We start from the raw sequence: 42,230 nt of genomic DNA, 5'->3' as shown, positions 1-42,230 counted from the left end.
CCAAACAAGACGAGTCAACTAAACCGTCAGCAGTCCCAGTCGCGTTTCGCTTTAACCTTTAGCGTAAGCGCCGGATCCCACTGCGGGGTCCGGCGCTTACACGTTTCTTGGGTGGAGTGGCCCTGCGACCGGTCGAGCTGCAGTGATAGGTTCAACGGGTGAATTTCAGTGCATTTGACGCGTATGCTGCTACCGTCGGGATCACCGCATCGGTAACGCCCGAAGCGCAGAACAGTGATTACGAGTCCGGGCTTACGAGAATCGGCGAGGATTATTGGCATATCAGGACCGCGCGCACCACGCCGACCAAACCGGGTGCGTTTCTTGCGTTCTGGTCGCGCGATGAAAACGGCGTGACCGAACCTTTCTCGACTGATGGCGTTAACGCGGGTCTGCTGGTGTTCGTGGAGCAGCTTGGTCATCGCGGAGTATTTCGCTTCACCGCGTCGCACCTTACCCAACTTGGAATCACATCCGGCCCTGGGCCTGGAAAACGCGGCTTTCGTGTGTATCCCGACTGGTGTATTGATTTGAATGCTACCGCGGCAGTGACCCAACGCGCACAATCTGCAGCGTTTCAAGAGTTCTAAGTAATTTGGGTTTGGAGGTACGGCTGAGGGGAGCTAGCCTCGCCTCAACTAACGCGCGTCGTTCACCATTAGACCGACTCCGGGGTGCGACCGCTCTCTGTGCTCCAATAAAATGGAGTGGTCATTGTCTTCGCTTCAGCGGATAACTTCGCTCGAGCATTCTCAGACCCTGGAGAAAAATGCGTGCACGCCCTGTTCTTCCAACTCTCTGCGCAATGATCGCATTGACGCTCGTGGGGTGCACGAGCGCAGCCGAGCCGCCGCGTGAGACGGAAGCTCCGATCGCCTCGAATACGCCGACCGAGGAGCCCTCGACACCGGCCCCCGTAGCTCCGGACGAGGACATAATTGTTACCCCCGTCGAGAGCTACCTAGCCTGGCTTGCCGCGTCGCGGGAGCCGGACGCGGTTCTAGCGTGCTCGCTTATGACCGATGAGCTACAGAAACGCATGATTTCTGAGTTCGCGGGAACCCTCGGAACACAGTTCCCCGACTGCAAGACGATGATCACGGCAACCGCGGCCATGTACTCCGCGACAGGGGCAAGTGCCGACGTGAATGTGGAGGTCGTCTCGGAGACTGCATCGGAGGCGACGCTGTTCTCCACATACGTCGGAAGCGGCAAGTGTGGGACTATCCACCTCAAGTCAACTAACGACGGCTGGATGCTCACGGAACAAAGCGAGGGATGCGTTCGCTAGTCACTCCCGGTGGTATCTCGTGGGAACATGTGCGGAAGACAGGCTCTCATTCCGGGATGGTCACCTCGGTAAGGATGGCACGACGACGCCAGGTCGCTGCGAGAGTCGGATCCTTGTGCTCGATGATGGCCGAGTCCGATTCGAAGAGTCGTGGGCTTCGGAATCCCCTTCCTGAGAGCGGGACGAGCATTGTTGAGGAGCTGCGGCCCGAAGAAATCTCGGCCCAGCCGTGACGTTGGCGAGGTTTGCTATCTGTGGGCACTCTTGCGAGTGGCGGCACAGTACAACCTCAGCAGGCAAGAAGTGAGGGTTGTCATGTCAAAGGTTTGCTATCTGTGGCGACGTGGTTGAATTCCGATTTAACGTCTAGCGTTATTGACGGCCTCCGTTATACACTGGTCTCGTGATCAGATCGTTCGGTAGCAAGGACACCGAGCGCATCTGGCATGAGCAGTACGTCAAGCATGTTGACCGGACGGTGCAGCGGGCGACCTTGCGGAAGCTCGAGTTGATCCATGCGGCGAAGGATGTCGAGGATCTGAGGATCCCGCCCGGCAACCGCCTGGAGCAGCTCTCGGGTGACCGTCGTGGTCAGCACAGCATCCGGGTCAACGCGCAGTGGCGCATCTGCTTCGTCTGGAGAGAGGGAGGTGCGGACGATGTCGAACTCGTCGACTACCACTGAGGCTGATCTGATCGAGCCGATCCATCCGGGGGAGATCCTGATGGAGGACTTCATCGAGGGTTTCGGGATCACACAGAACAAGCTGGCTGTGTCCATCGGCGTGCCGCCGCGCCGGATCAACGAGATCGTGCACGGCAAGCGGGGTATCACGGCAGACACGGCTATCCGCCTGGCGCGGTACTTCGGGACATCTGAGGAGCTCTGGATGAACCTGCAGTCGAACTACGAACTGAGGCTCGAGCGTCGGGTGCTGCGTGACAAGGTCGCAGCGATCACACCGCTGAAGGTCGCATGATCTCGGGCGTGAACCTCGTGCGGCGAGGCAGCGGCGTCCCGCTCATTGCGGTGCACGGCAACGGAGTTGATCATCGGTTGCTGCTCGCGCTCGACGAGTGCTTCGTGGAGAGCGGGGACTGGGAGAGGATCTATCTCGATCTTCCCGGCTTCGGCGAAACGCCCCCGATCGATGGTGCTGGCGGACTTCCAGAGCTTGCGCGATGGCTCGTCGACGTGATCGGCGATCTTGTCGGAGAGCGCCCGTTCGCGCTCCTGGCGAATTCGATGGGCGGCCTTCTGGCGAGGCACGTGGTCTCGGTGCTCCCGCGGCAGGTCATCGGCCTCGCTCTGATCGCGCCCGCGGTGGAGCCTGATGCGTCGCTGCGCCGGCTGCCGACGTTCGAAGTGCTCGAGACCGATGCCGAGGTGATGGATTCGCTGACACCCTCCGATCGTGAAGAGTTCGCGGGCATGGCAGTACGTCAGGACGCTGAGTCCTGGAGGGCATTTCGCGATCATGCGCTCCCAGGTATTCGGGCCGCCGACGAGGCGGCGATGGTTCGCCTCTCGCAGCGCTACTTCCTCGAGGAGCGGCCTGAGGATGTGTTCGATCGGTTCGATGGGCCGACGGTGATCATCACCGGACGTCAGGATCACGTCGTGGGCTTCGAGGATCAGTTCGCCCTGCTCGCGCACTACCCGCGAGCGAGCTACGTCGTGATCGACGGGGCTGGGCACAATGTCCATCTCGAGCAGCCTGCGGTCTCCGAGGCCGCATTGCGGGACTGGGCGCGGGACGTGGTGCGGCGGCACTCAGGCTCCTTGACGCACGGTCATTGAGCGGCACGCATTGCCACAGCCGCAGACGTGTCGGTGAGAGGTTGGGATCTGCAGCGACGTGGTGGAGTTCCCCTTCGACGTCTGATGCTCAGGACTTCATGAAAGGCCCCGTCTGCTTCGGCAGGCGGGGTCGCATGACCACCGCTCGAAGCTCGGCCATCCAGGTGGCATCGGCGACTATGTCGCGGTGCGATCTGACGATGACGGGGTGTGGATCGAGCATTTCTACCTCGACCCCGCACAGCAGGGGCAGGGCACCGGCAGCTGGGCCCTCGCTCGGATTCTGAGCGCCGACACTGCGGGACAGCCGTTCAGGCTCAATGTGCTTCAGGGGAGTCCTGCCCGTCGTCTGTATGAACGTCACGGGTTCACCCTCGTGAGTCAGGACCCGATCGACGTCTACCTCATGAAGCCAGCACCTGGATCCAAGTGCTGAGACTCTTCTGGAGTCATTCCGACGAGCTCCATGCAGCCCGCGACAGACGTCGAGCGCGGCTCATGTCATCCTGCTTTCGGACGGCACGGTCGAGGTTTCTCGGTACCGGAACTCGGTGGAGTTCCGCTTCAACAACTAGCGCACGCGTTGAGCGGTAGGGCAGTCGGTATGTCGGACGCTCCGGCTACGGTCGGCGTATGGTGATTCATCTCGAAGGTATTACCGTTCTCGCCGATGATGTAGCGACTCTCGCCGATTTCTATGAGATCGCACTCGGCTGGGAAGTGGAGGTTCGCGAAGAAGCGTACGTCGCGTTCGGGGGACAGGGGGTCCGCGTCGCGATCTTCTCTCGTCCATTGATGAGCGGGAACACCGACGGGCATCCGGCATATGCCATGCGGTTCACCGGCCAGGCATTCGAACTGAACCTTCAGTGTGATAGCGCGGACGAGGTGGAGCGGCGCTACGATCAGCTGGTCGCTGCGGGGGCGACGCCAACGGGGCGACCGGCGTTGCGGGAGTGGGACCAGTTCACCGGCTTCTTCGCGGATCCGGAGGGAAACATTCACTCTCTGTTTGCGAATGTGTAGCGAGTGTCTACATTCCCGCGCAGGCTCAGTCGTCCGTCACACCGAACTCGTCGACCACACCGCTAACGCTGACGTAATCCGGTCGAGTTCCGCTTTTCGATCTAGAGCCCGGACTTGAGGAGAGCCCCGAAGCGCGCTTCCGGACCTGTCGAGTTCGTGCGCCCTTCAAGCATCAGCCTTCGCGCGGTTGAGGCCCATCGAGACATACGCGGAGAACCCAGCTCGCTTCGCGAACTTGATGCGTCGTCGCTGCGTCTCGGTGAATCCGAGCTTGGCGTACAGTCCGAGGGCGGGGGTGTTGGTGTCCTTGATATCACGTAGCACGAACTCGTCGGAGGGCAGCTCCAGGAGCCGACGCATCAGCGCAGTGGCTACGCCTTTGCCCTGATGCTGCGGCGCTGTCGTGACGAATGCAATCTCCGTCAGACCGTCGCGGGCACCGTCGTAAGCCCCCATGAATTGGCTTCGGATGATCCGATAGCTGATCATCCCGTGTATTGGACCGAGCACGCGCTGGAGCTCGTGCCGATCCGGCTTGAAGCACTCCTGCTCGCCTTCGGTGACGACCGCGACCGCGGCGGGCTCGCCGTCGACGAGCGCGATGTGGAAGCGCTCCAGGATGAGCATCGCGGCGAATGCGTCGGCGAGTACATCCGCGTTCTTGGAGAAGAAGGCGAAATCCTCGGCGAATCCTTGCGTGAGAACTTCCGCGATCTGGTGTCGGTACTCCTCCCCGAGTTCGTCTGCACGTGTGACTTCGATCTTCATCGGGGCCCTCCTGTGAATACTCGTAGGATCAGGTCGACATCGGGCTTCGCGGATTCCTCCCCCAGAGCAACGTGCAACGTTGTGATGCCGGTTAGCATGGCGAAGTAGTGAGTGGTTAGTCGGGCGGAGTCTCCCTCGGCGATCTGACCCTTAGCTTGGCCTCGCGCGATCAGCGAGGCGAAGGCCCGCCAGATCGTTCTCTGTGATGCGGCCAGCCGAGATGAGGTTCCCTCCGGGGTGTCCGTCGTGACGCCCTGATTTATCATCATGTAGAACTCGGCCGCGCCGTCGTTCGCTACGAGGTCCGCCACGTATACCTCGGTGAAGGATCGGATCATGGAGATCGGATCCCCTTCCGTCGAGAGCTGCGCGGCGACAGCCCCGAGCCCGCGCGAGGCCTGATCGATCAGTTCATCGAACAGCTCTTGCTTGCTCGCGTAGTGCCGGTAGATCGACCCGGTGCTGATCCCCGCCTCGATGGCGATCTGACGCATGTTCGTGGCCGCGAAACCACGGTGCGCGAACACCCGGACGGCAGCCGTCTCCACAGCGGAGCGCGTGGCTGAGCGCAACGCTTCGTTCTGCTCTGTCGTCCGCGGCACGATGACCCTTTCAATGAACTCGTGTTCATTTTATGCTTCGATCGCATGCGGCGCCACCCGGTGCTCGACTTGGGCTGGTACCCGAGGTGCCTGGTGGGCAGTGGATGGTAGCTCACAAGGATTCGCGATCCGCTTCGCTCGAGATCGCTTCGGTTGATGTCGACACATCCGCCATCGTCGATCTGCGGGAACCTGCGGTTCTCGACGAACTGGGCATCGAGATGGCTGATGCGATCGCACCGTGGCAAGGTTTCCGCGTCGGGCGGTGAGCCCACGTCCTGGGGTGCGAGGGAGAGGTCGGTCGCGGCTGGTGCACCGATAGCTTGTCTCGTAGGTGAGCATGACACTGTCAACGAAGATGTCTCGTCAGTTGACGGCTTGCATGACCTGCATCAGATGTCCGGCGAGCTCCTCAACCCACGCAATGAGCAGGCGACCGAGCCATGTCGCTGGCGTCTTGATTGGCTTCGCTCCGAGCTCGATGAGCCGCGCATAGCCAGCACGAACATCGTCAGTCCAGAGGATCAACGCGGCGCGTTGGCCGTGTCGTCGCTGTCGTCGCGGAGCAGCTGGGGGCCCGCCCTGGAGAAGTGGCCTGCCGTTGCCCATCCAGGATGCCACGGTGAAAAGCTATCCTCGGCATATGAGGCGATTTCGGCAGGTCGACGTGTTCGGCGAGGAATCCTGCACGGGAAACCCCGTCGCTGTCGTGCTCGATGCCGAGGGACTCGACGACGATGCCCTCAAGCGGTTCTCGGTCTGGTCGAACCTATCGGAGTGCACCTTCGTGCTGCCCCCGACAGAGCGAGGCGCGGACTACCGGGTGCGCATCTTCAGCCTGAACACAGAGCTTCCCTTCGCGGGGCACCCGACCCTGGGAACCGCTCGGGCATGGCTGGATGCGGGAGGCGTCCCTGCGACGCCAGGCGTCGTGATGCAGGAATGCGGTGCTGGGCTGGTCCCCGTGCGCGTCGAGGCGGACCGCCTCGCCTTCACAGCGCCCCCACGACTGCGCTCGGGTCCCGTCGACCCCGACCTGCTCGCCGTAGTGATCGAGATCCTCGGGGTCGAGCCCGAACGGGTGCTGGCCGCGGAATGGCTCGACAACGGCCCGGGCTGGGTGGGGCTTCTGCTCGATCACGCGAACACTGTCCTGAAGCTGCGTCCGGACGCGACAGCGCATCCGGGCCGATGGGACATCGGCGTCATCGGCGCTCAGGACCCGGGCTCGGAGACGGCGTTCGAACTGCGAGCATTCTTCACCGAGGGTGACAAGCCGCTGCTCGAGGATCCAGTGACAGGGAGTCTGAACGCCGCGGCCGCGGAATGGCTGATCGCGATACAACGCGCCAACGCGCCCTATATCGCCGCGCAGGGAACCGCGATGGGCCGAAGAGGTCGCATCCATGTCAGTGTCGAAGACCACACATTGTGGGTCGGCGGGCGAGCCGAGGTGGTCCTCTCAGGAACCGCCGTTCTGTGACGGTTCAGGAGTCAGAGGTTGGTCTGTACCGGAACGTGGTTGAGTTCTGCTTCAACGTCAGCGGTCGAGGCGCGGGCACTGGGTGCCGGTGGATGCGCTCTTCGTGGTAGTTATCGCTGATGGAGGTCCTTGCGCACTGCGTTGCGGCTTGCGAAGTACTTCGGAACTTCGGCGGAGTTCTGGATCAACCTGCAGAGCCACTACGAGCTCGACCGCGCTGAGGGCATCGCAGGGGAGCAGATCGCGTCGATCACACCGCGGAAAGTCGCGTGAGCGTGCCGAGCGTTGATGAGATCGCTGCGACCGACGATGAAGCTGCTGCGGGCTTTCACATCGTGCGAAACTGATCGCATGATTCTGCCGACCCCGACGTTGGAGACAGAACGACTGCGATTGCGTCCGTTCACGGATGCAGACGCGGACGACCTTTTTGCGTTGCAGAGCAATGCCGAGGTGTTGCGCTATTGGGACTCTGCGCCGTGGGTGGAGAGGGCATCTGTCACGCGCTTCATGGTCGGCTGTCACAAGATGGCTGAGGAAGGCAGTGGTGCGCGGATCGTCATTGAGCGCCTGTCTGACCACGTGTTCCTCGGCTGGTGCACCTTCAACAGTTGGAACTCTGACTTTCGAAGTGCGTCCCTGGGGTACTGCCTCACCGAAGCTGCCTGGGGCCACGGCTATGCGACAGAGGCAGCACACGCCCTGCTCGAGTGGGCCTTCGAAACGCTCGACCTCAACCGCGTGCAGTCCGAGACCGATACGCGCAACTCGGCATCAGCTCGTGTTCTCGAGAAGTTGGGCTTCATACGTGAGGGGACATTGCGCGAGGATTGCATCGTCAACGGTGACGTGTCCGATTCCTGGGTGTACGGCTTGTTACGGAACGACTGGGGCAATCTATCCGGGCTTCGTTGAGGTCTCTCGCGCACGCCGGCTTTCGCGAATCCGTTCGGGCTCACGCTCTTCCCCGCTGGTCTATCGGGTGCTCCCTGTACCTCTGCCAGGCGTGGAGAAGATCCTCGCGGGCACCCGTGGGGTTGGCCTCGTGCCAGGCACGGGTGAATCTGTTGTACTCGAACTGGGCGTCGATCGTCTTTGCGCCCTGCTCGCGCGTTGCCCAATAGTGGTCGAGCGCATCTTGCATGGTCTGCGTGCCGTCGGCACCAGCAAAGAAGGAGCGCATCTCGGCATCGAACCCGAAGGCCCCTCCCACATGCTCGACAAACCAGGCGCGTACGATCTGACTGCACCGTTGACCCTCAGGGATCACCGTTTCTGGTGTCAGCGGGCTGGTCAGTTGCGCACGGACAGCGCGGCTGGCCCGTTGCGACTCCGCGAAAGGAACGTCGTCTAGCTTCGCTGCGATCCGTTGGGTCAGAATCTCCTTGCCGCCGGTCGCCCGGATGCCGAGCCGTCTGGCGAAGTCGGCCAGCTCTTCCTTGAGCCAATACCAACGGAGTAGTTCACCGCCGGTCAGATTCGCTGTCAGTCCTGGGCGTTTCTCGTCGATCATGGCAATTCAGGTTACCTGGCACGTTTCGACAGTGTGGTGCATGGCCGCGCAGCCGCCGACGCTAGCGGAATGTTCGGCTGATCGCGCTCCCCGTCTGGAACAGGGCGATCCACACGAAGAGCTTCTGGATGGGACGCAGCAGCAATGCGATGAGTCCTCGCCAGCCGTGGCGTCGCGACCATGACTTGCGGATCTGGAGTTGGGTGCCACCTGTCGTGGTCACTAAGGCGAATTCAGTCAGAATCGGATTGCTCCGCGCGGCGTCGGGATATCCAAAGCTCCACGCGATGCTTCCCGGTTGATGTGCTGCGATGAGTTCAATGCTCCGGCGATGAAATTTGGGTCTTACCTTCACCGGCTTCCCGTCTGGGTAACTGGTGGGCGCGAAACCCTGCCAGACCGTACCTGGCGTCGCATCCCGGCTGGCGTGATCGATGACGCCGATGCCGGGTTCCCACTCGGGAATGCGTGCGGGGTCTGCGAGGAGCTCCCATACCGCCTCCATCGGCGCGCAGGCGAACGTCTCTATCGACACTGAGGTCCGACCCTTCACCTTTGCTGCAGCAGGCATAGCCGCCCCACCGGGGGAGGCGAACTGTTCGAGATGCTCGAGCAGAGCGTCGGGCGTGGTGCCCAGGTGGTCGAGGATGTCTGCGATCAAACCGCTGGGCTCCGCGACGAGTTCTCGGAGCACTGCGGCGGCGTCGCCGGCCTTGCCCTTGCCGCCAGATTTGGCGATGAGGTCAGAAGCACGCTTACTCCACTCGTACCCGTCCGTCTCGTGGAACACGATCCTTCCAGCCTCGGGAAACGAGGCGTCGATGCCGAGAGAAGCGAGCTGCATCTCGTGCTGCTTCTCGACAGCACGACGGGCGCTGTCAAGGTCGATACCTAAGCTGCGCAGTGCGCGGCCGGCAGATTGGTCATTGATGACCATGGCGAGGAACATATGCTCGATGTCCGCTTCGCGAAGCCCGAGCCTGGATGCTTCCTCCATGGCGGCAAGGGAGAGCGATTGACTCGTTTGAGCGGCGCGAACGAACTTGCTCATGCATTCCTCCTGAGGGTCGGGATCGTGGGGTCGATTCGTTTGGAGTGCTTCTTATGGGCGGCCTGTCGTGTCACCCCGAGCGCGTCGGCGATGTCCTGCCAATTCATGCCTGAACGCAAGGCGGCCTCGACTTGCCGAAGCTCCAAGGTGTCCGCGAGTATGCGCAACGATGCCACCGCCCGCAATCCCGCTCTCGGGTTGCTGGTATCTGTTGCCAATGCCGCGATCTGCGAAGACTCCATACCGTCAACCTATGTTGCTAAATGCAATCCTGTCAACCTGGGTTGCATACCGACCGGGGGTCAGCGGAATGTTCGGCTGGTCGCTCTATAAGGTGGGATCACGATGTTTTCTCTTGCGCAGGAGCGTGCCGGAGCTCCGCTTACGCTTGTCGATCTCCCTGTCCCTCAGGCGGGTCCCGGTCAAGTGCGGATCAAGGTTGAGGCGATCGGCCTGAATCCGGTAGATGCGGAACTTGCAGCGTCGGGAAACGCACAGTGGGTCTGGCCGCACGTGCCGATCTTGGATGCCGCAGGCGTCGTCGACGCGATCGGTGATGGTGTCACAGAGTGGCGCGTAGGTGATCGAGTTGCGGGTCACGGCGACCTTCGTGCTGACGGTGCGGCGGCACAGTTCGTCATATTCGGTGCGGAAGTTCTGGCACGGATCCCGGACGGTGTCACTTGTGTTCAGGCAGCAGCCGTCCCTTGCGCCGGCATGACTGCATATCAGGCCGTACACCGACGGCTCGATGTCCGTTCGGGGCAGAGCATCCTCATTACTGGAGCCACCGGTGGAGTCGGTGGATTCGCCGTGCAGCTTGCCGCCCGGGCCGGTGCGCACGTCATCGCACTTGCCTCGCACGGACATGAGGATGTCATGCGCCTCGGCGCCACCGTGGTCATCGACTACCGCGCCGCCGATGCAGCAGAACAGATCCTTGCCGCCAACGATGGCCGCGGTCTCGACGCTGTCGTGGACGCCGTCAACTCAGCAAGCGCCACGCGCCACCTCGCCATGCTGGGGTACACGGGTGGCATCGCCTGCATCGCAGGTGTGCCGGAGTTGCACGCGATTGCGTCCTTTGGCATCTCGCCATCGGTTCACGAAATCTCCCTCGGCGCCGCGTACAGCCACGGCGAGGATCGCCATCGCCGCGACCTCAGCATCATGCTGACCGACCTCCTTGACCGAGTGGCCGACGGTCGGCTTGTGGTGCCGATAGCAGAAGTCATCGGGCTCGATGAAATTGATGCAGCGCTGGTCGGAATGCGCGAGCGCCATACACGCGGCAAGATCGTGTCTGTCGTCTAGTGCGATTCAATATGCAGTCGTATTCCGTCAGTCGGTGAGTGTCCGGCGGCACGCCGTCTATCGATTCATGCGTGTCGTGGAGAAATCGGCAGCAGCGTACGGCCCCGCCTGCGGCCGAGCCGGTGGGTAAGGCTCTACAGCGAAGCTCGCCCGGTCCTGCGCGTCGTCCTCGGGGCGATAGCCAAGCTGCTTTCCCGCGTTCAATGACCACCAACGCTCGGTGTTCGCCGAGACGGCGTAGAACCCTGCTCCAGGCTGATCCGCAACCATGGCGGCGTCGAACGCGCGGAGTGCGTCGCCTGGGCTGAGCCACGTCCGCAGGTCACGTTGGGTATGGGGCAGCTCCTCATACGATCCGATTCGCACCGTCACAGTGAGGAGTTGGAACTTGTCTGCGTAGAGTCGGCAGAGAGCTTCTCCAGCGACCTTGGAGACGCCGTAGAACCCATCGGGTCTGACTGGCATGGAAGGGTCGACCATTGTGTCTGCGGGGTACATGCCGGTGACGCGGTTGCTGCTTGCAAAGACCACACGCCGGATTCCTGCTCGGCGTGCGGCTTCGAGTACGTGGTAGGTTCCGACAATATTGACCTCTGCGAGATCGTGAAAGTCCGCCTCATCGGAGATGCCTCCGAGGCGGACGATGCCGTCGCAGCCCTCGGCGCTGCGCGTCATGGCGTCGAGATCGCGGAGGTCGGCGGCCATGACCTCGTCGTCCTCCGCCACTGCGTGTGGCCTCGCCAGATCGACTGAGCGCAACGCAATGCCGTGGTCAGCAAGGTGACGACGAAGCGCGACACCGATGCGCCCCGCGGCACCCGTGATCAGCCATCTGCTTTGACGCATGGCGCGATCCTATCCACCACGTCTGAGGAACGTCCTCTGGATCGATATCGCGGCCTAGAAGCGCACCCAGACAACTGAGTCCGGCAGCGGTCTCAGCTGCTGATGCCGACGGCAGCGCCGATCAGGGCGTCATCACCGAGCGCTTGCAGCATGTAGGCAGCGAGATCATCGCGGGGGATCGATCCTCCGAGGTGCCCCTTCTCGCCGACCTGGAGCGCGCGCCAGCTGCCGGTCGCTGGCCGATTGGTGAGGCCGGTGGGCCGCACGATGGTCCACTTCGTCGAAGAACGCATCACCGCATCCTCCTGCTCGTTGTGATCTGCCAGGGGAACGGCGAGCACTCCTTTCATCAGCAGGCGCAGCGGTGCGGGCATGAGCGCGCCGGAATCACCAGCACCGAGGGAGGACTGCACGGCAAGGCGGGAGGCACCCGCCTGCTCCATGCCGCTGATGACGGCGCGGGTGACCGAGGTCCTGTGGCGGGAGTTTCCCTTCGCCCCGCCGACGGTGACGACGACAGCATCCGAACCGGAAACGGCATCCCGCACCACGGCGGGGTCGGTCGCGTCACCAGCGATCGCATGAACGCCTTCGGGGGCGGTTCCGCTGCGCGAAAGGGCAGTCACCTCATGACCTGCGCTGGCCGCGAGTGCGGCAAGCCGCGCTCCGGTGCCCTTCGATCCTCCGATGATCGTGATCTTCACGTCGTGCCTCTCTCGTGCATGCCTCTCGTGGGCACGCATCGCTCCAGCGTAGACGAGCTGACACACCCTCTTGGATCTGCGCTCTGCAATTAGACTGACGGACGAAGACCCGTCGCACAGGAGGATCCCACACGTGTCCCAGCTGAACATCTCGGAGCCCGAAGGCCGCGCCGTCCCGTACGTCGTCGAAGGTGAGGGCCCAGTTGCTCTTGTGCTGATCACTGAACGCGCACTGGACTCCGACGGGCTCGGTGTGATCTCGCACTATCTCGCCGAAGAAGCAGGCTTCCGCATCATCCGCATCGGAACGGGTGCGGGCGCGGCCGATGAATCAGCGGACGACCGGGTTGCCGATGTTCTGGCAGTGCTCGACCACCTTGGCCTCGAGGACAGCTGGGTGGGCGGGTACGGGATCGGAGGCACGGCCGCTCGCTCCTTCGCCGCCGCGCACGTCGATCGCGTCAATGGGCTTCTGCTGTTGGGCGTTGAGGATGCCGACATTCCCCTTGCACCGGCGATCCCCGTCCTGCTCGTGCAGGGCACCGCAGATGACGTGACGCCGGCGGCCAACGCCGAGAAGCTGCAGGCGACGGCCCCTGAGCGAGCCAGCATCAAGACGCTCGAAGGGGCCGATCACTTCTTCCCGGTCACGCACCCGATCGAGACGGCCGTCATCATCGAGGAGTATCTCGACTGGGACTGATCACGCCCCGCACAGTCGTGTCTCCCGGCTCGGCTATGGTCGACTCGTAGCGATGATGTGAAGACGGAGGAACCGATGCGGAAGCTGTGGCAGAGCGATCTCGGGATCGGCGGACTCTTTCACCGTCACGCTCGTGACGACACCCCTGAAGAATCCAAGTACGTCACGGGCAAGCTCGTGAGATTCGTCCACAACGGGGTGCCTACTCGCGTCCCCGATGATCTCACGGTCACTGACGCGACCGTCCTCGCGGCGCAGAACAGCGATCAGATGGCGCTGTTCCTGTATTCGCAGCCCACTGGGGCGCAGATCGAAGAACTCGCCGAAGCATGGGCGCTGCATCCGGTGCTGGTCGAGGACCTCCTGAACGCCGGTCAGCGTCCCAAACTCGAACGCTACGGCGACACGCTCTTCCTCGTGGCGAAAGCAGCGCGGTACCTCGACGACAGTGAGGCCGTGGACTTCGGCGAGTTCCACGTTCTGCTGCGCCCGGGAGCGGTCGCGGTGCTCTGTCAGGATTCCCGGTGGTTGCGCCGCCCCGAGCACTCGAAGCACGATGGCCGCGACGCGCGCGAGGTCGATTTCGGAGATCGTGAGCGCGCCATGCTCACCGACCAGAGCCTGCTGAAGATGGGGCCGGTGGCTGTCGTCTACATGCTCCTCGATGCGATCGTCGACGGTTACGGTCCGGTGCTGAGCGGCATCTCCGCAGATAGAGAAGAGATCGAACGCCAGGTCTTCGGCGGCGTCGCGACGGTGGCGGAGCGCATCTACCGACTGAGCCGCGAGGTCGTGGAGATGCAGCAGGCGATCGCGTCGCTGACGGAAGCAGTTGATCTGCTTCGCTCCGAGCCGAGTGGGCACGAGACTTCGCAAGAGTTGCGTACGCGCCTCGATGATGTCGCTGACCGGCTCGTGCAGGCAGACACGAAAGCATCCGGCTTGCGCGATGCTCTTGCGCAGATTCTGAGCGTCAACGCAACCCTGGTCAACCAGCGGCAGAACGAAGACATGAAGCGGATCTCCGGGTGGGCGGCGATCCTCTTCGCCCCTTCGCTGATCGGTGGCGTCTATGGCATGAACTTCGATGAGATGCCCGAGCTGCACTGGGCATTCGGCTACCCGTTCGCCCTTGGACTGATGCTCGCGCTCGCGGCAGTGCTCTATACCGTCTTCAAACGCAGCAAGTGGATCTGACCTCGATCAGTCCTGCTCGCCAGGGCGCCGCCGGCTGCTCTTGGTCTCTGACCGTCGACGCTTCCCCTCGAGCCGCCGTCGCTGCGACCCCTTCGTCGGACGAGTCGACCGGCGGGTGACAGCCGGCATCACCGCTTCGCGGAGAAGCTCAGCGAGGCGCTCCCTCGCCGCGAGTCGGTTCTGCCGTTGGGATCGCTGCTCACTGGCGCTGATCGTGAGGACCGTGCCGGCAAGACGCGAGCTGAGGTAGTCGAGCACGCGCTCTCGCTGTGCGACGTTCAACGCACTGGTCGTTCCGACATCGAGACTCAACTGCACGCGGGAGTCTGTGGTGTTCACACCTTGACCGCCCGGACCAGACGACCGTGAGAACTGCTCGTGGAGTTCATCAGCCGGTACCCGGAGGCCACGGGGCGCTCCGGGTCCGCCGGCGACGTTCAGATCTTCCACGCGACCAGTCTGTCGCACTCAGAGTTCAGCGGTCACGCGTGCTGACCCGCGTGCGGACCCTCAGCGATCTCCTCGACCGTCTTCGCGTTGAAGGCAGGCAGATCATCCGGCGTCCGGCTGGAGACCAGGCCCTCGTCGACGACGACCTCCTCATCCACCGGCTGGGTGTGTCCGTTCTTCCCGGTGACCTTCTGATCGGCGGGGGAGACGAGCTGAGCGCGGGCACCGGCTTCCGTCACCGCACCCGAGGGGCTGGTCAGCTCACTGTCTTCAAATCCGTCGGTGAGTAAAAAAGCCACGTTCTTGCCTTCGAGTTCTGCCATTGTCATCTCCTCGTTTGTGAGTTTCTCGTGGACGGTGCAACAGATCTCAGAAGCGCCGCGGCGGCGGGTTCTGCGAGTCCTTCGGATCGGGGACAGCGGGTTTGCCGGTCTGAACGCCTTCAGGCGTGATCGGTTCGAAACCCTTGCTGTCTTCCCTGGTCTCCTCTACGGGCACCTCAGTGAGTGGTTCTTCTTGCGGGTTCGTCGCATCAGACATGACGTTATCCTTCCCATCGATCTGCTCACTATCGTCTTTGCCGCGATGATCTCCGAGGGGGTTGACGTCACACGCGAAAAAGGGTGGGATGCCGAAGCATCCCACCCTTTCGCACGACTGCTGATCAGAGCGGCTGGGGCAGGATCGTGAAACTCACTGCCCCCTGCTCGTCCACTCCCGCATCGAGGACCTTGTCAGACAGTGCCTCGGCAGCGTTGTCTTCCAGGAAGACTCGGGCCCCAGGGCCCTCGATGACGATATCCGCGGGTTCAGGGGACGGTGCGATCTGAACGGCGAAACGCGCTTCGCCGTTCGGACCCTGCCCTTCCGCGGTCTGGATGCGAAGCCCGGCCTCTGCGCTGGCATCCTCTCGGCCGACGATCGTGGTGACGACGGCATCTGCATTCTCGGTCAGGGTGAGCACAGGGCTCTCCTTCCGTGTTGCGGACATGCTCCGGACAGAACATGTCCGGGCCACGATTCCGCACAGCGCCGGTGTCTTCAAGCTCAGCGGCAGGATTGTGAGGAACCTCTCATGTGCGCATCATCGAGGAGTGCCTCGAAGACTGAAGATCGCTCGTCGCAGGTGCCGCCTATGGTTGAGGTGTGTCCCGTAACTCAGCAGCCGCCGCCCCCGTTCCCGTAAACCTTCCCCTCGAGCGTCGTCTGGCGGCCGCCGTCGAGCGGTACGGCGAATCGGTCGTGATGGCCCGCTCGCTCTCGTTGCTCGCCGGTCATGACGAAGGAGCCGACTTCCTGCTCTTCGTCGGAGGAGAGCACGCCCAGGGCATCCTGGACGGGGCACCTGTGCTCTACTGGCCCGAACTCTGGGGCGCGCGTGCACTTCTGCATGTCTGGGACGAATCCGTCTGGGACGAGACGGCAGAGTCGCTTGTGATCAGCACGCTGAACAACCCCGCCTGGCGGGTGAAGGAGATGGGAGCGAGGCTCGTCGCAGCGCGTGAGCTCGACGCGGCATCCGAACTCGCCGACCTGCTGGGAGAAGAAGTTCCGCGGGTGCGCGCGGCCGCGGCCCGGGCGCTGGGCGCGATCGGCTCCTCAGCGGATATCGACCGCATCGGGGTGCTGCTCAAGGATCCCGAGGTGGAAGTGCGCCGCGCGGCTCAGCAGAGTATCGACAGATTGCGATCACGTTTCCCAAAGGACTGACTGCGGAGTGGGCGGCGAGACGGCGGCGGGCAGGGCTGAGCGGCATTCCTGAGACAATTGACGGATGTCCGTAACCCTCGTCGTCCAGAATCTCGCCGGCGGGTACGGTCACCGCACGCTCTTCGACACTCTCGATCTGACGGTCGCGCCAGGAGATGTCGTCGGAGTCGTGGGAGCGAATGGCGCCGGCAAGTCGACGCTGCTTCGCCTCCTCGCCGGCGTCGATGAGCCACAGCGTGGAACAGTCACGCTGTCGCCGTCCGACGCTTTCGTCGGCTGGTTGCCGCAGGAGCATGAGCGCGTTCCCGGTGAGACGGTGTCCGGCTACATCGCTCGCCGGACCGGGTGCGCGCAAGCCACGCGGGAGATGAACGCCACAGCCGAGGCGCTCGGCGACCCGTCTCTCGCACCCGCGGGCGTGGATCCCTCAGACGCGTATTCGATCGCCCTGGATCGCTGGCTCGCCAGTGGTGCCGCCGATCTGGACGAGCGCGTACCGCCGGTGCTGGCCGACCTCGGCTTGACATCGCCCGGTACGGGCTTCGAGGAGGTCCCCATGACCTCGCTCTCCGGAGGCCAGGCTGCTCGTGTCGGTCTGGCCGCACTGCTGCTCTCGCGTTTCGACATCGTGTTGCTCGATGAGCCGACGAACGATCTGGACCTCGACGGCCTCGAGCGGCTCGAGACGTTCGTCCGTGGCCTGCGCGGGGGAGTGGTTCTCGTGAGCCATGACCGGGAGTTCCTCGCTCGCTGTGTGACACGCGTGCTCGAACTCGACCTCGCCCAGAACTCCAATCGCGTGTACGGCGGCGGCTACGAATCGTATCTCGAGGAACGCGCGACGCTTCGCCATCATGCGAGAGAGAAGTATGACGAGTTCGCCGGAAAGAAGGCCGACCTCGTCTCGCGCGCCCGCGTTCAGCGCGAATGGTCGAGCCAGGGTGTGCGAAACGCGATGAAGAAGTCACCCGACAATGACAAGATCCGTCGCCAAGCCTCCACGGAGTCCAGCGAGAAGCAGGCGCAGAAGGTGCGCCAGATGGAGAGTCGCATCGCCCGACTCGACGAGGTCGAGGAGCCGCGCAAGGAATGGCAGCTCGAATTCACGATCGGGTCGGCGCCTCGCTCGAGCTCTGTGGTATCGACGCTCAGCAGTGCTGTCTTCAGGCAGGGCTCGTTCACGCTGGGGCCGGTGTCGCTGCAGGTGAACGGGGGAGATCGGATCGGGATCACCGGACCCAATGGGGCAGGGAAGTCGACACTGCTGCGCGCCCTGCTCGGCCAGCAGACGCCTGACGAGGGGGCCTCCAGCGTCGGCACGAGCGTGCAGATCGGCGAGATCGACCAGGCGCGCTCTCTGCTCTCCGGTGAACGGCCGCTCGCGGACACCGTGGAAGCCCGCGTTCCGCAGCTGACCTCGGGCGAGGTGCGCACCCTGCTGGCCAAGTTCGGGCTGAAAGCAAATCATGTGAGCCGACGGGTGGACGAACTGTCTCCGGGGGAGCGGACCCGCGCCGGTCTTGCACTGCTGCAGGCCCGTGGCGTCAATCTGCTCGTGCTCGATGAGCCGACCAACCACCTGGATCTTCCCGCGATCGAGCAACTCGAAGAGGCCCTCGAATCCTACGAGGGCACGCTGCTGCTGGTGACCCATGACCGGCGGATGCTGGACACCGTGCGCACCGACCGGCGCTGGGGCGTCGACGCTGGCCGCGTCACGGAGGCGTGAGTACTACCGTCTTATGTGCGCAGGTTCTTGCGCAGGAAAACCTGCTCGGTGCCGTCGTCCTGGGCCACCCTGCGCGCCTCGACGTAGCCGCATGATTCGTAGAGGCGGATGTTCGCTTCGCTGAGGCTACCGGTGAACAGCTCCGATTCGCTCGCAGTGCTGCCGTTCTCCGCAGCCTTCAGCAGCGCGCGTCCGACGCCTTCGCCCTGCATATCGGGCGCGATGGCGATTCGACCGATCAGCAAGACCTCGTCGTCCTGAACGGCACGGATCGCGCCGATGAGACGCCCGTCAGCTGTGGCGACCCAACCGGCGTTCTCAGAGATCTCCGCACGCAATTGCTCGAGGGTCTGGGTCAACGGAGGCATGTCGGCACTGCCGTAGATGAGCGCTTCGGAGACGAAGGCGGCCCGCTGGATCGTGAGGATCTCGCCCGCGTCATCCTTCGTGATGCGACGCAGCTCGATGCGCGGTCCCTCTTCTCGCAGCCGTGGCTCGCGGCGCCGTTCCGGGTGAAAGCCGGCTTTGTCGGCGTAGAATTCCCGGACGCGACTCATATCCGCTGCGATGTCGCCCGTGGTCTCGACGGTCACTCCGAGTCCGGTTGTCATGGTGGTTCGATCGACGTAGCCCAGGGTCAACGGCATCCCGGTCTCCTGCGCGATGCGGTAAAAACCGGACTTCCAGTACGCCGTGTTGCTTCGCGTTCCATCCGGCGTCACCACGAGACCGAATACCTCGCCCTCGCGGATCAGCGCGACGACATCGGAGACGACCCGGCTCGGATTCGCGCGATCCACGGGGATGCCACCGAGCGCGCGCATCAGCGAGCCGCGCCAGCCGGCGAACAGACTCGCTTTGCCCAGCCACCTGAAGTCGATTCCCAGCCGCCAGGCAATGGCGAGCATGAGCACGAAGTCCCAGTTCGAGGTGTGCGGAGCGCCGATCAGCACGGTGGGATTGGTGGGCGCCGGTTCGCTGACCAGCTTCCATCGGCTGAGTGCCCAGAAGGCCCGCGCGAGGAGACGTCGAATCATGTCTCAACCGTATGCGCGCGAGCGTCCCGTTCTGCACCACGTGACACCAGCAGCGGCAGCACCAGCCACAAGCTGACGACGATGATCGATCCCAGGATGAGCACGACAACGGCGAATGTGCGATCCAGCGTGAAATCGACGATCAGTACGGTCACGCCGACGCTGAGGATGCCGACGACGACAAGGTCTGCCTTGACCAGGCGGGCCGCCATCCGCACGAGCTCGGGCTTCTGCCTCCGACCGAACAGAGACCGATGCATGCCGACGGGGGCGAGCGCGAGGATCGTCGCGAGTGCGGCAAGACCGACGAGCACCAGATACAGCCCCACCTGCAGCGGATCGAGCTCGGTGAAGCGCGGCTGGAACGCCACCGCCAGCAGAAAACCGGACAGCACCTGGGTGCCGGTCTGCATGACGCGCAGCTCTTGCATGAGCTCTTCCCAGTTGCGGTCAGCCCGCTCATTCGCTGTCTCGTCGCGTCCGTCTTCACTCAGCGCGTCGCCGAGGGAGCCCTCTTGATCCATGGCTCAAGTGTTCGGCGTGCGCGCGCTCGTGTCCAGCCCCTTGACCTCATCGCGCTCGATGTGCCGCCGTACGGATACCGGCGTAGCATGGAGCCATGACCGATTCCCGGACGACGGATGCCGCGCAGACTGGCGCTGTGCAGGAGACGCAACCGCTGATGGCTCCCGCAGGACTCAACCTGCTGGGCGATGAGAGCGCAGGGGGCTGCTGCGGCGGCGGATCCTGCGCGATGCCGGGCGAGTAAGTCCCACCCGGCACCGACGCTGGCGGTCAGTTTCCCCCGGCGAACTCGGAGTCGATGTCGTCTGCGGGCTTGCGGACGAACGCGCTCAGCGCGACAGCGCCCAGCGAGACGATCGCCGCGATGAGGAACGCCATGCGCGCTCCGGGCGCACCTGCGGCGGCTGTCTCAAGTCCCTGCTGCTCGCCCGTGTGCAGGATCGATGAGTAGATGACGGTCAGCAGAGCGACACCCGCGGCGCCGGCCACCTGCTGAATCGTGTTCAGCGCGGCGGATCCGTGCGAGTACAGGTGGCGACGCAGCGATCCGAGCGACGCGGAGAACAACGGCGTGAACGACATGGCCAATCCCACCGAGATCACCGTCTGCGCGATCACCAGCAGCCACCACGCGGTGTGCTCGCCGATCGTGGCGTAGAAGAACAGCGCGGCCGACACCATGATCGTTCCGGGCACGAGCAGTGTGCGCGTACCGCGGGCGTCGTAGACGCGGCCCATCACCGGCCCGAGCAGACCCATCAGCACGGAACCGGGCAGCAGGATCAGGCCGGACTGCAGCGCGTCGAGCCCTGCGACGTTCTGCAGGTACTGCGGAAGAAGAACAAGAGTGCCGAACATCGACAGTGCGAGGATCGCCATCACGATGACGGAGATCGTGTAGTTACGGCTGAGGAAGACTCGCAGGTCGAGCAGAGCGTCATCCACCCGTTGCAGCACGAGCTGGCGCCAGACGAACAGCGCGAGAGAGATGATGCCCACCACAAGTGAGACGATGCCGATGACTTCGCCCGTCGAGCCCTCTCCGCCGAACTGGCTGAGCCCGTAGACGAAGCCGCCGAAGCCGAAGACCGACAGCACGATAGAGAGGATGTCGATCGGAGCATCCTTGGTCTCACCGAGGTTCGTCATCCACTTCGCACCCATCGCGAGCGCGATGAGGGCGATCGGAAGCACGATGACGAAAAGCGCGCGCCAGCTGAACGCGTCGAGCACGGCACCCGCGAGCGTCGGTCCGATCGCGGGAGCGAGCGAGATCACCAGGCCGACGCGGCCCATCATCCGGCCGCGGGACTGGGGCGGCACCACGTTCATCATGGTCGTCATCAGCAGCGGCATCATGATTCCGGTACCGGCGGCCTGGATGATGCGTCCGACCAGCAGGATCTCGAAACCGGGCGCGAGCATGCAGACCAGCGTGCCGAGGGCGAACGCGCTCATCGCAGCGATGAAGATCTGCCTGGTGGTGAAGCGCTGGAGGAGGAAACCGGTGGTGGGGATGACGATGGCCATCGTGAGCATGAACGCGCTCGTGAGCCACTGACCCAGCTCCGGCGGGATGCCGAGATCGGCGTTCAGCTGGGGAATTGCAATGCCCATCGTCGTCTCGTTGAGAATCGCGACGAAGGCGGCGACCAGCAGCAGCCAGATCACCCTCATGTCGGATGCGGCGATCAGCGGTTCCTTCTTCGCGGTGGGAACAGTACCAGTGGGTGTGGTGGCCAAAGCGTCTCCTCAGCGACAGGGGGGGGTGGCGGAAGGCCAGAGAAGGAGCCGTCAGATCCGGCATCCGCTCGTGCGCGACATTCCAGGATAACCCTGCATGCCGCGCTCTCATTCCCCGCTCGCGGGATTTTCTGCCGATTAGGCTGAGCGCATGAGCATGGGTGGCGGACGAGGTGGGGGCGCGGGATTCCGCGGTGTCGATGCCGCGGCCCAGAAGAAGCTGAATGCGCAGGCCCCGAAGATCGATGGTCTCGGCAAGCGGGTGGTCGGACTGTTCCGTCCGTATCTCGCTCGTATCGTCATCACCGGCGCACTCGTCATCGTCGGGGCGGCGATCGCCGTCATTCCTCCGCTGATCGTGCAGCGCATCTTCGACGACGCGCTCTTTCCCGTCGACGGTGGTGGCCCGCAGATCGGGCTTCTCATCCGGCTCGTACTCACCATGGTCGGGCTGTTCCTCTTCTCAGCCGGGCTCGGTGTCGCCCAGACCTGGCTCACCTCGACGGTCGGAAACAGTGTGACGGGCGATCTGCGTGTTCGGCTGTTCGAGCACCTGCAAGCGATGGAGCTCGGGTTCTTCACGCGTACCAAGACCGGTGTCATCCAGTCCCGGCTGCAGAACGATGTCGGCGGGGTCTCGGGTGTTCTGACGAACACCGTCACCAGCATTCTCGGCAACGTGGTCACGGTGATCGCGTCGCTCGTCGCGATGATCCTCATCGACTGGCGGCTGACGATCATCGCCGTGGTGCTGATGCCGTTCCTCGTCATCGTGCAGCGCCGGGTCGGGCAAGTGCGCGCACGGATCGCGGGGGAGACGCAGGAATCCCTGTCGGAGCTCACCTCGATCACGCAGGAGACGCTGAGCGTGTCGGGGATGCTGCTGTCCAAATCGTTCAACAGGCAGCAGGCCGAGTCGGATCGATACCAGGCAGAGAACCGCAATCAGGTGACTCTGCAGGTTCGCCGCGCGATGAGCGGCCAGGGCTTCTTCGCGGTGGTGCAGGTGCTGATGGCATCCGTCCCGGCCGTGATCTATCTGGTCGCGGGGTATCTGATCGCCGGGGGCGAAGGCGCGATCACAGCCGGCACCGTCGTCGCATTCACGACTGTGCAGGCACGACTGCTTCAGCCGCTGATGGGGCTCATGCGAGTCTCGCTCGACCTGCAGACATCGCAGGCGTTGTTCGCGCGCATCTTCGAGTATCTCGACCTGGTGCCAGAGATCGAAGATGCCCCGAATGCGATCCCGGCGTCGCAGGCACCGGGTCCAAGGGGACAGATCGAGTTCCGTGATGTCGTCTTCCGATACCCGGATGCCGCGCCGGACACCCGCCCGACTCTGCAGGGAATCTCGTTCACCGTGAGCCCTGGGCAGCACGTCGCGTTCGTCGGCCCGTCGGGTGCGGGCAAGACCACCGTGCTGTATCTCGCCCCAAGGCTCTACGAAGCTCACGGCGGCGCGGTCCTCTTCGCGGGCGCTGATGTGCGCACGCTGACGCAGGGCTCGATCATCGACGATGTCGGGATCGTGTCACAGGAGACGTACCTCTTCCACGCCACGATTCGCGAGAACCTGATGTACGCGAAGCCGGATGCTTCGGAGGCGGAGATGGTCGCGGCATGCCAGGCAGCGAATATCCATCACATCATCACCGGCTTCGAGAACGGTTACGACACCGTTGTCGGAGAACGCGGCTACCGGCTCTCCGGAGGCGAGAAGCAGCGTATCGCCATTGCGCGGGTGCTGTTGAAGGATCCGCCGGTGCTGCTGCTCGATGAGGCGACTTCGGCCCTGGACACGGTCTCCGAGCGGGTGGTACAGGAAGCCATCGATAAGGCGGCGAGAGGCCGGACCGTGCTCTCGATCGCGCACCGGCTGTCGACGGTGATGGGGGCAGACATCATCCACGTGGTCGAGGCCGGGCAGATCGTCGAGTCGGGGACGCACGCAGAGTTGCTCGCCGCCGGCGGCCTGTATGCAGAGCTCGCCGCGCAGCAGGTGGCAGCGTCTCAGATCCTCGACACGGAGAAGAAGATCGAGCAGTCGGTCAGCGGCGGGTTGATGGCGGCCTTCGCCGACCGCCGGGCCGACCGCGCACCTCAGGGCTCGGTAGCGGAGGATGCCGTGGATGCTCTCACCGCGCCGGTGCCGCTGCTGGATGGTCAGGGCGTCGACCAGCGGGTATACCCGGCTGAAGGCTGAGCCTCAGTGCGACGACATTCCACCGTCGACGAACAGCGACTGGCCGGTCACATAGGCTGAGCCGGCGCCGGCGAGGAATACCGCGGCGCCGGCGAAATCATCGGGACGACCGTTGCGACCGATCATCGTGCGTGCGGCGAGTTCGGCGATCTTCTCCGGATCCTCCTGCAGGCGAGCGTTCAGCGGGGTGAGGACGAAGCCTGGGACAAGAGTGTTGCTGGTGACGCCGCGGCCGCCCCACGCCTCAGCTTCTGAGCGCATCAACGACTCTACGGCGCCCTTGGAGGCGCCGTAGATGCCGCTGCCGACGAACGCGCGGTGCGCCTGTTGCGAGCTGATGTGGATCAGCCGGCCGTAGCCGCGTTCGGCCATGCCGATTCCGTAGCGCTGGCCGAGCAGGAACGGCGCCAGCGCATTGACGGTCATCGTCGCATCCCAGTCCTCTTCGGTGATCTCGGCGTAGGGAGGGCGAATGTTGATGCCGGCCGAGTTCACGAGGATGTCGGGTTCGCCGAATGGCTCTGACGCGGCTTCGGCGACCGCGCGGATCCCGTCGCGGGTGCTGAGGTCTCCGATGACGCCTGCGACGCGGCATCCGCCCTCTGTCAGCTCGGCGACGGTCTCGTCAACGCGATCCTTTCCTCGGGCGACGATGACAGTTGCCGCGCCCGCGCGGGCGAGCGCCGTGGCGATGCCGCGTCCGATGCCGGAGCTGCCGCCGGTGACGATCGCGGTGCGGCCGTCGAGGGAGAAGAGGGAATCGAGGTACGTGCTCACAGGATCTCCACGAGAAGGATGCGCGTCACCACGAGAGGGCCGCAGCCAGATCAGGGTCGGGATGGACGTCGGCGAACTCGGGGAGCGCCCGAAGATCGTCAAGGAATGCTGCGACCTCGGCGGCGTATGCGGGGTCTGAGTGCCTGGCCGCGATCTCTTCGAGTGGAGCCATATCCATCGCGAGGATGAGATCGATCCGCGCGGTCACCGCCGCATGCGCACCGGCATCTCTCAGCACCTGGATGCCGCCGCGCAGAGCTGCGAGATAGTCGCGCAGCACGGGAAGCTGTGACTTGCTCTGCGTGATGGAGGAGCCGTCAGCGCGCAAGCGCCAGTGCACGATGACGTCGGGGATGACGTCGAAGGCCGATGCGCGGGTGTACATCCGCTGTGCGACGATCTGGTCTTCGTAGGCGACGCCCTCGGGGAAGCGCTCGCCCTTCCAGAAGGCGGTGCGGCTCAACTTCGACCAGGCGACGATATTCGCGGATGCCGCCGGATGCTCGAAGATGTTCGTGCGCAATCGCTCGGGATCTGTAGCGGCCGTCGTCCACGGCTGCACGCGCCCTGTCGTATAGCCATCACCCTGTGGGCGCAGGCGCACATAGGCGCCGGCGACGAAGTCGCTGCCCGTCGCGGTGATCGTGCCGATCAGGCGTTCGAGCGCGTTCGGAGTGAGCTCGTCGTCGCCGTCGAGAAAACCGAGGAACTCCGTATCGACCTGGGCGAGCCCGGCATTGCGGGCCGCTCCGAGACCGCGGGCGTATTCGTGAGCGAGGACGGTGAAGCGCGGATCGTCTGCGGCGGCGGCGCGAAAGATGTCGCCAGTGCCGTCGACGGATCCGTCATCGACGAGGATCGCCCGCCAGCGAGGCTCGGTCTGCGCGCGCAACGAGGCGATGGCCGCGGGCGCGAAGGACTCGATGTCGCGGCCGGGGACGATGAGCGTGACGATCGGGTCTGACACGCACAAGAGTCTAGGGGGCAGAGGCTCTTGTCAGCCCGAGACAGCGGCGACAGCATCCGCCACCAGAGCGGCGAGGCGCTCTGGGGCATCTCCCGGCAGCGGTTCGCGACCGAAGGTGAAACGGACCGAGGTCTGGGCGATCTCGGGGGCGATGCCGCACGCGAGCAGCACGTGCGACGGTTCGTCACTGCCGGCCGCACATGCCGAACCGCTCGATGAGATCACTCCGCGCCGCTCGAGCTCGAGCAGTACGCTCTCGCCACTGACGCCCGCGAGGGTGAAGCTCGCGACGCCCGGCAATCTGCTCGCCGGGTCGCCGGTCAGTGCCGCGTGCGGCAGTAGTTCCAGGACTCTCGTGATGAACCGCGCGGTCAACGCACCCACTTGCTCCGCACGTGAGGAACGCTCGGCTTCAGCGAGCTCGAGGGCTGTCGCGAGCCCGACGGCCCCCGCAACGTTCGCCGTCCCTGAACGGCGCCCGCGTTCCTGTCCGCCGCCGTGCAGTAGGGGCTCGAGCGGCACTCGGCCGCGCACCGCGAGCGCCCCGATGCCCTTGGGGGCGCCGAGCTTGTGACCGGCGATCGACACGGCATCCGCACCGAGGCCGGCGAGGGGGAGCCACCCGGCGGACTGCACCGCATCCAGGTGCAGCGGCACGCGAGCCTCCTTCGCGACCTGCGCGAGGGATACGGCATCCTGCACCGTGCCGATCTCATTGTTTGCGTGCCCGAGCGAGACGAGCGTGGTGTCATCGTGCAGCGCGGCCGCGAGAGCCGCCGGCGAAACGCGTCCGGCCTCGTCAACCGGCAGATGCGTCACTGTCACACCGTGGAACCTCTCGAGGAAGGCTGCGGATTCGAGGATCGACTCGTGCTCGATCGGCGTCGTGACCAGGTGGTGCCGCCCGTTCGCCAGTGCGGCCAGCACGATGCCCTTCACCGCGAGGTTGTTGGCCTCGGTTCCTCCTGCGGTGAAGATGACGTCGCCCGTGCGCATCCCGAGCACTCGCGCGACGCGTGACCTGGCATCCTCGAGCGCGCTCGCGGCGGCCTCGCCGACGGTGTGGTGACTCGAAGGGTTGCCGAAGATGCGGGTGAGATACGGATGCATCGCTTCGAGCACCTCCGGACGCACCGGGGATGTCGCCGCGTGATCGAGATAGAGCACGTCAGGCGATCCGTACGTCGAGCCCCAGATCCAACGCGCGCGCGGAGTGGGTGAGCGCGCCGACCGAGATCACGTCGACGCCGGTGTCGGCGATGGCGCGCACGGTGTCGAGGTTCACCCCGCCCGATGCTTCGGCCGTTGCCCGGTCGCCGATCTGCGAGACCGCCGCCCGCAGATCCTCGAGCGAGAAGTTATCGAGTAACACGGTGTGCGCCCCGCCCGCGAGCACTGTCTCGACCTGGTCCAGGCGGTCGACCTCGATCACCACGTGTGTGGTGTGCGACAGCTTCGACAGGGCCTCGCGCAGGGCAGGGGCGAGAGCCGCACCCGATGACTGCAGCACGGCGAGATGGTTGTCCTTGGCCATGACCGCATCAGACAGCGAGAAGCGGTGGTTGTTTCCGCCGCCAGAGGCGACCGCATGCCGCTCGAATGCACGCAGCCCCGGCGTGGTCTTGCGAGTGTCGACGATGCGCGCGCCGGTGCCGTCGACAGCGCGCACATACTGTGCGGTCAGGGTCGCGATGCCGCTTATGCGCTGGGTGAAGTTGAGCGCGACGCGCTCGGCGGTGAGGATGCTGCGCGCAGAACCCGACACGGTCGCGAGCACATCTCCCGGTGCGAACTCGTCGCCGTCGCCGACGTGCAGGTCCACGGTGAGCGAGGGATCGGTGAGAGTGAACGCGGCAGAGAAGACGTCGCCGCCGCTGAAGACCCCGGCCTCGCGGGCCACGAGGTCAGCGGTTGCGGTGGCCTCGGCCGGCAGCAGCGCGGTGCTGGTGAGATCGCCCCACGGAGCGTCCTCTTCGAGGGCTGCTCCTACGACGCGGGTGAGGGTGGCGGTGGTGAGCATCAGGCTCCGATCAGGGCGGGTTCGTGGTCGACGTGGTGCGCACCGACAGATTCCGTTCGCGCGAGGGCAGCGGATGCCGTGGCTTCTGCAACGAGCAGCAGATCGGCATCCTCGTGCTCGGAGCGTGAGACAGGGGTCGCCGCTGCCACGCGCCAGCTGCGGATCGTCTCGAGCGCTTCAGCGAGACCTTCGTGCGTCCGTAGCAGTCCGACGCGATCCCACATCAGCTGCTGCAGCGCAGCACGCGAGAATGGCCCACCGTTCAGGTCGCGATTTCTGCCGTTTTCAGCATCCGGTACCGGCACAATTCGCGAACTGAACGAGGGGGGCGACAACGTGGGGCGCGACGTCTGGCTTGCGGCCGACAGATGACGCCCGAGCGCTGCGGCAGCGCGGGCGGCGAAGACCGCGCCCTCGAGCAGGCTGTTCGAGGCGAGGCGGTTCGCGCCGTGCACCCCGGTGCGGGCGACCTCGCCGACGGCGAAGAGCCCGGGGAGCGAGGTCCGCCCGTCGATATCGGTCACCACTCCGCCCATCAGATAGTGTGCGGCGGGGGTCACCGGGAGCGGTTCGCGGCTCCAGTCGAGTCCGCGCTCGCGCGTGACCCGATCGATCGTCGGGAAGCGCTCCGCGAGACGGGCGGCGCCGATCATCGTGGCGTCCAGTCGCACCGGCGAACCCTGCGCTGCGGCCTGACGGGCGACGGCGCGAGCGACGACGTCGCGGGGTGCGAGCTCTCCGTCGGGGTGAGAATCGAACGTGAACCGGCGTCCGCGCTCGTCGATGAGCACAGCACCTTCGCCGCGCACAGCCTCCGAGATGAGGAACGGCGCTCCCGCATCGAGCACGGTCGGATGGAACTGCATGAACTCGAGATCCGTGACGGCAGCGCCTGCGCGGATCGCCGCGGCGATTCCTCCGCCTGTGGCGCCTCGGGGGTTCGTCGTGTGCGCATAGAGGCCTCCGGCGCCGCCGGTCGCGAGAATCACGGCATCCGCATACATGTCGATCCGGGCTGTGCGAAGGATCCGGATGCCGCGCACGACACCATCGGCGACGATGAGATCGACCAGCAAGGCGTGCTCGACCACTTCGATGTCGGCGGCTTCCACCTGGGCGACGAGTGCACGTGAGATCGCCGCCCCCGTCGCATCGCCACCGGCGTGCACGATACGCGCGTGAGCGTGGGCGGCTTCGCGGCCGAGCAGCAGCATCCCGTCAGTACCGCGATCGAACGCGACGCCGCGAGCGATGAGCTCTGCGATGCGCGCGGATCCTTCGCTCACGAGCACATCGACGGCAGCGGGGTCAGCGAGCCCTCCGCCCGCGGTGAGCGTGTCGGCCGCGTGCACCGCGGGCGAGTCGTTAGGGCCGTACGCGCCGGCAACGCCCCCCTGGGCGAGTGGGGTGCACCCACCCCCGAGGGCGTCGTCCGTGACGAGGGTGACGCGGTGCCCGGCATCGGCGGCGTGGAGAGCCGCGGTGATCCCCGCGATACCGGAGCCCGCGACGATCACGTTCATGCGCGAGGCTTTGCGGCCAGCATCCGCTCGAGAGCCACGCGCGCCGGATCGGCAACGTCGGACGCCACCGAGATCTGGTTGACGACGCGGCCCGCGACCAGCTCTTCGAGCACCCAGGCGAGGTAGCCGGGGTGGATGCGGTACATCGTCGAGCAGGGGCAGACGACCGGGTCGAGGCAGAAGATCTCGTGCTGCGAAAACTGTGCGGCCAGGCGCCGTACGAGGTTGATCTCGGTGCCGATTGCGAAGGTTGTGGGTTCGGTCGCTCCAGCGATCGCCCGGCGGATGTAGTCGGTCGATCCCGCTTCGTCGGCGGCATCCACGACCTCCATCGGGCACTCGGGATGCACGATCACGCGTACGTCGGGATGCTCGGCGCGGGCCTGATCGATCTGGGCGACCGTGAACCGGCGGTGCACGGAGCAGAAGCCGTGCCAGAGGATCACGCGCGAGTCGACCAGCTGCGCGGCGGACGAACCGCCGAGCGGCTGGTGCGGGTTCCATAACGGCATCTGCTCGAGCGGCACGCCCATGGCTTTTGCGGTGTTGCGGCCGAGGTGCTGATCGGGGAAGAACAGCACGCGTCGACCGCGCTCGAAAGCCCACTCCAGCACCGTCTCGGCGTTCGAGGAGGTGCAGACGATGCCGCCGTGACGCCCGACGAAGCCCTTGATCGCCGCGGAGGAGTTCATGTAGGTCACCGGGATCACCGGCATGCGGCCGTCGGCACCTGCCTGATCGAGCGGGCCGAGAGCGTCTTCGAGCTGCTCCCAGCATTCCTCGACCTGGTCGATGTCGGCCATGTCGGCCATCGAGCAGCCGGCCGCGAGATTCGGCAGGATCACGGCCTGATCGGGGGTCGAGAGCAGATCGGCCGTTTCGGCCATGAAGTGCACGCCGCAGAACACGATTGCCTCAGCGTTCGGATGCTCGAGCGCAGCGTTCGCGAGCTGGAACGAGTCGCCCACGTAGTCGGCGTGCTGCACGACCTCTTCACGCTGGTAGAAGTGTCCGAGCACGACGGCGCGGTCGCCGAGCGTGGCCTTCGCGACACGGATGCGCTGATCGAGTGCGGCATCGCTCGCCTCGCGGTACTCGGCAGGAAGTTCGCCCTGCCTGGGTGCTCCCGTCGGAATGACATCACCCATCGAGGAGCCGGGGCCGTAGCCGGGGACGCTGTCGAAGGTCCAGGGGGATGCTGCGAGATCGCTGCTGCACGACTCGGCCGGTGCTGACTGGATCAGGTGATCAACCGAGGGATCGATCCGGTGAGTAGCGAGTGTGGACATCAGGCTCCGCCTTAGGGTCACTTCGACACTTACTGTGCGGGTTCAGGTTATGTCGAAATGACCTTTACTGCAATTTCAGCCGTCGGAAGCGACGCGGAACAGCCGCGCGGGGCGATGCTTGCCGGTACGGAACGACTCCGTGGGGACGAGCTCGTCTGATCCTTCGAGCAGGCGCCGGAAGTTCGAGGGGTCAAGGCGGCGGCCGAGCACCGTCTCGTAGACCTCGCGCAGCTCCGTGAGTGTGAACTCATCCGGGAGGAGCCCCGCACCGATCCAGCTGTAACCGACCTTGTTGCGCAGGCGCCACAGGGCGTACTCGGCTATGCGGTTGTGGTCGAAGGCGAGCGTCGGCATCGCCTCGACGTCGAACCACTCCACATTCTCGGGTGCGCCGGCGGCCGCGCGGTGCGCGTCGACGAGGTCGGACCGCAGCAACGCCCAATAGACGATCGAGATCGCACGCACGGGGGAGCGGTCGACGTCGCCGAACGTGTAGAGCTGCTCGAGATAGCTCGGCTTGAGAGCGGTGGTCTCGGCGAGGGTGCGGGATGCCGCGGCATCCAGATCTTCAGCAGGATCGAGCCAGCCGCCGGGCAGCGCCCAGGACCCCAGATACGGCTCTCGCGTGCGTCGCACCAACGGAAGCATCAAACGGTCGCCGTCCGTGCCGCTGCGCACCGAGAAGATGACGGTCGACACGGCGACGCGGATCGCGTCGGAACTGCCGTCGGGAGAAGTCACGCTGTCGAGCCTAGATGAGAGGGTGTGTGCGGCTAAGCTGTCAGTGACAACTGAAGAAGGCCTCACGACCCGTGCGGGAGAGCCCCGGTGAATGCGACCGGGCACCGAAGGAGCAAGCCTCCCCGCCAATCTCTCAGGTACCGAGTACCGCGCAGGTCAGGCCACTCTGAAAAGCGATGCTCATGCATCCGCCGACGGTGAAAGCCCCACATTGACCTTCGCTCGCTGAGCGCGTCGAAGCGTCGAGATCACGGGCGAAACTCTCAGGCCCATGACAGAGGGGGAGTTCTCGGATACCGTGCATTCCGTACGGCATCCTTCCGATCCACACGGGAGAACTCCATGACCGAGGCATGCTTCACTCCGCTCCGAGAGCGACATGAGTCGCTAGGGGCGTCCTTCACGGATTTCGGCGGCTGGCAGATGCCGGTGCGCTACACCTCTGATCTCGCCGAGCATCATGCCGTGCGACAGGCCGCGGGCCTCTTCGACATCTCGCACATGGCCGAGTTCCTCGTCCATGGCTCCGAAGCCGCCGCGTATCTTGACTACGCGCTCGCGGGGCGCTTATCGACCATGAGTATCGGCAAGGCGAAGTACTCGCTGCTGCTCTCCGACTCCGGCGGCATCATCGATGACGTCATCGTCTATCGGATCAGCGACGACCGTTTCCTGGTCATCTCGAACGCCGGCAACCGGGATGCCGTCTCTGCGGCGCTCAGTGAGCGCGTACGCGCACACGCGTTCCGCCGCACGCCAGAGATGGTCGGCGACAACGGGTCGTTCGCGTTCGTCGGCGGGAAGACCGGTGTCACGGTCGAAGACGTCTCGGACTCCTTCGCGCTCATCGCCATCCAGGGGCCGGCATCCGAGACGATCGCCGCGGTGATCGACGGCATCACTGACCTCACTGTCCCGTGGGCCGAGCAGAAGTACTATGCCTGGACCGACGCGCGCTATAACGGTGAACCGCTTCTCGTCGCTCGTACGGGCTACACCGGTGAAGACGGCTTCGAACTGCTCGTTCGTGCCGAGGACGCCGCTGCGCTCTGGGACGCCGCGCTCGCCGCAGGTGAGCCGCACGGCCTCGTTCCGGCCGGACTCGCAGCGCGCGACACGCTCCGGCTCGAGGCGGGCATGCCGCTGTACGGTCATGAGCTCTCACTCGGGATCAGACCTGCGCAGGCCGGGCTCGGCCGCGTCGTGGCATCCGACAAGGACGACTTCGTCGGCAAGGCGGCGCTTTCGATCCCTGAGTCTGTCGAAGGGTCCAAACCGCGCGTTCTCGTGGGTCTCACCGCCGAGGGCAAGCGTGCCGGCCGCGCTGGCTACGCCGTCGTCACCGACGAGGGCACCGTCATCGGCGAGATCACCAGCGGCGCACTCAGCCCCACTCTCGGACACCCGATCGCGATGGCCTTCGTCGATCCTGCGTTCACCGACGAAGGAGCCACGGTGTTCCTCGATGTCCGCGGCACCAAGATCCCTGCAACCGTTACCGCACTGCCTTTCTACCGGAGGAAGAAATGACCGATCTCAACGCACTCAAGTACACCGAAGAGCACGAGTGGCTCCACATCGAGGGCACGACGGCCACGATCGGAATCACTGACTATGCGGCCGACAAGCTCGGCGACGTCGTCTTCGTCGAGCTGCCGCAGGTCGGTCTCGACCTCACGACGGGAGCGGTCATCGGCGAGATCGAGTCGACCAAGTCGGTCGGCGAACTCTACGCCCCCGTCATCGGCCGAGTGATCGAGGTCAATGACGCGGTCGTCGATGACCCGTCGCTCGTGAACGCCGAGCCTTTCGGAGGCGGTTGGCTGATCAAGGTGGCGATCGCCGAAGGCGGCACGGACGCACTGCTCGACCGCGATGCATATGTCGCGCTGACCGAAGGTTGATCCTGCAGTGACAGCCTTCGCCGATCGTCATATCGGAACCAACGCCCAGACCCAGCGCACGATGCTCGAGGCGCTCGGACTCACGGATGCTGATGCACCGGTCGAGACGCTCATGCGTCAGGCCGTTCCCGCCGCCATCTTCGCCCCTTCGACAGGCTCAGGGAGCTCCGTGCTGCCGCCGGCCGCGACCGAAGCGGAGGCCCTCGCTGAGCTGCGCAGATTCGCATCGCGCAACACGGTGAACCGTTCGATGATCGGCCTCGGGTACTACGGCACGCTCACGCCCAGCGTGATCCAGCGCAATGTGCTGGAGAACCCGTCGTGGTACACGGCGTATACGCCGTACCAGCCGGAGATCTCGCAGGGGCGGCTCGAAGCCCTGATCAACTTCCAGACGATGGTCGCCGACCTCACCGGGCTGTCGACGGCGAACGCCTCGATGCTCGACGAGTCCACGGCGGTCGCCGAAGGGATGCTGCTGGCGCGTCGAGCGTCGAAGTCGAAGTCGCCCGTGTTCGTGGTGGACGCCGATGCGTTCCCGCAGACCAAGGCGCTGCTTGCGACGCGTGCATCGGCGCTTGGTATCGAGCTCATCGAGCGCGACCTGTCCGGTGGCGAAGCGCTGCCCGAGGAACTGTTCGGTGCGTTCGTGCAGTACCCCGCGGCATCCGGACTCGTCTGGGACCCCACACCCGTCATCGACGCCGTGCACGTCGCGGGAGGCCTCGCGGTCGTCGCCGCCGACCTGCTGGCACTCACGCTGATCTCGTCGCCCGGCTCACTCGGCGCCGATGTGGCGGTCGGCACGACCCAGCGCTTCGGCGTGCCGATGGGCTTCGGCGGGCCGCACGCCGGCTACATGGCTGTGCGCAAGGGCTTGGAGCGTCAGCTGCCCGGCCGCCTCGTCGGCGTCTCGGTTGATGCCGAGGGCAAGCCCGCCTACCGCCTCTCACTGCAGACGCGTGAGCAGCACATCCGCCGCGAGAAGGCGACCAGCAACATCTGCACCGCGCAGGTGCTACTGGCCGTGATGGCGGCGATGTACGCGGTCTACCACGGGCCGGACGGGCTGCGGCAGATCGCAGGTGAGGTCGCATCCAAGGCCGCGGTACTCGGCGACTGGCTCGCCGAGCGCGATGTCGAGGTCGTGCATGAGACGTTCTTCGACACACTGACCGTGCGTGTTCAGGATGCTGCAGCGGTCGTGGCGCGCGCGCATGACGAGCACGACATCCTGCTGCATCTCGTGGATGACGCCACAGTGAGCATCTCGGTCGACGAGACGACGACGTACGCAGAGCTCTCGACAGTTGCATCCCTGTTCGTCGCCTCAGCGCGGGTGATCGACCCGCGTGGTGACGGTACGCGGGCTCGTATCCCCAACAAGCTCCACCGCACGGACGACTACCTCACCCACCCCGTCTTCCACGTGCACCACAGCGAGACCGCCATGATGCGGTACCTCAAGAGCCTCGCCGACCGCGACTACGCACTCGATCGCGGAATGATCCCGCTCGGCTCCTGCACGATGAAGCTCAATGCGGCCACCGAGATGGCTGCGATCACCTGGCCGGAATTCGCTGGCATCCACCCGTTCGCCCCGGCATCCGACGTGGAGGGGTACCTCGAGATGATCGACCAGCTCGAGAGCTGGCTCGCCGAGGTCACCGGATACGACGCCGTCTCCCTGCAGCCGAATGCCGGCTCGCAGGGTGAGCTCGCAGGACTCCTCGCCATCCGCGGCTACCATCAAGCCAACGGCGATGAGGCTCGCACCGTATGCCTGATCCCGTCATCCGCGCACGGCACGAATGCAGCATCCGCGGTTCTTGCCGGAATGAAGGTCGTCGTCGTCGCGTGCGACGACCTCGGAAACGTGGATCTCGACGACCTGCGCGCGAAGATCGCCGCGCATGCCGATGAGATCGCGGCGCTCATGATCACGTATCCGTCGACGCACGGTGTGTACGAGCAGGATGTCGTCGACATCACCGATGCGGTGCACGATGCGGGTGGGCAGGTGTACGTCGACGGCGCGAACCTCAACGCGCTGCTCGGCTACGCGCGCTTCGGCGATCTCGGCGGCGACGTCTCACACCTGAACCTGCACAAGACATTCGCCATCCCGCACGGCGGGGGTGGACCAGGCGTCGGGCCGGTCGCGGCGAAGGCGCATCTTGCTCCCTACCTGCCGTCCCATCCGCTCGAGCAGCGGACGACGCATGCCGGCGGGTACGAGTTCGCCGGTGGTGTCGTCTCGGGCGCTCCGTACGGTTCGGCCGGCATCCTGCCGATCTCGTGGTCGTACGTCCGCATGATGGGCGCAGGCGGATTGCGCGATGCCACGGCTGCCGCCGTCCTGTCGGCGAACTACATCGCGGCTCGCCTCGGCGAGCACTTCCCGGTGCTGTACACGGGTGAGAACGGCCGCGTCGCGCACGAGTGCATCCTCGACCTCCGTCCACTCAAAGACGCCACAGGCATCACTGTCGACGACGTCGCCAAGCGGCTCATCGACTACGGTTTCCACGCGCCGACCATGTCGTTCCCCGTGCCGGGGACTCTCATGGTCGAGCCGACGGAGTCGGAGGATCTCGGCGAGATCGACAGGTTCATCGAGGCGATGATCCTGATCAAGCAGGAGGCGGATGCTGTCGCCGCAGGCCGCTGGCCCGCGGAGGACAATCCGCTCGTGAATGCACCGCACACCGCGTCGTCCCTGATCTCGGGGGAATGGAACCACGCGTATACCCGTGAGGATGCCGCATACCCGGTGCGTACGCTCGTCGCGTCGAAGTACTGGCCTCCTGTGCGCCGGATCGATCAGGCATACGGCGATCGCAACCTGGTTTGCGCCTGCCCTCCGATCGAGGCATTCGCATGAACAGTCCATCCCGCGAAAGCGCAAGAAATGCGGTTTCGCGGGATGGGAGACCGAGTTTCCTTGGCGATCGTTCAGTAACGGTTCATTAACGGCGCTACCTGTGCGCGAGAAGGTCACGTAGCCTCAGATGTAATGGTGCGCTCACTGTTGTCGCGCCTTTGCATCTGTCCACAGGAGGACACTCACATGAAGCGAAACAAGATCACCCTCGCCGGGGTGGGCCTGCTTGCCGCCGGAACCATGGTTCTGGCTGGTTGCGCGAGCGGGAACGACGATTCCGGCAACGGCGACAGCACTGGCGGAGGCGATGCTTCGGCCATCATCTCGGTGAACGGCTCTGAGCCGCAGAACCCGCTGATCCCGACCAACACCAACGAGGTCGGCGGCGGCAAGATCCTCGACGCGATGTTCGCAGGGCTGATCGGCTACGCGGCCGACGGTTCGGTGTTCAACGACGTCGCTGAGGACATCACGGTCGAAGACCCGCAGCACCTCACCGTCAAGCTCCGTGAGGGGCTGAAGTTCACCGATGGTGAAGAGGTCACTGCTGACAACTTCATCAACGCGTGGAACTACGGTGCTCTCGCATCGAACGAGCAGCTCTCCAGCTACTTCTTCGAAGACATCGAGGGCTTCAGCTACGACGAGGACTCTGAGCTGACCGGTCTCGAGCAGGTCGACGACTACACCTTCACGATCGCGCTGAACAAGCCGGCATCTGACTTCGCTCAGCGTCTCGGCTACTCCGCGTACTTCCCGCTGCCCGATGTCGCTTTCGACGACATCGACACCTTCGGCGAGAACCCGATCGGCAACGGCCCGTACATGCTCGAGGGCGAGGGCGCGTGGCAGCACGACGTCGGAATCAACCTCGTCTCCAACCCTGACTACGACGGTCCGCGCACGCCGGCCAACGGCGGACTGGACATCAAGTTCTACGCTTCGCAGGACGCTGCGTATGCAGACCTGCAGGCTGGCGAACTCGACGTCCTCGACGCGATCCCGGACTCGGCCTTCGAGACCTTCGAGTCAGACCTGGGCGACCGCGCCGTGAACCAGCCGGCCGCGATCTTCCAGTCCTTCACGATCCCCGAGCGCCTCGAGCACTTCGGTGGCGACGAGGGCAAGCTGCGCCGTCAGGCGCTGTCGATGGCGATCAACCGCGAGGAGATCACCGACGTGATCTTCCAAGGCACCCGCACCCCGGCCAGCGACTTCACCTCGCCGGTCATCGACGGCTGGTCCGACACGCTCGAAGGCGCCGAGGTTCTGGCGTACGACCCCGAGACGGCCAAGGCACTGTGGGCAGAGGCTGACGCGATCAGCCCCTGGAGTGGCTCCTTCCAGATCGCCTACAACGCCGACGGAGGCCACCAGGCCTGGGTCGACGCCACTGTGAACTCCATCAAGAACACGCTCGGCATCGACGCATCGGGTGCACCGTACCCGACCTTCGCTGAACTGCGCGGTGAGGTCACCGATCGTGCGATCCTGACCGCATTCCGCACCGGATGGCAGGCGGACTACCCGGGTCTGTACAACTTCCTGGGCCCGCTCTACGCAACCAACGCCGGCTCGAACGACGGAGACTACTCCAGCCCCGAGTTCGATGACCTGCTTTCGCAGGGCATCTCGGCGACGGATCCTGAGGAGGCGAACTCCCTGTTCCAGCAGGCTCAGGAGGTTCTGCTCCGTGACCTCCCGGCTACGCCGCTGTGGTACTCGAACGTCGTCGGTGGCTACGGTGAGACCGTCGAGAACGTGGAGTTCGGCTGGAACTCGGTGCCTCTGTACGAACAGATCACCAAGGTAGGCTGACACCCGAACGACAGATGACGAGGCGGTGGTGAAGACCACCGCCTCGTCACCTGTCCGGCCCGTATCTGAACGGAGGTCGAGGGTGGCTCTTTACATCCTCAAACGGATCCTGCAGGCGATCCCGGTGTTCTTCGGCGCCACCCTGCTGATCTATTTCATGGTCTTTGCAATGCCCGGCGACCCGATCGCGGCGTTGTTCGGTGACCGACAGCCCAACCCGGCGCTTCTCGAGAGACTGCGCGCGCAGTACCACCTCGATCAGCCCTTCATCGTGCAGTACTTCTACTACATTGCCGGAATCTTCCGACTCGATTTCGGCATCAGCTTCTCGGGCCAACCGGTTAGCGACATCTTGGCCAGGACGTTCCCCGTCACGCTGCGTCTCGCGGTGATGGCCATCGTCATCGCGTTCGGGCTCGCGATCGTCATCGGACTGTTCTCCGCCCTCGGCAAGGGCGGGATCTTCGACAACTCGATGCTCGTGCTCGCGCTCATCTTCGTCGCGGTGCCGATCTTCGTGCTCGCGTTCCTCGCACAATACTTCCTCGCAGTGCAGCTGGGGTGGTTCAGACCGACGGTCGGTGCGCGCAACGACTGGGGTGATCTCTGGCTTCCCGCCATAGTCCTCGGGCTCAGCGTCTACGCGACGAGCATGCGCCTGACCCGTAGCTCCACGATCGAGACGCTGAACCAGGACTGGGTGCGCACCGCATACAGCAAGGGGCTGTCGCGTGGACGTGTGATCCCCGTGCACGTTCTTCGCAACTCGCTGATCCCGATGGTCACCGACCTCGGAACGGTGTTCGGCATCCTCATGGTCGGCGCCACCGTCACCGAGGGCATCTTCAACGTCCCTGGCGTCGGAAACACGCTGTACCAGGCGATTATTCGAGGCGAGAACCCGACAGTCGTCTCGTTCGTCACGGTGTTCGTCGTTGTCTATGTGTTCATCAACATCGTCGTGGACCTGATCTACGGCCTGCTCGACCCGAGGATTCGCTATGTCTCGTCCTGACGCGAACGTGGAGCACTACGTCGCTCCCGTCGACACGACGTCGATTGCGGTCGACGCCGTCCGCATCGATGCCAAGCGCAGTAACCTGTGGCTCGACGCCTGGCGCGATCTGCGCCGCCGCCCGCTGTTCTGGATCTCCGCAGCGTTCGTCCTGCTCGTGGTGATCGTCTCGCTGTGGCCGGGACTGTTCACGAACGTCGCTCCCAACAACGGCTGCGAACTTGCGAAGAGCAACGGCGGGCCGGAGGCCGGGCACCCCCTTGGCTTCACCCGCCAGGGGTGTGACGTGTACTCGCGGATCATCTGGGGAACGCGCACTTCAGTGGTGGTGGGCCTGCTCGCCACGCTGATCAGCACGGTCCTCGGCGTGATCATGGGCGCGTTCGCCGGATTCTACGGCGGCTGGCTCGACTCGCTGCTCTCGCGCATCGGCGACATCTTCTTCACGATCCCGTACATCATCGCGGCGATCGTGGTGATGTCTGTGATGCCGGTGCGGAACGAGATCGTGCTCGCATTCGCGATCGGTGGGTTCGCGTGGGCGTCGACGGCGAGAATTATGCGCGCTGAGGTGCTCCGCGTGAAACAGGCCGATTTCGTGATGGGCGCAGAAGCTGTGGGTCTCTCACGATTCCGCACGCTGCTGAGCCACGTGCTGCCCAACGCCATGGCACCGGTCATCGTGGTCGCAACCCTCAGCCTCGCCGCGGCAATCGTCGCAGAGTCCGTGCTCTCGTTCCTCGGTGTCGGTCTCGGCGGCAGCACGATGTCGTGGGGCAACGACATCAGCCAGGCTCAGACCAGCATCAGAACAGCACCTATGGCGCTGTTCTGGCCGTCGCTCGCGCTGACGGTGACTGTGCTGGCATTCATCAGTCTCGGCGAGCTGCTGCGCGACGCCGTCGATCCGAAGGCGAGGGCACAGCGATGAATGCACCGCTTCTCAGCATCCGTGACCTGAAGGTTGCGTTCCGCAGCGGCAAGAAGTCGCGCGAGGTCCTGCACGGCGTGAGTTTCGACATCCTCGAGGGTGAGACGCTCGCGATCGTCGGTGAGTCGGGTTCCGGCAAGTCGACCACGGCCGCCGCGATCATCGACCTGCTGCCTGGCACCGGTGAAGTGACCGCGGGGAGCATCGAGCTCAACGGCAAGGATCTCACCAAGGCGAGCCGACATGCGATGGAGCGGATCCGCGGGCGTGAGATCGGCTACGTCCCGCAGGACCCGATGTCGAACCTCAACCCCGTGTGGTCGATCGGCTTCCAGGTCAAGGAAGCTGTGCGAGCGAACGGGCTCGCCCGGGGACGGCGCGAGGTGCACGACCGTGCGGTCGAGGTTCTCGTTCAGGCCGGCCTCAGCGATGCAGCCCGGCGCATGCACCAGTTCCCGCATCAGTTCTCCGGAGGTATGCGGCAGCGTGCATTGATCGGAATCGGCCTCGCAGCCGACCCGAAACTGCTCATCGCCGATGAGCCCACCAGCGCGCTCGATGTCACGGTGCAGCGAGTGATCCTCGATCACCTCGCAACTCTCACCAGCGAACGCGGCACCTCCGTGCTGCTGATCACGCACGATCTCGGACTCGCCGCCGAGCGCGCCGACCGCATCCTCGTGATGAACCAGGGCGAGATCGTCGAAGCCGGTGCGAGCGCTGAGATCCTCTCGAATCCGCGTCACCCGTACACCCAGCGACTGGTCGCGGCTGCCCCCAGCCTGGCATCCAAGCGCATCGGGCTCACGGGGCGGTCCATGCAGGTGAACGAGGACGCTCCGGCTGTGGTCGAGGTGCGTGACCTCGTCAAGGAATTCTCGATCCGCACCGGTGGCCTGCGTCACGAGAACTTCCGTGCAGTCGACAACGTCTCCTTCTCGATTCCGCGCGGCAAGACGCTGGCGCTCGTGGGGGAGTCCGGCTCGGGCAAGTCCACGGTCGCGAAGATGCTCCTGCAGTTGGAGAAGCCGACCGACGGTGAGATCCTCATAGACGGGCTGGCGACGAGCACGATGTCGCGGTCGGATGTGTTCCGGTTGCGTCGTCGTATGCAGCCGGTGTTCCAGGACCCGTACGGCTCGCTCGACCCGCTGCGCAGCATCGGCAGTCTCATTTCCGAGCCGCTCCATGTGCACGGCATCGGCACGCGCGACGAGCAGCACCAGCGCTCGCTCGACCTGCTCGAGCAGGTGGCTCTGCCTCAGGAACTCGCTTGGCGCTACCCGAACGAGCTCTCGGGCGGCCAGCGCCAGCGCGTTGCGATCGCGCGTGCGCTCGCGCTGAAGCCGGACATCGTGGTTCTCGATGAGGCCGTTTCTGCGCTGGATGTTCTCGTGCAGGATCAGATCCTGCACCTGCTCTCCGACCTGCAGCGCGACCTCGGCCTGACGTACCTGTTCATCACCCACGACCTCGCGGTCGTTCGTGTCGCAGCAGACCTCGTGTGCGTCATGGAGCAGGGGCGCATCGTCGAGCAGGGTACGGTCGACGATATCTTCAGCAATCCTCAGCAGGAGTACACCCGCCGACTGCTGGATGCCATCCCCGGAGCAACTTTGCCTCTGGGTGGCGTCAGCGGATGAGGGACGCTCGACCGGCCCGGGTCTTTCGAGTCACCGGGTCGGTCGTCCTGTTCGTGCTCTGTGCGCTGGTCGCGGCAGCACTGCTGATCGACGCAGCCGTCCGATCGGGGGGCGCCCAAGCGCTGCTTCTCGCACCATGGATGCTGCTGGTCCTCTGGGCGGTCTACGTGGTGGGGATCGCGTCTGACGTGCGCGCCGACCGCCGCGGCGTCCACGTGCAGAACCTTCTTCGTCGCACCTGGATTCCATGGAGCAGGGTGAAGCGCATCGCCATGCGCTGGCAGCTCGAGCTGACGCTGGATGATGGCGTCGTCGTGCGCTGCTTCGGCAGCCCTGCCCGCTCACGTCCGCGAAGGATCGGCCCCGAGCGGACGCGCGAGGACGGGAACGAAACGGCCGAAGACGGCATCGCGCGGATGCAACGCCTTCGTCTGGATGCGGAAATCCAACCGGATGCTGTCGTCGTCCGCACCTGGGACTGGGCATCCATCATCGCTCTTGCGGTGCTCGTGGTCTGGGCGGCTGTCGCCGTGTTCGCGACCCGCTGACCCGTTCCCCCCTCGAACCTGCAAAACCACGCCGAGACGCGCGCGATCCGCCGCGGTCTCGGCGTGGTTCTGCAGGTTTGCGCGTCAGTCTCGGCCCAACGGGCTGAAGTTCGCCAGACGCATCGTGTCGCGAGGGCGTACGGGTTGCAACCCCGCCGAGCGAAGCGCTGCATCAACGGGATCGATCTCGTGCAGCTCGCGCCATCCCCAGCGCACGAGACCCGCTGTGTTGCGCCGCAGTCTGTTCTCGCGGCTCTTCTCTTTGATGATCGCCGCCGTCGGATCGCCTGAATCGGCCGAGTATTTCGTATCACCGTCGGCCTCGCCGATGACGTCTGCGTCTTTCCAATAGAAGTCGCATCGGTCGAGCTGTCCTTCAAAATTGAACTCCTGTTGGAGAGTGGGTGCTTCGTAGCCCAGCCATTCCATCACTGCCACGCTTGCCGACTCCAGCACGCTCTCCGGGATCCC

49 protein-coding genes, 2 pseudogenes and 2 riboswitches (1 of these 53 running past the window's edge) are annotated in these 42,230 nt (G+C 64.7%); of the genes and pseudogenes, 27 read left to right on the top strand and 24 right to left on the bottom strand.

Going from position 1 to position 42,230, the window contains the following annotated elements; translation table 11 throughout:
* Positions 1–158 precede the first annotated feature (158 nt).
* The 8 genes from ACTU6V_RS10530 (at position 159) to ACTU6V_RS10500 (ending at position 4,118) form a co-directional block, all read left to right on the top strand.
* Entirely contained in the window at positions 159–590 is a 432-nt protein-coding gene (locus ACTU6V_RS10530; protein WP_443475561.1) for a MepB family protein, read from the top strand.
* A gap of 215 nt (positions 591–805) precedes the next feature.
* The gene (locus ACTU6V_RS10525; protein ID WP_443475560.1) at positions 806–1,291 is read left to right on the top strand and encodes a hypothetical protein; all 486 of its coding nucleotides are present in this window, start codon (positions 806–808) and stop codon (positions 1,289–1,291) included.
* Entirely contained in the window at positions 1,218–1,466 is a 249-nt protein-coding gene (locus tag ACTU6V_RS15140; protein ID WP_511198796.1) for an avidin-fold protein, read from the top strand. Before ACTU6V_RS10525 ends, ACTU6V_RS15140 begins: the two co-directional genes overlap by 74 nt.
* Positions 1,467–1,694: 228 nt before the next feature.
* Positions 1,695–1,976, top strand: a complete 282-nt coding sequence (locus ACTU6V_RS10520; RefSeq protein WP_443467214.1) for a type II toxin-antitoxin system RelE/ParE family toxin — start codon at positions 1,695–1,697, stop codon at positions 1,974–1,976.
* Positions 1,951–2,271 (top strand): HigA family addiction module antitoxin, encoded by a 321-nt coding sequence (locus ACTU6V_RS10515; protein ID WP_443467213.1) that lies wholly within the window; start codon positions 1,951–1,953, stop codon positions 2,269–2,271. The genes ACTU6V_RS10520 and ACTU6V_RS10515 overlap by 26 nt, the downstream gene beginning before the upstream one ends.
* A complete protein-coding gene (locus tag ACTU6V_RS10510) occupies positions 2,268–3,092 on the top strand; it encodes an alpha/beta fold hydrolase (RefSeq protein WP_443475559.1) in 825 nt (274 codons plus the stop codon). The genes ACTU6V_RS10515 and ACTU6V_RS10510 overlap by 4 nt, the downstream gene beginning before the upstream one ends.
* 187 nt (positions 3,093–3,279) lie before the next feature.
* Positions 3,280–3,528: a GNAT family N-acetyltransferase gene (locus ACTU6V_RS10505; protein WP_443475558.1), complete on the top strand. Its 249-nt coding sequence runs from the start codon at positions 3,280–3,282 to the stop codon at positions 3,526–3,528.
* Positions 3,529–3,725: 197 nt separating this feature from the next.
* A complete protein-coding gene (locus ACTU6V_RS10500) occupies positions 3,726–4,118 on the top strand; it encodes a VOC family protein (RefSeq protein ID WP_443475557.1) in 393 nt (130 codons plus the stop codon).
* Positions 4,119–4,283: 165 nt separating this feature from the next.
* On the opposite strand, the gene ACTU6V_RS10495 is transcribed toward ACTU6V_RS10500, so the two are convergent.
* On the bottom strand, positions 4,284–4,886 hold the full coding sequence (locus ACTU6V_RS10495) for a GNAT family N-acetyltransferase (protein ID WP_443467210.1): 603 nt from the start codon (positions 4,884–4,886) through the stop codon (positions 4,284–4,286).
* A complete protein-coding gene (locus ACTU6V_RS10490) occupies positions 4,883–5,488 on the bottom strand; it encodes a TetR/AcrR family transcriptional regulator (protein ID WP_443467209.1) in 606 nt (201 codons plus the stop codon). The genes ACTU6V_RS10495 and ACTU6V_RS10490 overlap by 4 nt, the downstream gene beginning before the upstream one ends.
* Before the next feature lie 104 nt (positions 5,489–5,592).
* Here ACTU6V_RS10490 and ACTU6V_RS10485 point away from each other — a divergent pair, with 104 nt between their 5' ends.
* Positions 5,593–5,757, top strand: coding sequence for a hypothetical protein (locus ACTU6V_RS10485; RefSeq protein WP_443475556.1), 165 nt, complete (start codon positions 5,593–5,595; stop codon positions 5,755–5,757).
* A gap of 97 nt (positions 5,758–5,854) precedes the next feature.
* Here ACTU6V_RS10485 and ACTU6V_RS10480 read toward each other — a convergent pair whose 3' ends face one another.
* Entirely contained in the window at positions 5,855–6,109 is a 255-nt protein-coding gene (locus ACTU6V_RS10480) for a hypothetical protein (RefSeq protein ID WP_443475555.1), read from the bottom strand.
* Positions 6,110–6,131: 22 nt separating this feature from the next.
* On the opposite strand from ACTU6V_RS10480, the gene ACTU6V_RS10475 reads away from it, so the two are divergent.
* The 3 genes and pseudogenes from ACTU6V_RS10475 (at position 6,132) to ACTU6V_RS10465 (ending at position 7,886) form a co-directional block, all read left to right on the top strand.
* Positions 6,132–6,971 carry a PhzF family protein gene (locus ACTU6V_RS10475; RefSeq protein ID WP_443475554.1) on the top strand — a complete coding sequence of 280 codons (840 nt, stop codon included), beginning with the start codon at positions 6,132–6,134 and terminating at the stop codon, positions 6,969–6,971.
* Positions 6,972–7,106: 135 nt separating this feature from the next.
* Positions 7,107–7,244 (top strand): annotated as a pseudogene (locus ACTU6V_RS10470) (helix-turn-helix transcriptional regulator); the annotation flags it as partial.
* A gap of 78 nt (positions 7,245–7,322) precedes the next feature.
* On the top strand, positions 7,323–7,886 hold the full coding sequence (locus ACTU6V_RS10465; RefSeq protein WP_443467206.1) for a GNAT family N-acetyltransferase: 564 nt from the start codon (positions 7,323–7,325) through the stop codon (positions 7,884–7,886).
* 40 nt (positions 7,887–7,926) lie between these two features.
* Here the strand turns inward: ACTU6V_RS10465 and ACTU6V_RS10460 are convergent, their stop codons facing one another.
* The 3 genes from ACTU6V_RS10460 to ACTU6V_RS10450 form a co-directional block, all read right to left on the bottom strand.
* Positions 7,927–8,484: a DUF6434 domain-containing protein gene (locus tag ACTU6V_RS10460; protein ID WP_443475553.1), complete on the bottom strand. Its 558-nt coding sequence runs from the start codon at positions 8,482–8,484 to the stop codon at positions 7,927–7,929.
* A gap of 61 nt (positions 8,485–8,545) precedes the next feature.
* On the bottom strand, positions 8,546–9,535 hold the full coding sequence (locus ACTU6V_RS10455; RefSeq protein WP_443475552.1) for an SRPBCC family protein: 990 nt from the start codon (positions 9,533–9,535) through the stop codon (positions 8,546–8,548).
* Positions 9,532–9,777, bottom strand: a complete 246-nt coding sequence (locus ACTU6V_RS10450; protein WP_443475551.1) for a hypothetical protein — start codon at positions 9,775–9,777, stop codon at positions 9,532–9,534. The genes ACTU6V_RS10455 and ACTU6V_RS10450 overlap by 4 nt, the downstream gene beginning before the upstream one ends.
* 103 nt (positions 9,778–9,880) lie before the next feature.
* Between ACTU6V_RS10450 and ACTU6V_RS10445 the strand changes: the two genes are divergently transcribed.
* Positions 9,881–10,849, top strand: a complete 969-nt coding sequence (locus tag ACTU6V_RS10445) for a zinc-binding dehydrogenase (RefSeq protein WP_443467202.1) — start codon at positions 9,881–9,883, stop codon at positions 10,847–10,849.
* 57 nt (positions 10,850–10,906) lie between these two features.
* On the opposite strand, the gene ACTU6V_RS10440 is transcribed toward ACTU6V_RS10445, so the two are convergent.
* Together ACTU6V_RS10440 and ACTU6V_RS10435 are read right to left on the bottom strand one after the other, a co-directional pair.
* The gene (locus ACTU6V_RS10440) at positions 10,907–11,695 is read right to left on the bottom strand and encodes an NAD-dependent epimerase/dehydratase family protein (RefSeq protein WP_443475550.1); all 789 of its coding nucleotides are present in this window, start codon (positions 11,693–11,695) and stop codon (positions 10,907–10,909) included.
* A 92-nt stretch (positions 11,696–11,787) separates the two neighbouring features.
* On the bottom strand, positions 11,788–12,399 hold the full coding sequence (locus tag ACTU6V_RS10435) for an NAD(P)-dependent oxidoreductase (RefSeq protein WP_443475549.1): 612 nt from the start codon (positions 12,397–12,399) through the stop codon (positions 11,788–11,790).
* A gap of 133 nt (positions 12,400–12,532) precedes the next feature.
* Between ACTU6V_RS10435 and ACTU6V_RS10430 the strand changes: the two genes are divergently transcribed.
* Positions 12,533–13,102: an alpha/beta fold hydrolase gene (locus ACTU6V_RS10430; RefSeq protein ID WP_443467199.1), complete on the top strand. Its 570-nt coding sequence runs from the start codon at positions 12,533–12,535 to the stop codon at positions 13,100–13,102.
* A 75-nt stretch (positions 13,103–13,177) separates the two neighbouring features.
* The gene (locus ACTU6V_RS10425) at positions 13,178–14,299 is read left to right on the top strand and encodes a magnesium and cobalt transport protein CorA (RefSeq protein ID WP_443467198.1); all 1,122 of its coding nucleotides are present in this window, start codon (positions 13,178–13,180) and stop codon (positions 14,297–14,299) included.
* A 6-nt stretch (positions 14,300–14,305) separates the two neighbouring features.
* Here the strand turns inward: ACTU6V_RS10425 and arfB are convergent, their stop codons facing one another.
* From arfB to ACTU6V_RS10405, 4 genes are all read right to left on the bottom strand, one after another.
* Positions 14,306–14,749: an alternative ribosome rescue aminoacyl-tRNA hydrolase ArfB gene (gene arfB / locus ACTU6V_RS10420; RefSeq protein WP_443467197.1), complete on the bottom strand. Its 444-nt coding sequence runs from the start codon at positions 14,747–14,749 to the stop codon at positions 14,306–14,308.
* Between the two features lie 32 nt (positions 14,750–14,781).
* Entirely contained in the window at positions 14,782–15,078 is a 297-nt protein-coding gene (locus ACTU6V_RS10415; protein ID WP_443475548.1) for a DJ-1/PfpI family protein, read from the bottom strand.
* 40 nt (positions 15,079–15,118) lie between these two features.
* Positions 15,119–15,289 (bottom strand): hypothetical protein, encoded by a 171-nt coding sequence (locus ACTU6V_RS10410; RefSeq protein WP_443467195.1) that lies wholly within the window; start codon positions 15,287–15,289, stop codon positions 15,119–15,121.
* Positions 15,290–15,413: 124 nt separating this feature from the next.
* Positions 15,414–15,713 (bottom strand): Fe-S cluster assembly protein HesB, encoded by a 300-nt coding sequence (locus ACTU6V_RS10405; protein WP_443467194.1) that lies wholly within the window; start codon positions 15,711–15,713, stop codon positions 15,414–15,416.
* A gap of 182 nt (positions 15,714–15,895) precedes the next feature.
* On the opposite strand from ACTU6V_RS10405, the gene ACTU6V_RS10400 reads away from it, so the two are divergent.
* Complete coding sequence (locus tag ACTU6V_RS10400; RefSeq protein ID WP_443475547.1) at positions 15,896–16,459, top strand: HEAT repeat domain-containing protein; 564 nt, start codon at positions 15,896–15,898, stop codon at positions 16,457–16,459.
* Between the two features lie 64 nt (positions 16,460–16,523).
* On the top strand, positions 16,524–18,188 hold the full coding sequence (locus ACTU6V_RS10395; RefSeq protein ID WP_443475546.1) for an ABC-F family ATP-binding cassette domain-containing protein: 1,665 nt from the start codon (positions 16,524–16,526) through the stop codon (positions 18,186–18,188).
* An 11-nt stretch (positions 18,189–18,199) separates the two neighbouring features.
* Here ACTU6V_RS10395 and ACTU6V_RS10390 read toward each other — a convergent pair whose 3' ends face one another.
* The 3 genes and pseudogenes from ACTU6V_RS10390 to ACTU6V_RS10380 all read right to left on the bottom strand — a co-directional run bounded on the left by ACTU6V_RS10390 (position 18,200) and on the right by ACTU6V_RS10380 (position 19,749).
* A complete protein-coding gene (locus tag ACTU6V_RS10390; protein ID WP_443475574.1) occupies positions 18,200–18,556 on the bottom strand; it encodes a GNAT family N-acetyltransferase in 357 nt (118 codons plus the stop codon).
* A gap of 105 nt (positions 18,557–18,661) precedes the next feature.
* A pseudogene (locus tag ACTU6V_RS10385) lies at positions 18,662–19,225 on the bottom strand (1-acyl-sn-glycerol-3-phosphate acyltransferase); the annotation flags it as partial.
* Complete coding sequence (locus tag ACTU6V_RS10380; protein ID WP_443467191.1) at positions 19,222–19,749, bottom strand: DUF6328 family protein; 528 nt, start codon at positions 19,747–19,749, stop codon at positions 19,222–19,224. The pseudogene ACTU6V_RS10385 and the gene ACTU6V_RS10380, both read right to left, overlap by 4 nt.
* A gap of 95 nt (positions 19,750–19,844) precedes the next feature.
* Here ACTU6V_RS10380 and ACTU6V_RS10375 point away from each other — a divergent pair, with 95 nt between their 5' ends.
* Positions 19,845–19,994, top strand: a complete 150-nt coding sequence (locus ACTU6V_RS10375) for a hypothetical protein (protein ID WP_443467190.1) — start codon at positions 19,845–19,847, stop codon at positions 19,992–19,994.
* 26 nt (positions 19,995–20,020) lie between these two features.
* On the opposite strand, the gene ACTU6V_RS10370 is transcribed toward ACTU6V_RS10375, so the two are convergent.
* Positions 20,021–21,427: a DHA2 family efflux MFS transporter permease subunit gene (locus ACTU6V_RS10370; RefSeq protein WP_443467886.1), complete on the bottom strand. Its 1,407-nt coding sequence runs from the start codon at positions 21,425–21,427 to the stop codon at positions 20,021–20,023.
* A 223-nt stretch (positions 21,428–21,650) separates the two neighbouring features.
* On the opposite strand from ACTU6V_RS10370, the gene ACTU6V_RS10365 reads away from it, so the two are divergent.
* Positions 21,651–23,699, top strand: a complete 2,049-nt coding sequence (locus ACTU6V_RS10365) for an ABC transporter ATP-binding protein (protein ID WP_443475573.1) — start codon at positions 21,651–21,653, stop codon at positions 23,697–23,699.
* Between the two features lie 3 nt (positions 23,700–23,702).
* Here the strand turns inward: ACTU6V_RS10365 and ACTU6V_RS10360 are convergent, their stop codons facing one another.
* From ACTU6V_RS10360 to ACTU6V_RS10330, 7 genes are all read right to left on the bottom strand, one after another.
* Entirely contained in the window at positions 23,703–24,476 is a 774-nt protein-coding gene (locus ACTU6V_RS10360) for an SDR family NAD(P)-dependent oxidoreductase (RefSeq protein ID WP_443467189.1), read from the bottom strand.
* Positions 24,477–24,501: 25 nt separating this feature from the next.
* Positions 24,502–25,443 carry a glycosyltransferase family 2 protein gene (locus ACTU6V_RS10355; RefSeq protein ID WP_443467188.1) on the bottom strand — a complete coding sequence of 314 codons (942 nt, stop codon included), beginning with the start codon at positions 25,441–25,443 and terminating at the stop codon, positions 24,502–24,504.
* A 30-nt stretch (positions 25,444–25,473) separates the two neighbouring features.
* A complete protein-coding gene (locus tag ACTU6V_RS10350; protein ID WP_443467187.1) occupies positions 25,474–26,610 on the bottom strand; it encodes a cysteine desulfurase family protein in 1,137 nt (378 codons plus the stop codon).
* Position 26,611: 1 nt separating this feature from the next.
* Entirely contained in the window at positions 26,612–27,463 is an 852-nt protein-coding gene (gene nadC, locus ACTU6V_RS10345) for a carboxylating nicotinate-nucleotide diphosphorylase (protein ID WP_443475545.1), read from the bottom strand.
* On the bottom strand, positions 27,463–28,986 hold the full coding sequence (gene nadB / locus ACTU6V_RS10340) for an L-aspartate oxidase (RefSeq protein ID WP_443475544.1): 1,524 nt from the start codon (positions 28,984–28,986) through the stop codon (positions 27,463–27,465). The genes nadC and nadB overlap by 1 nt, the downstream gene beginning before the upstream one ends.
* Complete coding sequence (nadA, locus tag ACTU6V_RS10335) at positions 28,983–30,275, bottom strand: quinolinate synthase NadA (RefSeq protein WP_443475543.1); 1,293 nt, start codon at positions 30,273–30,275, stop codon at positions 28,983–28,985. Before nadA ends, nadB begins: the two co-directional genes overlap by 4 nt.
* A gap of 75 nt (positions 30,276–30,350) precedes the next feature.
* Positions 30,351–31,016 (bottom strand): NUDIX hydrolase, encoded by a 666-nt coding sequence (locus ACTU6V_RS10330; protein WP_443467183.1) that lies wholly within the window; start codon positions 31,014–31,016, stop codon positions 30,351–30,353.
* A gap of 64 nt (positions 31,017–31,080) precedes the next feature.
* Positions 31,081–31,176, top strand: a riboswitch (glycine riboswitch).
* Positions 31,177–31,304: riboswitch (glycine riboswitch) on the top strand. It begins immediately after the preceding riboswitch.
* 54 nt (positions 31,305–31,358) lie between these two features.
* Between ACTU6V_RS10330 and ACTU6V_RS10325 the strand changes: the two genes are divergently transcribed.
* The 8 genes from ACTU6V_RS10325 to ACTU6V_RS10290 all read left to right on the top strand — a co-directional run bounded on the left by ACTU6V_RS10325 (position 31,359) and on the right by ACTU6V_RS10290 (position 41,759).
* Positions 31,359–32,546 carry a glycine cleavage system aminomethyltransferase GcvT gene (locus ACTU6V_RS10325; protein WP_443475542.1) on the top strand — a complete coding sequence of 396 codons (1,188 nt, stop codon included), beginning with the start codon at positions 31,359–31,361 and terminating at the stop codon, positions 32,544–32,546.
* Complete coding sequence (gene gcvH, locus ACTU6V_RS10320) at positions 32,543–32,920, top strand: glycine cleavage system protein GcvH (protein ID WP_443467181.1); 378 nt, start codon at positions 32,543–32,545, stop codon at positions 32,918–32,920. The genes ACTU6V_RS10325 and gcvH overlap by 4 nt, the downstream gene beginning before the upstream one ends.
* Before the next feature lie 61 nt (positions 32,921–32,981).
* Complete coding sequence (gene gcvP, locus ACTU6V_RS10315) at positions 32,982–35,804, top strand: aminomethyl-transferring glycine dehydrogenase (RefSeq protein WP_443475572.1); 2,823 nt, start codon at positions 32,982–32,984, stop codon at positions 35,802–35,804.
* A 186-nt stretch (positions 35,805–35,990) separates the two neighbouring features.
* A complete protein-coding gene (locus ACTU6V_RS10310; protein ID WP_443467180.1) occupies positions 35,991–37,622 on the top strand; it encodes a peptide ABC transporter substrate-binding protein in 1,632 nt (543 codons plus the stop codon).
* 82 nt (positions 37,623–37,704) lie between these two features.
* A complete protein-coding gene (locus ACTU6V_RS10305; protein ID WP_443467179.1) occupies positions 37,705–38,637 on the top strand; it encodes an ABC transporter permease in 933 nt (310 codons plus the stop codon).
* A complete protein-coding gene (locus ACTU6V_RS10300) occupies positions 38,624–39,568 on the top strand; it encodes an ABC transporter permease (protein WP_443467178.1) in 945 nt (314 codons plus the stop codon). Before ACTU6V_RS10305 ends, ACTU6V_RS10300 begins: the two co-directional genes overlap by 14 nt.
* Positions 39,565–41,211 carry a dipeptide ABC transporter ATP-binding protein gene (locus ACTU6V_RS10295; protein ID WP_443467177.1) on the top strand — a complete coding sequence of 549 codons (1,647 nt, stop codon included), beginning with the start codon at positions 39,565–39,567 and terminating at the stop codon, positions 41,209–41,211. Before ACTU6V_RS10300 ends, ACTU6V_RS10295 begins: the two co-directional genes overlap by 4 nt.
* The gene (locus ACTU6V_RS10290; protein ID WP_443475541.1) at positions 41,208–41,759 is read left to right on the top strand and encodes a PH domain-containing protein; all 552 of its coding nucleotides are present in this window, start codon (positions 41,208–41,210) and stop codon (positions 41,757–41,759) included. The genes ACTU6V_RS10295 and ACTU6V_RS10290 overlap by 4 nt, the downstream gene beginning before the upstream one ends.
* Before the next feature lie 84 nt (positions 41,760–41,843).
* Here the strand turns inward: ACTU6V_RS10290 and ACTU6V_RS10285 are convergent, their stop codons facing one another.
* Positions 41,844–42,230 carry the 3' end of a type IV toxin-antitoxin system AbiEi family antitoxin gene (locus ACTU6V_RS10285; protein WP_443475540.1) on the bottom strand. The gene runs 555 nt beyond the window's last position, so 387 of the gene's 942 nt are visible here — the last part of the coding sequence; its start codon lies off the right edge, out of view; its stop codon occupies positions 41,844–41,846.

Source organism: Microbacterium zouquanmingi (genome assembly GCF_052266675.1).
GTDB lineage: Bacteria > Actinomycetota > Actinomycetes > Actinomycetales > Microbacteriaceae > Microbacterium.
The sequence above is the reverse complement of the archived record's forward strand: the minus strand, read 5'-3'. Positions and strand labels throughout refer to the sequence as shown.

Coding starts and splice junctions, on each gene's coding strand:
- ACTU6V_RS10375 (WP_443467190.1), top strand. CDS start 19,845: ATGACCGATTCCCGGACGACGGATGCCGCGCAGACTGGCGCTGTGCAG.
- ACTU6V_RS10510 (WP_443475559.1), top strand. CDS start 2,268: ATGATCTCGGGCGTGAACCTCGTGCGGCGAGGCAGCGGCGTCCCGCTC.
- ACTU6V_RS10460 (WP_443475553.1), bottom strand. CDS start 8,484: ATGATCGACGAGAAACGCCCAGGACTGACAGCGAATCTGACCGGCGGT.
- ACTU6V_RS10290 (WP_443475541.1), top strand. CDS start 41,208: ATGAGGGACGCTCGACCGGCCCGGGTCTTTCGAGTCACCGGGTCGGTC.
- ACTU6V_RS10525 (WP_443475560.1), top strand. CDS start 806: ATGATCGCATTGACGCTCGTGGGGTGCACGAGCGCAGCCGAGCCGCCG.
- ACTU6V_RS10485 (WP_443475556.1), top strand. CDS start 5,593: ATGGTAGCTCACAAGGATTCGCGATCCGCTTCGCTCGAGATCGCTTCG.
- ACTU6V_RS10415 (WP_443475548.1), bottom strand. CDS start 15,078: ATGACAATGGCAGAACTCGAAGGCAAGAACGTGGCTTTTTTACTCACC.
- ACTU6V_RS10455 (WP_443475552.1), bottom strand. CDS start 9,535: ATGAGCAAGTTCGTTCGCGCCGCTCAAACGAGTCAATCGCTCTCCCTT.
- ACTU6V_RS10495 (WP_443467210.1), bottom strand. CDS start 4,886: ATGAAGATCGAAGTCACACGTGCAGACGAACTCGGGGAGGAGTACCGA.
- ACTU6V_RS10515 (WP_443467213.1), top strand. CDS start 1,951: ATGTCGAACTCGTCGACTACCACTGAGGCTGATCTGATCGAGCCGATC.
- nadB (WP_443475544.1), bottom strand. CDS start 28,986: ATGAACGTGATCGTCGCGGGCTCCGGTATCGCGGGGATCACCGCGGCT.
- ACTU6V_RS10380 (WP_443467191.1), bottom strand. CDS start 19,749: ATGGATCAAGAGGGCTCCCTCGGCGACGCGCTGAGTGAAGACGGACGC.
- ACTU6V_RS10365 (WP_443475573.1), top strand. CDS start 21,651: ATGGGTGGCGGACGAGGTGGGGGCGCGGGATTCCGCGGTGTCGATGCC.
- ACTU6V_RS10370 (WP_443467886.1), bottom strand. CDS start 21,427: ATGAGGGTGATCTGGCTGCTGCTGGTCGCCGCCTTCGTCGCGATTCTC.
- ACTU6V_RS10425 (WP_443467198.1), top strand. CDS start 13,178: ATGCGGAAGCTGTGGCAGAGCGATCTCGGGATCGGCGGACTCTTTCAC.
- ACTU6V_RS10475 (WP_443475554.1), top strand. CDS start 6,132: ATGAGGCGATTTCGGCAGGTCGACGTGTTCGGCGAGGAATCCTGCACG.
- ACTU6V_RS10395 (WP_443475546.1), top strand. CDS start 16,524: ATGTCCGTAACCCTCGTCGTCCAGAATCTCGCCGGCGGGTACGGTCAC.
- nadA (WP_443475543.1), bottom strand. CDS start 30,275: ATGTCCACACTCGCTACTCACCGGATCGATCCCTCGGTTGATCACCTG.
- ACTU6V_RS10300 (WP_443467178.1), top strand. CDS start 38,624: ATGTCTCGTCCTGACGCGAACGTGGAGCACTACGTCGCTCCCGTCGAC.
- ACTU6V_RS10325 (WP_443475542.1), top strand. CDS start 31,359: ATGACCGAGGCATGCTTCACTCCGCTCCGAGAGCGACATGAGTCGCTA.
- gcvH (WP_443467181.1), top strand. CDS start 32,543: ATGACCGATCTCAACGCACTCAAGTACACCGAAGAGCACGAGTGGCTC.
- ACTU6V_RS10410 (WP_443467195.1), bottom strand. CDS start 15,289: ATGTCTGATGCGACGAACCCGCAAGAAGAACCACTCACTGAGGTGCCC.
- ACTU6V_RS10295 (WP_443467177.1), top strand. CDS start 39,565: ATGAATGCACCGCTTCTCAGCATCCGTGACCTGAAGGTTGCGTTCCGC.
- ACTU6V_RS10440 (WP_443475550.1), bottom strand. CDS start 11,695: ATGCGTCAAAGCAGATGGCTGATCACGGGTGCCGCGGGGCGCATCGGT.
- ACTU6V_RS10465 (WP_443467206.1), top strand. CDS start 7,323: ATGATTCTGCCGACCCCGACGTTGGAGACAGAACGACTGCGATTGCGT.
- nadC (WP_443475545.1), bottom strand. CDS start 27,463: ATGCTCACCACCGCCACCCTCACCCGCGTCGTAGGAGCAGCCCTCGAA.
- ACTU6V_RS10445 (WP_443467202.1), top strand. CDS start 9,881: ATGTTTTCTCTTGCGCAGGAGCGTGCCGGAGCTCCGCTTACGCTTGTC.
- ACTU6V_RS10310 (WP_443467180.1), top strand. CDS start 35,991: ATGAAGCGAAACAAGATCACCCTCGCCGGGGTGGGCCTGCTTGCCGCC.
- gcvP (WP_443475572.1), top strand. CDS start 32,982: ATGCTCGAGGCGCTCGGACTCACGGATGCTGATGCACCGGTCGAGACG.
- ACTU6V_RS10450 (WP_443475551.1), bottom strand. CDS start 9,777: ATGGAGTCTTCGCAGATCGCGGCATTGGCAACAGATACCAGCAACCCG.
- ACTU6V_RS10500 (WP_443475557.1), top strand. CDS start 3,726: ATGGTGATTCATCTCGAAGGTATTACCGTTCTCGCCGATGATGTAGCG.
- ACTU6V_RS10390 (WP_443475574.1), bottom strand. CDS start 18,556: ATGCCTCCGTTGACCCAGACCCTCGAGCAATTGCGTGCGGAGATCTCT.